Annotated in this window: 47 protein-coding genes, 1 pseudogene and 1 riboswitch (2 of these 49 running past the window's edge); of the genes and pseudogenes, 23 read left to right on the forward strand and 25 right to left on the reverse strand. The window is 76.2% G+C overall.

The annotated features are described in order from the left end of the window. From ACFO3M_RS11770 to ACFO3M_RS11785, 4 genes are all read left to right on the forward strand, one after another. A protein-coding gene (locus ACFO3M_RS11770; RefSeq protein WP_387988780.1) for a TM0106 family RecB-like putative nuclease crosses the window boundary here: on the forward strand, positions 1-573 show its final stretch. It extends 2,700 nt beyond the left edge of the window; 573 of the gene's 3,273 nt are visible here — the last part of the coding sequence; the start codon falls outside the window, past its left edge; its stop codon occupies positions 571-573. Beyond that, entirely contained in the window at positions 566-991 is a 426-nt protein-coding gene (locus ACFO3M_RS11775) for a hypothetical protein (RefSeq protein ID WP_387988781.1), read from the forward strand. Before ACFO3M_RS11770 ends, ACFO3M_RS11775 begins: the two co-directional genes overlap by 8 nt. A gap of 163 nt (positions 992-1,154) precedes the next feature. Then, a complete protein-coding gene (locus ACFO3M_RS11780) occupies positions 1,155-1,742 on the forward strand; it encodes an SHOCT domain-containing protein (protein ID WP_387988782.1) in 588 nt (195 codons plus the stop codon). A gap of 4 nt (positions 1,743-1,746) precedes the next feature. After that, on the forward strand, positions 1,747-2,682 hold the full coding sequence (locus ACFO3M_RS11785; RefSeq protein ID WP_387988783.1) for a PGN_0703 family putative restriction endonuclease: 936 nt from the start codon (positions 1,747-1,749) through the stop codon (positions 2,680-2,682). Between the two features lies 1 nt (position 2,683). On the opposite strand, the gene ACFO3M_RS11790 is transcribed toward ACFO3M_RS11785, so the two are convergent. The 4 genes and pseudogenes from ACFO3M_RS11790 to ACFO3M_RS11805 form a co-directional block, all read right to left on the reverse strand. Next, on the reverse strand, positions 2,684-2,965 hold the full coding sequence (locus ACFO3M_RS11790; protein ID WP_387988851.1) for an HNH endonuclease signature motif containing protein: 282 nt from the start codon (positions 2,963-2,965) through the stop codon (positions 2,684-2,686). Next, positions 2,939-3,724, reverse strand: a pseudogene (locus tag ACFO3M_RS11795) (DUF222 domain-containing protein); the annotation flags it as partial. The pseudogene ACFO3M_RS11795 and the gene ACFO3M_RS11790, both read right to left, overlap by 27 nt. Positions 3,725-3,908: 184 nt before the next feature. Then, positions 3,909-4,826, reverse strand: a complete 918-nt coding sequence (locus ACFO3M_RS11800) for a carbohydrate kinase family protein (protein ID WP_387988784.1) — start codon at positions 4,824-4,826, stop codon at positions 3,909-3,911. A 58-nt stretch (positions 4,827-4,884) separates the two neighbouring features. Further along, positions 4,885-5,397 (reverse strand): C40 family peptidase, encoded by a 513-nt coding sequence (locus tag ACFO3M_RS11805; protein WP_387988785.1) that lies wholly within the window; start codon positions 5,395-5,397, stop codon positions 4,885-4,887. Positions 5,398-5,430: 33 nt separating this feature from the next. Next, a riboswitch (cyclic di-AMP (ydaO/yuaA leader) is annotated at positions 5,431-5,515 on the reverse strand. Positions 5,516-5,917: 402 nt separating this feature from the next. Here ACFO3M_RS11805 and ACFO3M_RS11810 point away from each other — a divergent pair. From ACFO3M_RS11810 to ACFO3M_RS11820, 3 genes are all read left to right on the forward strand, one after another. Next, a complete protein-coding gene (locus tag ACFO3M_RS11810) occupies positions 5,918-6,076 on the forward strand; it encodes a hypothetical protein (RefSeq protein WP_387988786.1) in 159 nt (52 codons plus the stop codon). A gap of 225 nt (positions 6,077-6,301) precedes the next feature. Then, positions 6,302-6,886, forward strand: a complete 585-nt coding sequence (locus ACFO3M_RS11815) for a PASTA domain-containing protein (RefSeq protein ID WP_387988787.1) — start codon at positions 6,302-6,304, stop codon at positions 6,884-6,886. Positions 6,887-7,005: 119 nt separating this feature from the next. After that, positions 7,006-7,209 carry a hypothetical protein gene (locus ACFO3M_RS11820; protein ID WP_387988788.1) on the forward strand — a complete coding sequence of 68 codons (204 nt, stop codon included), beginning with the start codon at positions 7,006-7,008 and terminating at the stop codon, positions 7,207-7,209. A 57-nt stretch (positions 7,210-7,266) separates the two neighbouring features. On the opposite strand, the gene ACFO3M_RS11825 is transcribed toward ACFO3M_RS11820, so the two are convergent. The 3 genes from ACFO3M_RS11825 to ACFO3M_RS11835 all read right to left on the reverse strand — a co-directional run bounded on the left by ACFO3M_RS11825 (position 7,267) and on the right by ACFO3M_RS11835 (position 10,427). After that, entirely contained in the window at positions 7,267-8,196 is a 930-nt protein-coding gene (locus ACFO3M_RS11825; RefSeq protein ID WP_387988789.1) for a fumarylacetoacetate hydrolase family protein, read from the reverse strand. A gap of 13 nt (positions 8,197-8,209) precedes the next feature. Next, on the reverse strand, positions 8,210-9,139 hold the full coding sequence (locus ACFO3M_RS11830) for an MBL fold metallo-hydrolase (protein WP_387988790.1): 930 nt from the start codon (positions 9,137-9,139) through the stop codon (positions 8,210-8,212). A 109-nt stretch (positions 9,140-9,248) separates the two neighbouring features. Next, complete coding sequence (locus ACFO3M_RS11835; protein WP_387988791.1) at positions 9,249-10,427, reverse strand: RtcB family protein; 1,179 nt, start codon at positions 10,425-10,427, stop codon at positions 9,249-9,251. A gap of 242 nt (positions 10,428-10,669) precedes the next feature. Here ACFO3M_RS11835 and ACFO3M_RS11840 point away from each other — a divergent pair, with 242 nt between their 5' ends. From ACFO3M_RS11840 to ACFO3M_RS11850, 3 genes are all read left to right on the forward strand, one after another. Further along, positions 10,670-11,101, forward strand: coding sequence for an ester cyclase (locus ACFO3M_RS11840; protein ID WP_387988792.1), 432 nt, complete (start codon positions 10,670-10,672; stop codon positions 11,099-11,101). A gap of 88 nt (positions 11,102-11,189) precedes the next feature. Next, positions 11,190-12,158, forward strand: coding sequence for a TIGR03557 family F420-dependent LLM class oxidoreductase (locus ACFO3M_RS11845; protein WP_387988793.1), 969 nt, complete (start codon positions 11,190-11,192; stop codon positions 12,156-12,158). 103 nt (positions 12,159-12,261) lie between these two features. Next, a complete protein-coding gene (locus tag ACFO3M_RS11850) occupies positions 12,262-12,858 on the forward strand; it encodes an HD domain-containing protein (protein WP_387988794.1) in 597 nt (198 codons plus the stop codon). Between the two features lie 67 nt (positions 12,859-12,925). On the opposite strand, the gene ACFO3M_RS11855 is transcribed toward ACFO3M_RS11850, so the two are convergent. Continuing rightward, positions 12,926-13,354 (reverse strand): ATP-binding protein, encoded by a 429-nt coding sequence (locus ACFO3M_RS11855; protein ID WP_387988795.1) that lies wholly within the window; start codon positions 13,352-13,354, stop codon positions 12,926-12,928. Positions 13,355-13,421: 67 nt separating this feature from the next. Here ACFO3M_RS11855 and ACFO3M_RS11860 point away from each other — a divergent pair, with 67 nt between their 5' ends. Together ACFO3M_RS11860 and ACFO3M_RS11865 are read left to right on the forward strand one after the other, a co-directional pair. Continuing rightward, on the forward strand, positions 13,422-13,772 hold the full coding sequence (locus tag ACFO3M_RS11860; RefSeq protein ID WP_387988796.1) for an STAS domain-containing protein: 351 nt from the start codon (positions 13,422-13,424) through the stop codon (positions 13,770-13,772). Between the two features lie 11 nt (positions 13,773-13,783). Beyond that, positions 13,784-16,009, forward strand: a complete 2,226-nt coding sequence (locus ACFO3M_RS11865) for a SpoIIE family protein phosphatase (RefSeq protein WP_387988797.1) — start codon at positions 13,784-13,786, stop codon at positions 16,007-16,009. Here the strand turns inward: ACFO3M_RS11865 and ilvA are convergent. Further along, positions 16,006-17,307, reverse strand: a complete 1,302-nt coding sequence (gene ilvA, locus ACFO3M_RS11870; protein ID WP_387988798.1) for a threonine ammonia-lyase IlvA — start codon at positions 17,305-17,307, stop codon at positions 16,006-16,008. The genes ACFO3M_RS11865 and ilvA overlap by 4 nt on opposite strands. Positions 17,308-17,399: 92 nt before the next feature. Continuing rightward, on the reverse strand, positions 17,400-23,435 hold the full coding sequence (locus tag ACFO3M_RS11875; RefSeq protein ID WP_387988799.1) for a DUF3320 domain-containing protein: 6,036 nt from the start codon (positions 23,433-23,435) through the stop codon (positions 17,400-17,402). A gap of 152 nt (positions 23,436-23,587) precedes the next feature. Between ACFO3M_RS11875 and ACFO3M_RS11880 the strand changes: the two genes are divergently transcribed. Both ACFO3M_RS11880 and ACFO3M_RS11885 read left to right on the forward strand, forming a co-directional pair. Then, on the forward strand, positions 23,588-24,106 hold the full coding sequence (locus ACFO3M_RS11880; RefSeq protein ID WP_387988800.1) for a hypothetical protein: 519 nt from the start codon (positions 23,588-23,590) through the stop codon (positions 24,104-24,106). 12 nt (positions 24,107-24,118) lie between these two features. Beyond that, positions 24,119-24,577, forward strand: coding sequence for an NUDIX hydrolase (locus ACFO3M_RS11885; RefSeq protein ID WP_387988801.1), 459 nt, complete (start codon positions 24,119-24,121; stop codon positions 24,575-24,577). A gap of 140 nt (positions 24,578-24,717) precedes the next feature. On the opposite strand, the gene ACFO3M_RS11890 is transcribed toward ACFO3M_RS11885, so the two are convergent. From ACFO3M_RS11890 to ACFO3M_RS11900, 3 genes are read right to left on the reverse strand one after another with little or no spacing between them, the layout of a single operon-like run. Next, positions 24,718-26,685 carry a GAP1-M domain-containing protein gene (locus ACFO3M_RS11890; RefSeq protein ID WP_387988802.1) on the reverse strand — a complete coding sequence of 656 codons (1,968 nt, stop codon included), beginning with the start codon at positions 26,683-26,685 and terminating at the stop codon, positions 24,718-24,720. After that, a complete protein-coding gene (locus ACFO3M_RS11895) occupies positions 26,682-29,324 on the reverse strand; it encodes a GAP1-N2 domain-containing protein (protein ID WP_387988803.1) in 2,643 nt (880 codons plus the stop codon). Before ACFO3M_RS11895 ends, ACFO3M_RS11890 begins: the two co-directional genes overlap by 4 nt. 11 nt (positions 29,325-29,335) lie before the next feature. After that, complete coding sequence (locus ACFO3M_RS11900; protein ID WP_387988804.1) at positions 29,336-32,647, reverse strand: TRAFAC clade GTPase domain-containing protein; 3,312 nt, start codon at positions 32,645-32,647, stop codon at positions 29,336-29,338. A 172-nt stretch (positions 32,648-32,819) separates the two neighbouring features. Between ACFO3M_RS11900 and ACFO3M_RS11905 the strand changes: the two genes are divergently transcribed. Further along, complete coding sequence (locus ACFO3M_RS11905; RefSeq protein ID WP_387988805.1) at positions 32,820-33,821, forward strand: hypothetical protein; 1,002 nt, start codon at positions 32,820-32,822, stop codon at positions 33,819-33,821. On the opposite strand, the gene ACFO3M_RS11910 is transcribed toward ACFO3M_RS11905, so the two are convergent. The 6 genes from ACFO3M_RS11910 to ACFO3M_RS11935 form a co-directional block, all read right to left on the reverse strand. Beyond that, positions 33,807-34,661: a hypothetical protein gene (locus ACFO3M_RS11910; protein WP_387988806.1), complete on the reverse strand. Its 855-nt coding sequence runs from the start codon at positions 34,659-34,661 to the stop codon at positions 33,807-33,809. The two genes, ACFO3M_RS11905 and ACFO3M_RS11910, sit on opposite strands and share 15 nt — an antisense overlap. A 5-nt stretch (positions 34,662-34,666) precedes the next feature. Next, positions 34,667-37,411: a hypothetical protein gene (locus ACFO3M_RS11915; RefSeq protein ID WP_387988807.1), complete on the reverse strand. Its 2,745-nt coding sequence runs from the start codon at positions 37,409-37,411 to the stop codon at positions 34,667-34,669. Continuing rightward, positions 37,408-40,989: a tubulin-like doman-containing protein gene (locus tag ACFO3M_RS11920; protein WP_387988808.1), complete on the reverse strand. Its 3,582-nt coding sequence runs from the start codon at positions 40,987-40,989 to the stop codon at positions 37,408-37,410. The genes ACFO3M_RS11915 and ACFO3M_RS11920 overlap by 4 nt, the downstream gene beginning before the upstream one ends. A gap of 35 nt (positions 40,990-41,024) precedes the next feature. Then, positions 41,025-43,853, reverse strand: a complete 2,829-nt coding sequence (locus ACFO3M_RS11925; RefSeq protein ID WP_387988809.1) for a vWA domain-containing protein — start codon at positions 43,851-43,853, stop codon at positions 41,025-41,027. Beyond that, positions 43,850-44,377 (reverse strand): hypothetical protein, encoded by a 528-nt coding sequence (locus ACFO3M_RS11930; protein WP_387988810.1) that lies wholly within the window; start codon positions 44,375-44,377, stop codon positions 43,850-43,852. The genes ACFO3M_RS11925 and ACFO3M_RS11930 overlap by 4 nt, the downstream gene beginning before the upstream one ends. Before the next feature lie 160 nt (positions 44,378-44,537). After that, the gene (locus ACFO3M_RS11935) at positions 44,538-45,038 is read right to left on the reverse strand and encodes a TerD family protein (protein WP_387988811.1); all 501 of its coding nucleotides are present in this window, start codon (positions 45,036-45,038) and stop codon (positions 44,538-44,540) included. 632 nt (positions 45,039-45,670) lie between these two features. Here ACFO3M_RS11935 and ACFO3M_RS11940 point away from each other — a divergent pair. Continuing rightward, a complete protein-coding gene (locus tag ACFO3M_RS11940; RefSeq protein ID WP_387988812.1) occupies positions 45,671-45,811 on the forward strand; it encodes a hypothetical protein in 141 nt (46 codons plus the stop codon). A gap of 51 nt (positions 45,812-45,862) precedes the next feature. Here ACFO3M_RS11940 and ACFO3M_RS11945 read toward each other — a convergent pair whose 3' ends face one another. Then, complete coding sequence (locus ACFO3M_RS11945) at positions 45,863-48,055, reverse strand: MMPL family transporter (RefSeq protein ID WP_387988813.1); 2,193 nt, start codon at positions 48,053-48,055, stop codon at positions 45,863-45,865. A 103-nt stretch (positions 48,056-48,158) separates the two neighbouring features. Here ACFO3M_RS11945 and ACFO3M_RS11950 point away from each other — a divergent pair, with 103 nt between their 5' ends. The 3 genes from ACFO3M_RS11950 to ACFO3M_RS11960 all read left to right on the forward strand — a co-directional run bounded on the left by ACFO3M_RS11950 (position 48,159) and on the right by ACFO3M_RS11960 (position 50,517). Next, positions 48,159-48,890: a TetR/AcrR family transcriptional regulator gene (locus ACFO3M_RS11950; RefSeq protein WP_387988814.1), complete on the forward strand. Its 732-nt coding sequence runs from the start codon at positions 48,159-48,161 to the stop codon at positions 48,888-48,890. A gap of 100 nt (positions 48,891-48,990) precedes the next feature. Next, positions 48,991-49,971 (forward strand): ferritin-like domain-containing protein, encoded by a 981-nt coding sequence (locus ACFO3M_RS11955; RefSeq protein ID WP_387988815.1) that lies wholly within the window; start codon positions 48,991-48,993, stop codon positions 49,969-49,971. Between the two features lie 120 nt (positions 49,972-50,091). Further along, the gene (locus ACFO3M_RS11960; protein ID WP_387988816.1) at positions 50,092-50,517 is read left to right on the forward strand and encodes a hypothetical protein; all 426 of its coding nucleotides are present in this window, start codon (positions 50,092-50,094) and stop codon (positions 50,515-50,517) included. Positions 50,518-50,611: 94 nt separating this feature from the next. Here the strand turns inward: ACFO3M_RS11960 and ACFO3M_RS11965 are convergent, their stop codons facing one another. Continuing rightward, a complete protein-coding gene (locus ACFO3M_RS11965; RefSeq protein WP_387988817.1) occupies positions 50,612-50,848 on the reverse strand; it encodes a DUF427 domain-containing protein in 237 nt (78 codons plus the stop codon). A 120-nt stretch (positions 50,849-50,968) separates the two neighbouring features. Between ACFO3M_RS11965 and ACFO3M_RS11970 the strand changes: the two genes are divergently transcribed. Together ACFO3M_RS11970 and ACFO3M_RS11975 are read left to right on the forward strand one after the other, a co-directional pair. Continuing rightward, positions 50,969-51,220, forward strand: a complete 252-nt coding sequence (locus tag ACFO3M_RS11970; protein WP_387988818.1) for a hypothetical protein — start codon at positions 50,969-50,971, stop codon at positions 51,218-51,220. Between the two features lie 114 nt (positions 51,221-51,334). Beyond that, positions 51,335-51,964, forward strand: coding sequence for an LppU/SCO3897 family protein (locus tag ACFO3M_RS11975; protein WP_387988819.1), 630 nt, complete (start codon positions 51,335-51,337; stop codon positions 51,962-51,964). A gap of 57 nt (positions 51,965-52,021) precedes the next feature. Here ACFO3M_RS11975 and ACFO3M_RS11980 read toward each other — a convergent pair whose 3' ends face one another. Further along, positions 52,022-52,405 (reverse strand): PaaI family thioesterase, encoded by a 384-nt coding sequence (locus tag ACFO3M_RS11980; protein ID WP_387988820.1) that lies wholly within the window; start codon positions 52,403-52,405, stop codon positions 52,022-52,024. A gap of 81 nt (positions 52,406-52,486) precedes the next feature. Between ACFO3M_RS11980 and ACFO3M_RS11985 the strand changes: the two genes are divergently transcribed. Next, entirely contained in the window at positions 52,487-53,038 is a 552-nt protein-coding gene (locus ACFO3M_RS11985; protein ID WP_387988821.1) for a DM13 domain-containing protein, read from the forward strand. A gap of 7 nt (positions 53,039-53,045) precedes the next feature. On the opposite strand, the gene ACFO3M_RS11990 is transcribed toward ACFO3M_RS11985, so the two are convergent. The 3 genes from ACFO3M_RS11990 to ACFO3M_RS12000 are packed head-to-tail and all read right to left on the reverse strand — an operon-like array spanning position 53,046 to position 55,406. Continuing rightward, complete coding sequence (locus ACFO3M_RS11990; RefSeq protein ID WP_387988822.1) at positions 53,046-53,492, reverse strand: GNAT family N-acetyltransferase; 447 nt, start codon at positions 53,490-53,492, stop codon at positions 53,046-53,048. 19 nt (positions 53,493-53,511) lie between these two features. After that, positions 53,512-54,375, reverse strand: a complete 864-nt coding sequence (locus tag ACFO3M_RS11995; RefSeq protein WP_387988823.1) for an ABC transporter permease — start codon at positions 54,373-54,375, stop codon at positions 53,512-53,514. Next, positions 54,372-55,406 carry an ATP-binding cassette domain-containing protein gene (locus ACFO3M_RS12000; protein WP_387988824.1) on the reverse strand — a complete coding sequence of 345 codons (1,035 nt, stop codon included), beginning with the start codon at positions 55,404-55,406 and terminating at the stop codon, positions 54,372-54,374. The genes ACFO3M_RS11995 and ACFO3M_RS12000 overlap by 4 nt, the downstream gene beginning before the upstream one ends. A 172-nt stretch (positions 55,407-55,578) precedes the next feature. Between ACFO3M_RS12000 and ACFO3M_RS12005 the strand changes: the two genes are divergently transcribed. Then, positions 55,579-56,564 carry the 5' portion of an iron ABC transporter substrate-binding protein gene (locus tag ACFO3M_RS12005; protein WP_387988825.1) on the forward strand. Its footprint extends 37 nt past the window's final position, so the window shows 986 of its 1,023 coding nt (coding positions 1-986); it begins with the start codon at positions 55,579-55,581; its stop codon lies beyond the right edge, outside the window.

Below are 56,564 nucleotides of genomic sequence, written 5' to 3' on the forward strand. Positions count from 1 at the left end.
GCGTTCGTGTCCGACCTGGCGTACGAGGGCCGGCTGGAGTCGGCGGCGCTGCGGGAGCGGATCACCGTCCGGCCCGGCGGGCTGGTGTCGGGGGCCGGGCCGGCGGTGCGGTTCGTGGAGCACACGGTGGCCGCGTCGGCGTCGTCGACGGAGGAGGCGGCCGAGGTGGCCGCCGTCTGGGAGTCGCTGCAGGGCGTCGGCTGGGTGGACCACGAGGGCGCCGAGCGGCCGATCGGCCCGGACGATGTGCTCGTCGTCGCGCCGTACAACAACCAGGTGGCGCTGATCCGCTCGCTGCTGCCCGACGGCGCGCGGGTGGGGACGGTCGACCGGTTCCAGGGCCAGGAGGCGCCGGTGGTCGTCTACTCGACGACGTCGACGTCGGCCGACGAGGCGCCGCGCGGGGTGTCGTTCCTGTACGACCTCAACCGGCTCAACGTGGCGGTGTCGCGGGCGAAGGCGCTGGCGGTGGTGGTGATGAGCCCGTTGCTGCTCGACGCCCAGGTGCGGACGCCGGAGCAGCTGCGCCAGGTCAACGCGATGTGCCGGCTGGCCGAGATGGCCGGTGTCTGACACCGCGGAGCTCGCCGCCCTGGTCGGGGTGGCGCCCGACGTGCTGGTGCGGGCGCTCGGCGACGGCTGGACGGAGGTCCCTGGGCCGCCGCACGAGCGGTGGTTCGTGAGCGGGGAGCCGGCGCAGGTGGCGGTCGGCTGGGACGGGTTCGGCTTCACGCTGGCCCGTCCCGAGCCGCGCTGGTCCGGACCCGCCGAGCTGGTGTGGGAGTTCGTGGCCGACCGCCGGTTCTCCTCGGACGAGGTGCTGTACGAGCGCGCGGAGCTGGCCGAGGCGGCGGAGGAGGTCGCCCGCAGGCGGCGGCGGACCTTCCGCTGGTGCCCGGTGTGCCGCCAGGTCAACGCCCGCGAGCACGTGCACGACAACACCGGGCTCTGCATGGCCTGCGCGGAGCGCCACCTCGGCGTCCGGTACTGAACCGACGCGAGGGTCGATCGCCCTCAGCGGTTCCTCGTGAGGTGACTGGGACGGCCGGGGGAGACGTGCCGGACCGCGCCACCGGGTCCCACGGCCCCCGGGGATCCGTCCTTACCGTCGTCCGGAGTCCGCGCCCACGCGGGCCGGAGCGGACAGGAGCACCATGGCCGAGCAGTTGCGTCCCGACATCGCCGCCGCGGCGGCGCGCATGTCGTCGACGATGGGCAGGAGGAAGGAGATCCGCGGGCTCGCCGCCCACCTGTGGCCGGGTGAGCGCGTCGAAGCCCTCGCTCCTGCCGTCCTCGGGACCAGCCAGGGTCTGCTCGCGCTCACGGACCGCCGCGTCCTCTTCGTCCGCGACGGGTGGGGTGGTTCGAGCATCGACGAGTACCCCCTGCTGCGCCTCGGCTCGATCCTGTGGGACGCCGGTGTCCTGACGGGGAAGCTGACCGTGCAGGACGGCGGCCGCAAGGTCACCTACACGTCCGTGCCGAAGGCGGACGGCGGCCCCTTCGTGGACCAGGTCCGCTCCGCGGTCAGTGCGCTGCTCGTGCCGCCGGCGCAGGTGGCTCCGGCAGACCCGTTCGTCAAGCAGGCGCCCGCCCCGGCTCCGCAGCCGGGCCCTGCCGGTGACGGCGGCTTCCCCGCGGTCGTCGAGCAGTTGCGCCAGCTGGCCGAGCTGCGGGACGCGGGCGTCATCACCATCGCGGACTTCGAGGCCAAGAAGGCCGAACTCCTGGCGCGGATCTGACGTCGTGACCGACAGCGTCATCTCCGTCGTCCGGTCGGACGGCCCGGTCACCCGGCGGGAGCGGCGGCGGCAGTCGGACTTCCGCGAGCAGGTGCTCGGCCTGCCGGCCGGCACGTGGAAGGGCCGGCCGCTCGGGAACCACCTCCGCGAGGAGCACGGCGACCGCAACTTCCTCTCACCCGAGGCAGCGCGGTACGCGCGCGCACGCGCCGAGGTCGTGCGCGACGAGGGCGGTCAGCTCGAGCGCTCGCGGCTGTTCACCAACATGCTCAGCTCGATGCCGCTGGCGTTCAGCGTCTTCGGGCACCTGCGCGCCCACCGTGAGGCAGCCGCGATCGTGATCGGCCGTCTCCTGGACCTGCCGGTGACGGGACTCGAGCGGGTGGACGTCGGCGACCGCGTCATCGACGGCATCGAGTGCGAGTGGGCGCCGGCCCCGCGCGAGCACCTGGGGGACGGGTCGGCCTTCGACGCCGTGCTGTCGGCCCGGCTGGCCGACGGCCGGAGCCTGCTCGTCGCCGTCGAGACCAAGTACGTGGACGGCTTCAGCCGGGACCCCGGTCCGGAGAAGGACGGGCGGCGCCGGGAGAAGGACGCCAACTACCGCCGGCACTGCGAGCGGTTCGGCATGGCCGACGGCGCCTTCGACCGCCTCGGCGAGTACCCGACCCGGCAGCTGCTGCGGAACGTGCTGCTCACCGAGAGCGTGCGCCGCGGCGGTTCCGCGAGTGGTCCGGAGTGGGACGCGGCGGTGACCCTGGTCCTCGCCCGGGACGACGACGAGGGCGCCCGCGAGGTGGTGCGCCGGCTCGATGCCGACCGCGGTGCCCTGCCGACGCACGTGCTCTTCCGCGGACACGGCGACCTCGCGGACGCCGCGGCGGCGGTGCCGGAGCTCGAGGACTGGGCAGCGCTCTTCCGCCGCCGCTATCTGTCCTGAGTCAGGCGGCAGGAGAGAGCAGTGGCGCCGGGGTGGTGATCGCAGTGCCGTCCGGTCGGTAGGTGCGCCATCGGCCGTCCGGTTGTCGTTCCACCCGGAAGCCGTGGTGGACCTTGGTGTGGTGGCGCTCGCAGAGCAGCGCCGAGTTCTCCAGCGAGGTGTCGCCGCCGTCGATCCAGTGGGCCAGGTGGTGGACATCGCACCACCACGTCGGCGCCCCGCACCCGGCGAACACGCACCCGCCGTCGCGCAGCTCGGCCGCCTTGCGGATGTGGCGGCTCATCAGCCGCTGCGCCCGGCCCAGGTCCAGCGGTGCGCCGTCGGGGCCGAACACCACGCGGGACACCGCGCCGTCGCAGGCCAGCCAGCGGGCCCTCGCGGCGGAGATGGTGGCGCCGAAGCCCATCCGCCCGGCGTTCGGCCCGCCGGCCGGGTCGACCAGGTCCGCCACGTCGATGACGACGGCGATCTGGGGCTTGTGCCCGCGCAGCGTCGGCAGGTTGCCCGAGGCCAGCACGTTGTCCGCGAGCTGCACCAGCGCGTCCCCGAGGCGCTGGGCGCGGGTGCGCCCGTCGCCGGCGGGCCGGTCGGCCTGCACGTGCGCCTCGAGTGCGCCCTGCAGCCTCTCTCCGCCGACCGCGTCCAGGTGCCCGCGGAAGGACAGCGACCCGTCGGCGTGCCGGGACAACGTCAACGACCGCCCCTCGGTCGGATCCGGCTCGGGCCCGTCCGGGTCGAGGGCGTTGCAGTAGTGCTGGACCACCGCGATGAGGTCGGCGTGCGGGCGCTCGACCGCGACCCCGGTGAACACCGCGTCGATGACGGCCAGGTCCACCCCGGCGGCCGCGGCGGCGGTGAGGCGTTCGGGTGTCACCGCCCGCGCCGCGACGGCGACCTGCTCGGCGGACACCAGTCCGGCGTGGTGCGCCTCGGCGAGGGCGGGCAGGTGCTCCAGTGCCCGCCCGGTGCGCACCAGCCGCGCGGCGGCGGCATCGGAGAGCCGGCAGTGCCCGCGCAGCCAGGAGGCCATCGACGTCAGCCCGTCCCGCTCCGGCGCCTAGGACAGCTCCGCGGCGCGGACCGCCCGGGCCAGGCGGGCGTCGATCCGGTTGCGCTCGGCGACCAGCGTGGCGACGTCGTCGAGGACGTCCCCGCTCCCCGGCTCACCCGAACACATGATCGAAGTCCAGCCGGTCCGGCGGCCTCTCGCAGCACGAATTCCCAGGTCAGGCGCCTGACAGTGGCGGCTGACCGCCGACCACACCCGCCACCACGGCGGCCGCCGCGTGGCCGGTCCGGACGGCGTCCAGCACGGGCACGCCCGCGCGCCAGCCGGTCAGCAGCCCGGCCGCGAACGCGTCCCCGCAGCCTGTCGTGTCGCGCGGTCCGCCCGCCGGCAGCGGCTCCACCGGGACCTCCACCGTGCCCGCCGCCGTGACGACCCGGGTCGGCCGGGCGCCGGCGTGCACCAGCACCAGCGGCGGCGCCCAGGTGGGCAGGGCGCTGTCCAGGCCCAGGGCCGTGGCCTCCGCGGCGTCGCAGCAGAGCACGTCCGGACGCAGCCCGGCGAGCAGCTCCACGTAGCCATCGGCACCGTGTCGCTCGATCCGGGCGGCCGCGGCGACGTCCGCGCTCACCGGCACGCCGAGGTCGTGCGCCGTGCCGGCCGCGGCCCGCACCGCATCGGGGAAGCGCAGCAGGTCGTAGCCGTCGAGGTGGACGACGGCGGCGCCGGCGAACCACTCCGGCCGGACGTCGGCCGGCTCCAGGCCGCCCTCGCCGCGGTCGGTCAGCACCGTGCGCTCGCCGTCGGCATGCACGAGCACCGTCGACAGCGGCGCGCGCCCGCGGCGGACCACCGCGAGCTCGACGCCCCTCCGAGCGAGACCGGCCAGCAGCCCGTCGGCCAGCGGGTCGGCGCCGGCCCAGCCCGCGAACCGCGCCGGCGCACCTAGGCGGGCCACGCCGGCGGTGACGTTGGCGGGGGCGCCGCCGGCCGTCGTCGTCCGCTCGACCCGCTGCTGGCCGCCGGCCACCAGCGGCGCGGACAGCTCGAGCAGCTGGTCGGCGACGAGCTTGCCCACCGCCACCACCGGCCCGGGGCCGGCCGGCCGCGGCCAGGCGGGATCGCCGGCGGACACCACCCGAGGACGGTTCGGTGCCCCCGGCCGGGCGAGCCGGCCGGGGACACCGTTCCGCGCGTCAGGCGACGCGGCGCGCGCCCACGTACTCCGGCATCGAGTCCAGGCTCACGACGGCCACCGGCTTGCCGGCGGTCGAGGCGTGGACCATCTGGCCGTTGCCGATGTACATGCCCACGTGCGACACGGGGCTGTAGAAGAACACCAGGTCGCCCGGCTGCAGGTCGGCCTTCGCCACCGGGGTGCCGAACGTCGACTGGGCCTTCGAGGTGCGCGGGATCGAGACGCCCGCCGCCTGGTAGCTGTAGCTGGTCAGGCCCGAGCAGTCGAACGAGTTCGGGCCGGTGGCGCCGTACACGTACGGGTCACCGACCTGGGCCAGGGCGGTGTCGACGGCGGTCTGGGCCGCGCCGTTGGGAGCGGCCGCCGGTGCGGCGGCGACCGTCGCGGTACCCCCGTCGCCCGCGGCGGCCGACGCCGGGAGGGGTGAGAGGGCGATGCCGGCTCCGGCGATGGCCGCGACGGCGATGCCGCGGAACGAACGACGGGCGGTGGACGTGCGTGCAGTCGTCATCGACGACGGTTCTCCTGTTCTCCGCGACCGCCTACCGGGTTAGCTGACGGGTTCGGGCGGAGGAGTCGCCCGGCGCGACGGAGCGCGCTTCACCCCAGTGCTCACGTGGGTCCCCGGTCCGGGCGCCGGCCGGCTGCCGGCCGCCTGGTTCGGCGTGTCCGGCGGGTGTCACACGGGAGGTGACTGAGGGCCGGCCGGACCGCGACGACGGTAGGGAGGGGTGTTGCAGCGTTCAACCGGATCGCATCCGCGCCACGCCCGGCCGCGAGCCGCGGACTTGACGCGGGCCGCGGATCCGAATCGCCCGTCCCACCAGCGCAGGAGCCGTTCCCTCCGCCGCTCGACCTCCGACACGCAGGCGCCGACACGCCGGGGCGGACGAGAAAGGGCGCAGCGGTGCGTCCGCACAGCGCGTCAGCGGCCCACCACGACGGGAGCGGGGAAGCCCCGGGGATCGCGACGGTTGCGCCGCCCGTTGACGGGGCACCGGAACCAGCAGTCGAGAGGAGGGAGTCCCCCCATGGGCATGATGAGGAACCTGATCGCCTCGGGCGTCGCCGCCAAGGTCGTCCAGGAGCTCCGGAAGCCGCAGAACCAGGCCAAGATCAAGCAGTTCATCCGCGACTTCCAGGCCAAGAACGCGAAGGGCGGCAAGGGTCAGGCCGGTCGCGGCTACTGACCTGCGAGCGCGACCGCGGCCCCCGTCCCCCACCCAGGACGGGGGCCGCGGCGTGTCCGGGGGGACCGGCGAGGCGACCGGGGCACTTCGTGACCGTCCCGCTACGACGCCGTGCCGGACGTCCCGGGGAGCACCGTCCCGCCGTGGCACGCTCCCGCGGTTCCTCCCGCGACGGCGGTGCGACTGCACCCGCCGCGGGTCCCTCCAGCACGACGGGGTGTCCCCATGACCCAACCGCCGCCCGGCCAGCCCTGGCAGCCGCCGCAGGGCCCCCTGCCCGGCTTCCTGCCCCCGCCTCCGGAGAAGAAGGAGACGCCGGTCTACCTGCGTCCCTGGTTCGCCGTCCTCGCGCTGGTCCTCGTCGTCGCAACCGTCGGCGCCGCGCTCGGCGGTGGCGACGACGAGGCGGCGACCGCCGCCGCGAGCACCACGACGGTCACCGAGACCGTGACGGCGACCTCCAGCCCCCAGCCGGCCGTCCCGCCCGTCTCCAGCGCACCGCCGCCGGCCGTCGTGCCGAGCACCACCGCCGCCCCGAGCACCCCGGCCCCGACCACGCCGGCCGCGCCGGTGGTCGACTTCGCCATGCCGTCGGTGGTCGGGATGACCCTGCAGGACGCCCAGGACCTGATCCAGGCCAACGGCGTCTTCCTCAGCCTGTCCCACGACCTGCTCGGCACCCGCAACCAGGTGCTCGACGCCAACTGGAGGGTCTGCACGCAGAACGTCCCGGCCGGCCAGCGGGTCACCGGCGCGGCGGAGGGGACGATCGACCTCGGCGTCGTGAAGCTCGAGGAGAGCTGCCCCTGACCCGTCGCGGGGCGGACGCCGACCGCCCGAGCCGTGTCCGGGGCGGCGGGCCGGGTACCCCGTGCCCCGACCGGGGTGAGCCCAGCCGTCCGGTCGGAGCACGGCTGAGGAGGTCCGCGATGACCCAGGGTCCGCCGAACGGCGGCTCGGACGGCCGCACCGACGACCACGTGCTGCCCGGTGAGCACCCCGACGAGAACGGCGTCGCCGACGACGCTCCCGAGCAGGGACCCCGCGCTGCCCAGGGACCCATGGGCAGCGGGGACCGCCCCGGCTTCCCCGGCGCCGCCGAGGGCACCGGGATGGGCCAGGCGGAGGACTGACCGGCGCGCGCCCGTGCTCCGGCTCCACCGTGGGGCGGAGCACGGGCACGCTCCGCCCTAGGCCCGCGCGGCCGTCGCGGGGGGACCCAGCGGCACCGGGTCGGGGCCGGCGACGATGCGTGCGGTCACCGTGCCGATCCGCTCGACCGTCACCGCGACCTCCACGCCCGGCCGCAGCCACGGGTGCTGGTCCTCGCCGTGCAGCGACCGCAGCTCCAGCAGGCACCCGGTGCCGACCGTGCCGCTGCCGACGACGTCACCGGGCCGCAGCTCGGTGCCGCGCGAGGCGTAGGCGAGCATCTGCCCGAACGACCAGTGGATGTCGGCCCAGCTGCCGCCGCCCTGCTCGACGCCGTCCACCGCGGCCGCCATCCGCAGCGCGTAGCCGGCGCCGGAGCGGTACGGCTCGAGCTCGTCGGGCGTGACCAGGACCGGGCCGAGCGTCGTCGCGCCGTCCTTGCCCTTGGCCGGGCCGAGGCCGACCTGGGACTCCACGCCCTGCACGTCGCGGGCGCTCCAGTCGACGAACACCGTGTAGCCGGCGATCGCGGCCTCGGCCTGCTCCGGCGTGAGGTCCGACCCGCCCCGGCCGACGACCGCGGCGACCTCCACCTCGTAGTCGAACGCCGCCGAGCCGGGGGAGACGGGCACCGGCTCGCCGGTCCCGCGCACCGCCGCGGGGTTGGTGAAGTAGAAGACCGGCTGCTGGAACCAGACCGGCGAGACCTCCCGGCCGAACGCGGCGGCGGCGTTGCGCGCGTGCTGCTCGAAGGACAGGAAGTCGCGGACCGACGGTGGCCGCGGCACCGGCGCGCGCAGCACCAGCCCGTCCTCCGGCACCACCTCGGCCGGGGTGCGCTCCGCCGCCGCGGCGAGGTCGGGCAGCAGGTCGACCAGCGCGGCGTCGAACCCGTGCACCTGCCCGTCGCGCAGCAGCCCGGCCCGCTCCGCGCCGTCGGACGGCGAGACGTAGGTGACCCAGCGCATCAGCTCTCCTCCCTCACGCCCGGCAGCCGATGGGGCCGCCGTGGAACGCCACCATGTCCGGCCAGATCTCGGTCAGCGGCAGCCGCTCGCCCGGCGGCCGGCCGTCGAGCTCGGCGTAGGCGCGGTGCAGGTTCCCCACCAGCCGCTCGGACTCCTGCCACCCGGCGTAGGGGTTGTCCGCGTGCCGGCGCGCGGTCTCCAGCGGCGACCACCCGGCCGCGTGCCCCTCGCGCGCGGTTGCGTCGACGAAGGCGGCGTAGCCAGCGAGGTCGTCGAGCAGCCGGGGGACCTCGTCGCCGCGGCACACCGGGCCGTGCCCGGGCACCAGCACGTCGGGCTGCAGCGCGCGCAGCGCCTCCACCGCCCGCGGGTAGCCGGCGACGCTGCCCTCCGCGAGGAACGGCTGGCCGCCGGCGAAGGCGACGTCGCCGGCGAAGGCGACCCGCTGCGCCGGCAGCCACACGACGACGTCGCCGCGGGTGTGCGCAGGCCCCACCGCGTGCAGCTCCACCGCCCGCTCGCCGAGGTGCAGGGTCAGCGCGCCGGTGAACGTGAGGTCGGGCGGGCGCACCTCCAGGTGCCCGTAGTCCGGGCCGGTGAGCACCTGCGCGGCCAGCAACCCGGCGGCGAGCTGGTCCTCCCTCGCGTGCACGTGCCCGACGACCGGGGTGTCGGCGGGGACCAGCCAGTTGCCGAAGGTGTGGTCGCCGTGGTGGTGGGTGTTCACCAGCGCCCGCAGCCGGCCCGGCGCCACCGACCCGACGGCGGCCAGCAGCGCGCGGTTGCGGGCCTCGGTCGAGGTGGTGTCCACCATCAGCCCCGTGCCGTCGTCGCCGGTGACGACGCCGGTGTTGTTGATCATCCAGCTGCCGTCGGGCTGCACGTAGGCGAAGACGCCCGGTGCCACCTCCTGCAGCGCGGCGGCCTCGATCGACGTCGTCACGCCGTCACTCTGCTGGAGCCCAGGTGGCACCGAAAGTCGGCAGGCTCCTCGGCCGGCGTGCTCGTGCTCTGCCCCCGACCGGGGGCAGAGCACGAGCGGGCGCGGGACCTCAGTCGCCCTTGACGTTCACCACCTGGCGCAGCGTGTGCCGGACCTCGACCAGGTCGGCGGCGTCGGCCATGACGACGTCGATGCTCTTGTACGCCTCGGGGTGCTCGTCGAGGAAGGCGTCCGAGCGGCCCCAGGCGATGCCGGTCATCCGCCGGTCGAGGTCGGCCCGGCTGAACCGCTTGCGCGCGGCCGACCGGGAGAACGCCCGCCCGGCACCGTGCGGCGCCGAGGTCAGCGACGCGGCGTCGCCCTTGCCGACGACGACGTAGGACGCCGCGCCCATCGACCCCGGGATGAGCCCCCACTGGCCCCGGCGCGCCGCGATCGCGCCCTTGCGGGACAGCCACACCTGGCGGCCGTAGTGGGTCTCCCGCTCGGTGTAGTTGTGGTGGCACTGGACCACCTGCTCGCGCCGGACCTCCTCGGTCAGGCCCTGTCCACTCATGAACCGGGACACCTGGTCGGCGACGCGGTCCATCATCTCCTCGCGGTTGAGCGCGGCGAACCGCTGCGCCCAGCGCAGTGCCTCGATGTACGCGTCGAACTCCGGCTCGCCCTCCTCCAGGTAGGCGAGGTCGCGGTCGGGGACGACGACGCCGCGGGCCCGGGTGCGCTCCTGCGCCACCCGGATGTGCTTCGACGCCAGCTTGTTGCCGACGCCTCGCGAGCCCGAGTGCAGGAACAGCCACACCCGGTCGGCCTCGTCGAGGGACACCTCGATGAAGTGGTTGCCCGAGCCGAGCGAGCCCAGCTGCAGCGGCCAGTCGCGCACGACGCCGTCGGCCTGGTCCGCGCCCGGGAGTGCGCGGAGCTCCTCGACCCGCGGCGCGGCCGTGTCGCGGAGCCTGCGGTTGTAGCGGCCGGCCGACAGCGGGATCGCCCGCGAGATCTGCTCGTGCAGCGTGGCCAGGTTGCGGCCGCGGACGTCGTCGCCGGTGAACTGGGTGCGCACGGCCATCATCCCGCAGCCGATGTCCACCCCGACCGCCGCCGGGATGATCGCCCCGTCGGTCGGGATGACCGAGCCGACGGTTGCGCCCAGACCCAGGTGGGCGTCGGGCATGAGCGCCACGTGCGGGTGGATGAACGGGAGCGAGGCGGTGCGCTCGGCCTGCTCGCGGGTCGCGTCCTCGAGGATCGACGCCCAGCTGAGCAGGCGTTCGCTGATCTCCTCCATCGTCCCTTCTCTTCTGTGGGTGCGGGGCCCGGTCCCCGCGGCGTCGTGGTGGGCCGGGGCAGTCAACGCGCTCGGCTCGCGCGCCGCGACCGCATTACCCGGGGACCCCGCGGCGGGGAACTCCCTCGGCTTCCGGGCGGCGCGGCACTAGCCTCGGCACCCTCGCGCGACCACCTCGCCGTGGCGCGCGGCGGCCCCCGTCCGCGCCGCGGTGCCCGCCCACCGTCCGAGGGGAGACCGGGATGACCACGACACTCAGCGCCGCCGAACTGGCCGAGCGGTACCAGCGCGGCTGGAGCGACCACGACGGCGACGCGGTCGCCGCCTGCTTCGCCGACGACGGGACCTACGTCGACCCCTCACTGCCCGGACCCCTGCCGAGGACCGCGATCGCCGGGTACGTAAACGGCCTGGTCTCGGCCTTCCCCGACCTGGTGCTCACCGTCGAGGACCAGGTCAGCGAGGGATCCCGGGTGTACTTCAGCTGGCGCCTGCAGGGCACCAACAGCGGCGTGCTGCCGGGACTGCCGGCGCCGACCCAGCGCCGGTGCGACGTCCCGGGGGTCGATCTGATCGAGGTCGGGCCGGACGGCATCACGCGGGTCGTCGGCTACTTCGACCAGAAGGGCTTCTTCGAGCAGCTGGGCCTGCGGGTGGACGTCGTCCCCGGCTGAGCCGTGGGACCCCGGCGTGCCGTTTCCGTTCCGCGGGGCCCGGGCAGCCCTCGTGCGACCGCTGGACCCGACAGTGAGGACGCCCGCGATGCAGGTCGGACTGAAGCTCGCCACCGAGGCCTTCCCGCCCGAGGAGGTCGTCCGCCAGACGGTGCGGGCCGAGGAGGCGGGCTTCGACTTCGTCGAGATGAGCGACCACTACCACCCGTGGCTCGACGTCCAGGGGCACAGCGGCTTCACCTGGTCGATGCTCGGCGCGATGGCCGCGAAGACCGAGCGGATCGGCCTGGTCACCGGCGTGACCTGCCCGATCATCCGGTACCACCCGGCGGTCATCGCCCAGGCCGCGGCCACCGTGCAGATCCTCGCCGAGGGCCGGTTCACCCTCGGCATCGGCGCCGGTGAGCGGCTCAACGAGCACGTCGTCGGCACCGGCTGGCCGGCGGTGCACGTGCGGCACGAGATGCTCCGCGAGGCGCTGCAGATCATCCGGCAGCTCTGGCAGGGCGGCTACCAGACCTTCGAGGGCAGGTACCTGCAGCTCGAGGACGCCCGGGTGTTCGACCTGCCCGACGAGCTCCCGGTCATCGCGGTCGCCAGCGGCGGGCACAACGCGTCGGAGCTGGCCGCCCAGTACGGCGACGGGCTGTTCGCCACCGAGCCGCGCGAGGACCTCGTCGGCGCCTTCCGCGACGCCGGCGGCAAGGGCCCGCTCTACGCCGAGGTGCCGATGGCGTGGGCGCAGGACGAGCAGTCCGCCGTCGAGGAGGCGCTGAGGACCAGCCGCTGGGCGCTCACCGGCTGGAAGGTCATGAGCGAGCTGCCCAACCCGGTCAACTTCGACGCCGCCAGCCAGACGGTGAGGGAGGACGACATCCGGGGGCAGTTCTCCGTCGGGCCTGACCCGGAGAAGCACCTGCAGCAGGCGCAGCCCTACGTCGACGCCGGCTTCGACCACCTCGTCCTGCAGAACGTCGGCCCGGACCCCGACGGGTTCATCGACGCCTGCGCCGGCGGGCTCATCGAGCGGGTCAAGGAGCTCAAGCCCTCGGCGTGACGGCTCTCGTCAGGACACCGTCCCTGCCGGGTTCCGCAACGGACCTGCCAGGGTGCGCGGCGGGCGGGGGAGGAGCGGACGGACGGCGGCACACTCGCCGACCGTGACCGCCTCCCTCCCCGCCCTGCCCGACACCGCCGCCTGCCGCCTCGCGCGGGAGGTGGCGGAGCAGTTCAGCTCACCGGCGCTGGTGAACCACTGCCTGCGCTCCTACCTGTGGGCCGCCGACCACGCCGCCCGGCACGGCATCGCGTTCGACGAGGAGCTGCTGTTCGTCGCGGCGATGGTGCACGACATCGGCCTGGTGCCGGTCTTCGACAGCGCGACCGTGCCGTTCGAGGAGGCCGGCGGGGCGGTCGGCTGGGTGTTCGCCGCGGGGGCGGGCTGGCCGGCCGCGCGGCGGCGCCGGGTCGCGGAGGTCGTCGTCGCGCACATGGCGCCGGAGGTCGACGTCGCCGCCGACCCCGAGGGACACCTGCTGGAGCTGGCCACCGGCCTCGACATCTCCGGCCGCGACCCGGACGCCTGGCCCGCCGGCCTGCGCGCCGCCGTCCTCGCGGAGTACCCGCGGCTGGGCCTCATCGGCGAGTTCGTCGCCTGCTTCGAGGACCAGGCCCGCCGCAAGCCGGACTCGCCGGCCGGCCGGTTCTCGGCGAACGGCTTCGCCGCCCGCGCCCGGGCCAACCCGCTCGACAGGTAGTCGCCCTCCGGCCGCCTGCAGGGGCCCGCCGCGAGCCTGCGAGCGGTGGGGGGCAGGGGGTCCTTCGTCAGCTGCGGTCGAGCAGGCGCAGCGACGGGCGGCTGCTCAGCCGCTTCTCCAGGCTGACGCAGTGCCGGCCGTCGGGGTCGAGGCGGAAGTCCAGCCGGTCGACCAGCGCCTGCATGAGCGTGAGCCCCGCGCCGCGCTCGCCGTCGAGGCCGGCCCGGGTGGCCGCCTCCTCGGGGTCGAAGCCGGTGCCGTCGTCGACGACGGTGATCCGGCACAGCGCCCGGTCGATCTCCACCGACACCTGGTACTCGGCGTGGTCGCCGGCGTGCTGGACGACGTTCGCGCAGGCCTCGGTGAGCGCGAGCGTCGTCTCCTCGACGACGGCCTGCTCGATCCGCAGGTGCTCGAGCGCCTGCCGGCACAGGCCGCGGACGAAGGGCACGCTGTCGACGTCGACGGGCAGCCGGACGGTGAACGCGATGTCCATGCCGAGCCCCTCCCGTGACGGCGCGTACGCTCCTCGGGTCCGTTCCGGGTACCGAGGGAGCCTGATCGTGCTGTTCGCCGTCGACCGCGTGGCGGTGAACGGGCGGCCCGCGCTGAGGGTACGCGGTGAACTCGACATCGCCACGGTGGCGCTCCTCGCCGCGTACGTCGACGACGAGCTGGCCGCCCACCCGCGATCCCTGGTCATCGACCTGACCGCCACCGTCTTCATGGACTCCTCCGGGGCCCGGCAGCTGGTCCGTGCCGCCAAGCAGGCCGCCGCGGCCGGGACCGCGCTGCAGGTCGTCTGCCCGCGGGACAACCAGCCGGTGCGCCTGGTCATCGACCTGCTGGACCTGTCCCGCCTGGTGCCCGTCGTGGAGTCGGCGAGCCTGACCGACGGGGAGGTCGGGTCGTAGGGTCGGCCGCGATGAGCGCCGCCCCGACCCTCCCGTCCCCGGCTCCCGACCCGCTCCGCCGTGTGGTCGACGACGAGGCGCTCGCCCGCTGCGCCGAGGAGCCGATCGCCGTCCCCGGCGCGATCCAGCCGCACGGCGCGCTGCTCGCCGTCACCGAGCCCGACCTCGCCGTCGTCGTCGCCTCGGCCAACGCCGCCGCCGTCCTCGGCACCGACCCCACCGGCCGCACGCTGGCCGACCTGCTGACCCCCGCCGAGATCGACCGGCTGCGGGCGGCGCTGGCCGCGGACCTCGTCGAGGCCGACCCGCTGCGGGTGGCGCCCGCCGGCACCGAGCTGGACCTGGTCCTGTCCCGCAGCGGCGACCTGCTGGTCACCGAGTGGGAGCCGGTCGCCGGCGCCGGGCAGGCCGGCGCGGCCTGGCACCGGCGGCTGCCGACCGTGCTGCAGCGGCTGTCCGCGCCGACGTCGCTGGAGGGGCTGACCGCCGTCCTGGCCCGCGAGGTGCGGGCGCTGACCGGCTTCGACCGGGTGATGGTCTACCGCTTCGACGCCGAGTGGAACGGCGAGGTGGTCGCCGAGGACCGGCGGGCGGACCTCGAGCCCTTCCTCGGCCTGCACTACCCGGCCGGTGACATCCCCGCCCAGGCCCGCGCCCTCTACGCCACCAACTGGATGCGGCTGATCCCCGACGCCACCTACACGCCGGTCCCGCTGGAGCCGCCGCTGGTGCCGGGGACGGGGCGGCCGCTGGACCTGTCCGGCGCGGTGCTGCGCAGCGTCTCGCCGGTGCACCTGGAGTACCTGGCCAACATGGGCGTCACCGCGTCGATGTCGGTGTCGCTCATCGACCGCGGGAAGCTCTGGGGACTCGTCGCCTGCCACGGCTACAGCGGCGCCCACCGCCCCTCCTACGCCGACCGCACCGCCGCGGAGTTCCTCGGCCGCACCGCCTCGCTGCTGCTGCACACCACCGTCGAGGCCGGCGAGCGCGACCGGGTGGTCGCCGTCGCGCAACGGGAGGCGGAGCTGGTGGCCGCGATCGGCCGCACGCCGCGCACGCCCGCGGCCGCGCTCGTGGACGGGGACCTCACCGCGCTGGACCTGCTGCCCGCCGCCGGCGCCGCGGTCCGCCTCGACGGGCGGCTGCACCTGCTCGGGCGCACCCCGCCGGCCGAGCGGGTCGCTGCCGTCGTCCCCGCGGTGCTGCGGGTCGGCGGCGCGACCGACCGGCTCACCCTCGCGCTGCCCGGCTTCGAGGACCTCGCCGACGACGCCAGCGGCGTGCTCGCCGTCGAGGTCGGCGGCGGGCGCGGCGACTTCCTGGCGTGGTTCCGACCCGAGACCCCGCGCGAGGTCAGCTGGGGCGGCGACCCGCACACGTCGAAGGTCACCGACGGGCGGCTGTCCCCGCGCCGGTCGTTCGCCCGCTGGACCGAGACCGTGCGCGGCACCGCCCGCCCGTGGCGCGAGCACGAGGTCGCCGCCGCCCGCGCGCTGGCCGGCCACCTCGGCGAGGCGAGGCTCGCCCGCGCCGGCGAGGACGACCGGCTCTCGGCCGCGCTGCAGCGCACCCTGTTGCTCGAGGAGCTGCCCAAGGTGCCCGGCGTCGCGCTCGGCGCGCGGTACCGGCCGAGCGAGGCCGACGTCGTCGGCGGCGACTGGTACGACCTGGTGCCGCTGCCCAGCGGCCGGCTGGCCGTGGTGCTCGGCGACGTCGCCGGGCACGGCCTGACCGCCGCGTCGGTGACCGCCCAGCTGCGGCACGCGCTGCGCGCCGCGCTGCTGCGCGACGAGGGCCCGGCCGCGGCGCTGGCCGAGCTCAACCGCCTGGTCGCCGCGCTGCTGCCGGGGGAGATGGCGACCGCCCTCGTCGTCCAGCTCGACCCGGCCGGCGGCGCGCTGGCGCTGGCCAACGCCGGGCACCTGCCCGCCGTGCACGCGCACGACGGCGCCGCGCGGCTGGTCACCGACGGCCGCGGGCCGGCGCTCGGCCTCCTCGACGACGCCGACTTCCCCGAGGTGGAGCTGCGGCTGGACCCCGGCGACCGGCTGCTGCTCTACAGCGACGGGCTGGTCGAGCGGCGCGACCGCCCGCTGCCCGAGGGCCTGGAGGCGGTGCGCGCGACGGTGGCGGGCCTGGCCGGGGAGCCGCAGGAGGTCGTGGACGGCGTCGTCGCGGCGCTGGACCCCGCGGGCACCGACGACGTCACCGTGGTGGGGCTGGCCCGGGTCTAGCCGGGGGCGCCGCCGCGGACGAGGTAGCGGTAGGCCGGGGAGTCCGGCGCCAGGTGCTGGATGCGCAGCGGGTTCGCGGCGATCCGGTCGAGCAGGCCGGGCAGCGCGGAGGCGGTGCCGAGCTCGATGCCGGTGAGCGCGGCGCCGGTCTCCCGCTCGTCCCGCTTGACGTACTCGAACAGCACGATGTCGTCGTCGGGACCGAGCACGTCGTCGAGGAAGCGGCGCAGCGCGCCGGGCTCCTGGGGGAACTCCACGAGGAAGTAGTGCTTGAGCCCCTGGTGCACCAGGGAGCGCTCGATGACCTCGGCGTACCGGCTGACGTCGTTGTTGCCGCCGGACAGCACGCAGACCACCGTCTGCCCCGGCTCGACCCGCACGGTGCCGCCGGTGAGCGCGGCGGAGGCCAGCGCGCCCGCGGGCTCGGCGATGATCCCGTCGACCTGGTACAGGTCGAGCATCTCGGTGCAGACCCGGCCCTCGGGGACGGCGACCAGCTCGGCGCCGCAGTCGCGCACCAGCGGGTGGGTGACCGCCCCGGCCCGCCGGACCGCGGCGCCGTCGACGAAGGTGTCGATCTCCGCCAGCTCGACCGGCCGCCCGGCGGCCAGGGCCGCGGCCATGCTCGCCGCGCCCGCCGGCTCCACCCCGACCACCCGGGTGCCGGGGGCGGCCTGCGCGAGCCAGGTACCGCAGCCGGCCAGCAGCCCGCCCCCTCCGAGCGGCAGGACGACGACGTCGGGCGCGCGGCCGCCGAGCTGGTCGAGCACCTCCACCGCGACGGTCGCCTGCCCGACGACGACCGGCCAGGCGTCGAACGCCGGGACCAGCGTGGCGCCGGTCGTGCGGGCGTGCGCCGCGGCGGCGGCCGCGGCGTCGTCGTAGGTGTCGCCGGTGACGACGAGCTCGACGGTGTCCCCGCCGAGGGCCTGGATGCGGGCGCGCTTCTGGCGCGGCGTCGTGCCGGGGACGAAGACCGCGCCGCGCACGCCGAGCGCCCGGCAGGCGTACGCGACGCCCTGGCCGTGGTTGCCGGCGCTCGCGCAGACCACGCCGGCGGCGCGGGCGGCGTCGTCGAGGCGGCTGATCGTGTTGTACGCGCCGCGGACCTTGTACGAGCGGCCGACCTGCAGGTCCTCCCGCTTGAGCCACACGTGGGCGCCGGTGAGTGCGGAGAGCCGCTCGTTGCGCTGCAGCGGCGTGCGCTCGGCGACCCCGGCCAGCCGCCCGACGGCGTCGCGCACGTCGGCGGCGAAGTCCCGGATCGCGGTCGCCTCGGTCGTCCCGGCGGTGCTCACGGTGCTCCATCCTCCCCGCAGCCGGGGTGCTCCTGCGGACGGTCGTGCTCTGCCTGCACCTGTGTGCAGAGCACGACCGCGTGGCGGAGAGGTCAGCGGGCGGTGAGCCGGCCGTCGTCGCCGGCGGTGACCCGCCCGGCGGCGGTGACGCGGGCCAGCGCCCGGGCCAGCAGCGGCGCCAGCGACGGCGTGCGGCGGCGGTAGCCGAACACCTCGCCGGTGCGCAGGAACAGCTCGTCCTGGGTCAGGCCGTCGGACGCGCGGCACAGGGCGACCATCGCGTTGCCGACCTCCTGCACCGGCACCTGCTCGAGCGGGCGTGCGGTGCTGGTGGCCTGGCGGCGGAACGCGGTCCAGGTCTCCCGGTCCAGCGTCCCGGGCCAGACGACGTCGCCGTCGAGCGAGCCCTCGGGCAGCAGGGCCAGCAGCGCGTCGCGGCGGGCCTCGCTCACCCGGGTCAGCCCGAACGCGCCGGCGGCCAGCCGCGCGAGGCGGTCGCGGTGCACCGGCCCCTCCGCCTTGACCCCGGCGGTCAGGACGCGCCGCACGAGCCGGGCGTTGCGCGGGTCGGCCAGGTCGTCGAGGACCTTGCGGTCGCCCGCGGGCCTGGGCGCCCACGCGCGGAACCGCAGCTCCTGCGCGGGCTCCTCGACGGGGTCGGGGACGACGGTCAGCGGCACCGGGGTCACCGGCGTCGTCACCACCGGGGCCTCGACCGGCGCGTGCCGCGGCACCGGCAGCGCGGTGACCGCGGCCGACACCATCGAGCGCAGCGTCGGCAGCCCGCGGGACTCCGGCTCGGGGTCGGGCTGCGGCTCGGTCTCCCGCTCCGGCTCGGCGACGGGGAGCTCGACGACGGGGGCGGGGACGTCGTCCACCACGGTGAGGGCGGCGGCCGGGGGAGCGGGTGCCGGCTCGGGGACCGCGGCCACCGCCGCGACCAGGCGGTCGAGGACGGCGTCGCGGTCGCGCAGCCACGAGGGCAGCCACACCCGCTCGACGACGGGCCAGCCGAGCATCCCGGACAGCACCTCGACAGGGAGGCCGTCGCGGTCGCCGACGGTGCGGCGGCGCGCCCACTCGGGGCCGTCGAGCAGCACCGCCATGACCGGGCTGTCCGGCGTGGCGGCCCGGGCCACGGACAGGTCGACGCGGAACTCCGACAGGCCGACGTCGGTGCGCACCGCCAGCCCGCGCCCGCGCAGCGCCGCGGCGATCTCCTCGCGGTGCCGGTCGGGCACCGACGGCCGCCGGGCCTCGCGGGGCAGCGCGTCGGTGCCGAGCGCCGCCAGGTCGAGGTAGGCGCGCAGGTGCTTGATGCCCAGCGACGACGTCTGCTCCGCGCGCAGCGCCGACGGGTCGAAGGAGGAGAAGACGACGACCTGCCGCCGGGCGCGGGTGATCGCCACGTTGAGCCGGCGCTCGCCGCCCACCCGGTTGAGCGGGCCGAAGTTCAGCGGCAGCACGCCGCGGTCGTCGGGGCTGAAGCCGGTGGAGAACAGCACGACGTCGCGCTCGTCGCCCTGCACGTTCTCCAGGTTCTTGACGAACAGGCCCTCGCCGTCGGTGCGGTCCAGCGCCTCGGTCAGCCGCTCGTCGCCGGCGTCGCGCAGCAGCGACTCGATGTAGGCCCGCTGCTGGGTGTTGAAGGTGACCACGCCGATCGACGGCACCGCTGTGGCATCCCCGCCCGTACCCGCGTCGAACCGGCGGCGGACCTCGGCGACGACGGCCTTGGCCTCCATCGGGTTGGTGCGCAGCAGCCGGCCGGCGCCGGCGCGGTGGAAGGTGCCCTGCACGCGGACCAGCGAGATGCCGCGGCCGTCGACGTCGGGCGAGGGCCGCCCGTGGGTGGGCGCCGGGAACGACGACAGCCGGTTCTCGTAGTAGTGCGCGTTGCTGAACGCGATCAGCGACTCGTCCTGGCTGCGGTAGTGCCAGGACAGCCAGTGCCGCGGCACCCGCGCCTGCACGCACTCGGAGAGGATCGACTCCTCGTCCTCGACGGCGGTGCCGAGCAGCTCGGCGAGCTCGTCGTCGAGGACGGACACCGGCTCGGCGAACGACGTCGGCGGCATCTGCTCGCTGTCCCCGACGACCACGGCGGCCTTGGCCCGGCCGAGCGCGCCGACGGCGTCGGCGACGCGGATCTGCGAGGCCTCGTCGAAGACCACCAGGTCGAACAACCCGGCCCGCGCGGGGAAGAACCGCGCCACCGAGTCGGGGCTGACCAGCACGCACGGCACGACCGCGGTGACCAGGTCGCCGTACTCGGCCAGCAGCGCGCGCACGCCCAGGCCCCGGCGGGAGCGGCCGAGCTCGCGCTGCAGGGCGCCGAGCCGGTCGTCGGCGGTGCCGTCAGAGGCGGTGCCGTCAGAGGCGAGGCCGAGGTCCCGGCCGGCCAGCACCTCGGCCGGCAGCGCGGCGGCCAGGTGCCGGCGCACCGCGCGGGAGGCGGCGGTGAAGCGGGTGATCGCCTTGCCGTGCGCGGCCTCGTCGAAGCCGTCCAGCCCGGTGGCGGCGCGGCGCTCGGCCGACGACGCGGCGGCCAGGCCGTGCTCGAACGCGCGCGGGGCGTCCTCGGCGGGCAGCCGGCCCGACACCAGCGCGGCGCGGGCCTCGGTGAGCCCGGCGGCGCGCAGCGGCTCGAGGGTGTCGAGGAACTCCGCCCAGCGGCGCAGCGAGATCAGCCCGCTGTGCTCGACGCCGCGCTCGGGCCGGGTCATCGCCCAGCGCAGCACCACGCCGTCGTCACCGCACCAGGCGGCCAGCGCGGCCGGGGTGCTGGAGCAGACCCGCAGCAGCGCGTCGAGCCCGTCGCGCAGCCGGACGACGGCGGCGGCCGCGGCGGCGTCCGGCCCGGGCCCGGCGACGACGTAGCGGCGCAGCGCGACGGCGAACTCGCGGGCGCTGTCGACGACCGCGCCGGCGCGGCGCAGCCAGGCGACCTGCCCGTCGAGCAGCGTGGGCTCCAGCAGCGGGTTCCACCCGGCCGGCACCGACAGACCGGGGATGACCGAGGCGCGGGCGGCGATCCCGGTGGCGGCGGTCTGCAGCCGCCACAGCGAGGCGGTGAGCTCGGCGACGTCGCGCAGCTTGACCGTCACACCCGGGCGCAGCACCGGCGCGAGCTGCACGCGCACCGCGCGCAGCCCCTGCCGGCGGGCCCACCAGCGGGCGGCCTGCGCGGTCTGGGCGGCGACGTAGAGGTCGGCCAGCGGCAGCGCCAGCGCCTCCGGGGTCGCGAGCTCCAGCCCCGGGTGGACCGCGGAGGTGAACGCGGCGACCTCGCCGAGCACCGTCGTCGTCGCGGTCGTCCAGCGCTCGGTGGGCACCTCGTCGAGGACGTCCATGCCGATCGTGGAGCCCACCGCCGGACCGGACAGCAGGTGGGCGAGGTCGTCGAGGTCGCCGGGGGTGCGCACCTCGCGCAGCGCCCGCGCCAGGTGCTCCTCGGCCGGCAGCGCGCGCATGGCGGCGTCGACCTCGGCGGCGGCGGCCTGGGCGGCGCGCAGGTCGACCCGCGCGGTGTCGACGAACGCCCACGGGTGCCGCGGCGAGGGGCGGACCAGGTCGGCGACGTCGGGCAGCAGCGCCAGCGCGCGGCGCACCTCGGCCAGCGTCGCCGCGGGCGCGGCGGCGGCGAAGGTCTGCGGCACCGGCAGCTGCGGGACGTCGTCGCCGAGCGCGAGCTGCGCCGTCCGCGCGGAGTAGTACGACAGCCCTGCCGCGTTCGGCGCGTGCAGCCGGTCGGCGTAGCGGGCCAGCGTGCGGCGGGCGGCGCGCAGGTCGTCGCCGTCGGCGGCCAGGCCCTGCTCGTCGACGGCGACGGCGTGGTCCAGCGCCGCGCGCACCCGGGCGCGGACCTCGGCGGCGCGGGCGCCCCGGTCGTGCAGGTCGAGGGCGAACGGGCCCATGCCGACCGCCTCGAGCCGCCGGGCGACGACGTCGAGCGCGGCCCGCTTCTCGGCGACGAACAGCACCCGCTTGCCGTCGGCGACCGCGCGGGTGAGCAGGTTGGTGATGGTCTGCGACTTGCCGGTGCCGGGCGGGCCCTCCAGCACGAACGTGCGCCCGGCGACGCCCTCGGCCACCGCGCGCAGCTGCGAGGCGTCGGCGGGGACGGGGCAGCGGGCGGCCAGCTCGTCGAGGTCGACGTCGGCGGCCGCGGCCGGCACCGGGTCGGCGAACGCCTCGGTCGGGGCGTGCACGAGGTGGTGCACCAGCGGGTTGGCGGTGAGCTCGGCCCAGTGCTCGTCGAGGTCGCGCCACAGCCGGTACTTGGCGAACTGCAGGACGGCGAGGTCGGCGGTCGCCTCGACGCGGAACGGCAGCCCGGCGTCGGCCAGCGCCTGGCGGACGGCGGTCAGCGCGGTGTCGACGTCGATGCCCTCGCCGTCCAGCCCCGGCACGGTCAGGCCGTGCACCTGGCGCAGCTTCTCCAGCAGGCACCAGTTGGGGCTGGCGGCGGAGGACTCGTCGGCGCTGAGCCGGTAGGCGCCGGTGCGGCCCGCGGGGGAGAGGACCACCGGCAGCAGCACCAGCGGCGAGCGCAGCGCCCGGCCGTCGAGCTCCCAGGCCAGGCTGCCGATCGCGACGTGGAGGTTGTTGGCGCCGGTCTCCTCGCGGACCGTCCGCGCCCGGTGCGCCAGCCCGCGCAGCCGGGGCAGGTAGCCGCCCTCGGTGACGTCGGCGTGCACCGCGCGGCGGTCCACCAGCGTCTCGCCGAGCAGGCCGACCGGCAGCTCGCGGGCCGAGCGCACGCCGCGCTCGACGTGCACGGCGGCCAGCCGGTCGCTGGGCAGCAGGGTGAGGGCGTCGTCGCCGGTGAGCAGGTCGGCGAGGCCGGCGAGGTAGGCGTCGGGGACGACCAGCGGCAGGCCGGCGCCCTCGGTGTAGTTGATCAGCCGGTTGCGCAGGCTGAGGTCGAGCAGGGCGTTCTTCCACTGCTGCACCCGCGGCGGCACGCCGGGGCGGCCGCCCGCGACCGGGGCGGCGTGCCGGCCGGCCGGGCGGGCGGCGGGGTCGTGCTCGGCCGCGCGGTACTCGATGACCTGCACCGAGCCGTCCGGGCCGCGGGTGCGGGCGGGCAGCGGCAGGATGCCGTCGCGGCGGGCGCGGTGGACGTCGGTGACGCCGACGACGCGGTCCAGGGGCCCGGGCAGCCAGGCGTCGTAGGCGGCCCGGTGCAGCCGGTCGGCGTCGGGCTCCTCGGCGCTGCGGCTGGTCAGCAGCGTCGTCTCCACCAGCCGCACCAGGCCGAGGTCGACCAGGTTGACCAGCGGCGCGACGTCGGTGGTGGCCGCGCTCTCCGCGGTGCGCTCCTCGCGCCAGTAGCCGAGGAAGGCGTGCCCCTCGGCCACCCACAGCAGCGGCCGCACGCCGGCGGCCTCGAGCGCGGCGGCGAGCACGACGACGGTGTCCAGGCACGTGCCCACCCGGCCGTCGAGCACGTCGCCGGGGGTGCGCACCTTCTGGCCGATGTCGGCCCAGCTGGCCGGGGGCTCGCTGTAGCGGATGCCGCGGGCGCGCACGGCCGCGGCGATCGCGGCGACGATCTCGTCGACCCGCTCGGGACCGGCCTGGTAACCCTGCACCGACGGGTCGTCGGTGCGCTCCTCGAGCACCGCGGCGGCCTCGGCCAGCAGCGCGGTCACCGCGGGGTGGTTGGGCAGGACGTGCGCGGCGAGCATCTCCAGCGCCAGCGGCACCGGGGTGGCCAGCCACTGGCTGGCGGCGAGCACCTGCACCGGGACGGCGGTGCCGGCGACGTCCACGCCGTCGACGGCGACGTCGATCTCGATCGACCCGGGCCGCTGCTCCTCGATCTGCAGCATCGCGGCGGGGTCCATGACCAGGCCGACGTCGCTGAGCACGGTCGTGGTGTCGGCGTCGAGGTCGACCAGCAGCTCGACCGGGCTGCCGATGGGGCCCTCGGCGTCCTGGACGCCCAGGCGCACGGTGGCGCCGCGGACCGCCGCGCCGTGGTTGGTGAACGCCAGCCGCGACACGACCGGCACCCGGTTGTGCGCGAGGGCGTAGGAGAGCACCGGCGTGCTGGTGGCCGAGATCGCCACGGCAGCCCGGACCCCGTCGTGCGGATGCGGGCGGGTGTCCGTGGTGCTCATGCGTCCTGTCTACCGGCCCGGACGGACCGGTCCGGTCATCCGCGTGGAGCGTCTGGGGCGGGTGTGACGGGAGCGCCGAGACGTTGCCGGGCGGGCACGGGGGAGCGGGTCGGTGGCCGGAACCGGGTCGTCCCGTCCGTACGTTCGGCCGGGTGCGCACCGCTCCCGAGCCCCCGCCCGACGGCCCGTCCGGCGGTCTGCTGGACGGGCTCTCCGACGGGCTCGACACGGACCGGCTGCCCACCTCCTCGCGGCACCGGGCGGCGCGGCCGCCGTCGCGCCGGCGGTGGCTCGCGGTGCTCGGTGCACTCGCGGTGCTGCTCGCCGTCAGCGGCCTGGCGGTGCTGGTCGCGCCGGCCGTGAGCGGGACGGCGGTGGACGCGGCGCCGCCCGTCGTGCGGACGGCCACGCCGAGCGACCCCGTCGCGCGCCCCGCGTCGCCGCACCCGTCGTCGGCCGCGCCCCCGCCGTCCCCGACCTCCCCGGCCGCCGTCCCGGAGGGAGTCGCCGGGGTGCCGGCCGCCGTCCCGGCGGTGACGCCCGTTCCGACGACGGCCGCGCCCGTCCCGACCGCGGAGCCCCCGGTCCCCTGCGACGACCCGCCGGGCCGGGGCCAGGACGGCCGCGGCAACGGCCGCGGCAACGGCGACCGGGGACCGCGCTGCCCGTGACAGGCTGAGCCGGTGCCGAGACGGAGCGCGGGGGTCCTGCTGTACCGGCGCGCGCCGCACGTGGAGGTGCTGCTCGGTCACATGGGCGGGCCGTTCTGGGCGAGGAAGGACGACGGCGCCTGGTCGTTCCCGAAGGGTGAGTACGCCGACGGCGAGGACCCGCTCGCGGTCGCGCACCGCGAGTTCGAGGAGGAGCTCGGCAGCCCGGTGCCGGCGACGTCGCTGGTGCCGCTCGGTGAGCTGCGGACCAGCGGCAAGGTCCTCACCGTGTGGGCCGGCGAGGGCGATCTCGACGCGGACGCCGCCGTCAGCAACACGTTCACGATCGAGTGGCCGCCGCGGTCGGGGCGGGTGCAGGAGTTCCCCGAGATCAACCGCGCCGCCTGGTTCGGCGTCGACGAGGCGCGGGCCAAGCTGGTGAAGGGCCAGGTGCCCTACCTCGACCGGCTGCTTGACCTGCTCGCCGGCTGACCCCGCGCCGGTCATCGACCTGCTGCGGTCTCGGCCGTCCGGAGGAGACCGCAGGTCGACACCCGGCGACGAGTGGTCGCTCGCCGGGGTCATCCGTGTGCGGTGACCCCGGCAGGTGACCCCTCGCCGACCACCGGTCGTCAGCGCTCGTGCCGCTCCACCACGTCCGCCAGGGCGATCGGGACCACCTCGCGCTCACGCAGCCGGGCGACCGCTGCCCGCGTAGTGGCGCTGGGAGCCGTGCGCTGCAGCACCGGTGCCAGCGCCCAGGAGAAGGGGAACCCGACCGGTAGGACCGCCATGAGGACAGAGGCCGTGGCCGCGTCCAACGAGTCGCCGGGGTAGGTGCTGCCAGCCGCCTGCGCGGCCACGGCCTCCACCGGCACTCCCCGGTTGGCCACCGTCGAGGAGACGCTGCCGAGGAACGCCGCCGCCCGCTCCAGTGGGGAGACGGTGGCCGAGCGCAGGACGTACACGCGGTGGGCGGCCCGCTCCCACTCGACCGGGCCGGTGCGCTGCAACGCCTCGACGCGGAGCTGCCCCACCGGCAGGGACAGCGAACCCAGCCACCGGTGGACGCGAGGCGACAGCACCGTCCCGGGCAGCCGGCCGCCGTCCTCGAACAGCGGCGCCGCCTCGAGCTCGGGGACAAGTTCCTCCCACAGCCACCCGGGAATGGGCAACCACCCTGCGCGCAGCGGGTCGGTGCGCGCGTCGAGAAGCGCGGGCACGAGCACGTCGCAGGCCAGGTCGAGGACCTCTCGGCGGTCCGCAGCCGGGGCATCGGCGTCCAGCAGTGCCGCGACCGCGAGCAGGCTGCCCGGCAGGTCGTCGCCGCGCCGCTCCCGCGCCCGGTCGTGTGCCGCCTCGAGCCCGCGCCGGACCACGCCGGACAGCCGGGACAGGTTGCGGGTCAGCGCCTCACCGGCCTCGGGGACGACGCGCGTGCGGACGTCCTGCCACAGCGCGTCGACGCGGGAGGGCGAGCCCTGGGTCACCGCCTCGTCGACGACCGGACGGGTGTGCGCGGTGAGCAGGCCGGCCAGCCGGTGCAGCAATGGCCCGTCGCCGGCGAGCCCGGCCGGCTCCTGCTCGCGCACGAGGTCGGCGGCGTCCGCGGCGAGGTCGCCGAGGTCGTCGACGTCGTCGAGCAGCAGCACCGCGGCGCCGAGCGCCCACATCGGCTTGCGGGTGGCCGGGCGCCCGGCCTCGGCGGCCAGCGCGTCGATCCGCTGCGCCACGTCGGGGAGCAGCCCGGCCACGACGACGGTCTCGGCCAGGCGCGCCCACGGGCCGACGGCCACCGTCGGGCCCGACCGCAGCGCCCACCACCGGCGGCCGCCGCGCACGGGCTGCTCGTCGTCGGCGAGCACGGTGAACTCCCGGGCCGCCAGCGCCTGCGCCGCGGCGGCGTCGGTCGTGGGCACGCCGGCGATGCCGAAGGGCACCGCACCCTCGGGCCGCGGGGCGGCCAGCCGCTCGTGGGTGCTGAACGGCAGCCGCCAGGCCGAAATCGGCAGCAGCAGCCGCCCGACCAGCCAGGCCCAGTGAGCCGTGGCGGCGGGGTCGTCGCCCACGACGAGCAGCGGCCCACCCGCGCGGAGGGCGCGCTCGACGGCGGCGAACACCACCTCGCGCTGGTCGGGGTGCGTGCGGGCGAAGGCGGTGAGCGCCGCGTCGTCGATCGGACCGGGGGTCAACGGCGGCAGCGGGCGGCCGGGAGCGACCGTCCACAGCGGGGCGTCCCAGAATTCGGCCGGGCGCGGCAGCTGCCGGCCGACAGCGTCCGGGTCGACCACCAGGCAGGTCAGGCGCAGGGGCACAGCGCCCGACGCGTCCGGCGGCGTGACGGCGGTAGCGCGCAGGCAGACGAGCCCGCGGTCCCCGAACGGGGACAGCGCGAGCCGGAACGGGCGCCCGGCCTCCACCCGCGGCCGGGGGACCGCCGAAGCGGGCGGCAGGCCCGACGGCGCCTCGCCGAGCACGCGGCTGACGTCGTCCCCGGACAGGCCGGGGGAGACCATCTGCGGCTCCCACCGCACCGGACCGGCCGTCCCCGGCCGCCACGTCGCCTCGCCGACGACGAGGCCGCGGACGGGACTGCTCACCGCTGCGTTCGGGGGAATGGGGACGGACGGCGGGGGTGCTCAGCGACGATGCGACGAGCCCAAGCGACGGCGTCCTCGCGCCACGAGTCCTCACGGCGGTAGGCCTCGGATCCGGCGGTGCTGCCAGCGCCTTGCTTGCGAGGCGTCTCAGCGACCAATCGCTCAACGGTGGTGACCAGATCAGCTTCCGGGTCGCCACTGGTGAACAACACCTCGGCGATCGTCTCAGCCCAGCGGCGCCCGCGTCGGTCGCCCTCGCCGGTCAGCCACCGTGATGCCCGATCCTCTTCTGGCCAGTGCACTGCTCTGGCGCCGCGGCAGAGTAGGTGTGCAGCGAGGAGTGACCGTGCGCCGGGATCGGTCTGGTCTTCACGGAGTTTCGCCCAACCTTCATCCCAGGGCATGCTCGGCCGCCAGGTGTAATCAGGCAGGCCCTTGATCGCTCTCAGCTGGCGGACGTCGATCCGGAGCATCGCTTCAGCGACTGGAACCCAGGCTGATTTCGGGTGCCGGTCAGTGACCGGTATGAGCATCGGTAGGAGCTGCTTGTAGGCGGTGATGAGGACGTCGTCGGACTGACTGCCGCGCATGTGCCGCTCGAGCAGCTTCTGTACCGCGGCCGGGACCTCCTCTTCCCGTTGCTGGAACTGAGCGACCGCCGCCTGGCTGGTGGCGCTGGGTGGCGTGCGTTGCAGTACTGCGCCGAATGCTGATGCGAACGGGATCCCCGGGGGAAGCGCCTCCATGAGGACAACCGCAGTAACTACGTCGAGCGTCCCCCGCGGATAGACCTCGTCAGCGGCGTAGCCAGCCCAGCGCTCGATCGGGATGCCCTCGGTGAACGCGTTCGAAGTGACCATGCCCAGGTATGCCGCTGCCCGCTCGAGCGGTGTGACGTCTTCTGCTCGGCGTATGAACAGCCGGTAAGCGGCGCGTTCCCACTCGATCGGTCCTGTGCTCTGCAGTGCGTCGACCGTCAGCTCGCCAACTGGGACCGACAGGGACCCCAGCCACTCATGCGTCGCCGCCGACAGGTTCCTACCGGGCAGTTCCATGCCGTGCTGCAGTCCTGGCATGGCGGCGAGTGCGGGCATCAGGGAGTTCCACAGCCAGGACGGCACCGGAGCCCAGCCGCGGTGGATCGGATCGGTCGTCGGGTCGACCAGCCTGGGCACCACCAACTCTCGGGCCAGCTCGACCATCCGCAGCCGCAGCTCCAACGAACTCGCGACGCTGTCCACTACAGGGGCAACTGCCAGTAGCGCCCCAACGGGGTCCTCGGCCTGCGGCACCTGGTCGAGTGCCTCGGCGACCGCGTCGCCTAGATCCGTTCGTAGCGCCGGAGCGACCTCGATGGCCCGTTGCGGCAAGGCGTGCTGGAGTCGCTCGAAGTCCGCCGGCGTCTCGAGTGCGGCGAGGACCGGACGGAGCAGCGCCCGCTGTGCCAGCGGGCTGTCGGGATCGGACGTGAGGCGCTCGCGGATGCGGGCGGCGGCGTCGGAGCCGGGGGCGGCGTGCCGCTCCACGCACTCCAGGACCCGCTCGAGGACCTCCTCGGCGTCCACGCGCGCCGGCCAGTGCGCGGCGGCCACCTCCGCGGCGTCCGAGCCGAAGAACTCCGCCAGGTCGTCGTCGAGCAGGACCGCGGCACCCAGGGCCCACATCGGCCGGTCGGCGGTCGAGTTCCCCACCGCGGCGGCCAGGGCCTCCACCTGGTCGGTCACCACCGGCAGGAACTCGGCGCTGATGACCGACTCGGCCAGCCGCGCCCAGGGCCCCGCCGTCAGGGGAGCGCCGTCGTGGAGGGTCCAGCGCCCCAGGCCCGCGCGCACCGGCTTCTCGTCGTCGCGGAGCACGGTGAACCGGCTGCCCGGCAGGGCCGCGGCGGCCGCGGCGTCGGCCGCCGGCACACCGACGACGGCGAACCGCCAGCCGGTGGCCGTGCGGGGATCCCGAAGCCGCTCGTAGGTGCTGAACGGCAGCCGCCACGCCGACGTGGGCAACAGGAGCCGCCCGGCCAGGTGCAGCCAGGTGGCCACCGAGGAGAACGACCCGTCACCGACGACGACCAGCGGGCCGGCGCCACCCAGGAACCGCTCGACCGCGGCGAGCACGAGCTCGCGCTGGTCCGGGTGGGCGCGGGTGAAGGCCTCCAGGGCGGCGTCGTCGAGCGGGCCGCGGGTGAGGTCGCGCAGGTGCTCGTCGAGCAGGGTCTCCTCGGCCGCCTGGGCGCCCAGCGGCCGCTGCCACAGGGCGGCGTCCCACAGGTCGGCGGGGCGCAGGGGACGGTCCCGCCCGTCCGCCAGCCCGTCGCCGGAGACGACCAGCCCGTGGGCGAAGGTGTTCGGCCGCCCCGAGTAGTCCGGCCCGGCCGCCACGATGGAGCTCAGGCAGGCCAGCGGCTCGGGCCCGTCGAGCACGTCCAGCCGCAGGCAGTGCGGCAGCGCGTCGACGTCGGCCTTCGAGGCCAGCTCCGGCAGCGGCGGCGGCACGAACCCGCCGACGTTGCGGGCCGCCGCCCGGATGACGTCGTCGGACACCGGCCCGACCTTGGAGATGGCCGAGACCTTCCAGCCGGCGCCGGTGTCGAAGGGACCGGGCCGGCGGGAGGCCGTGTACGTGAACTGCGCGCGCAGCATCCCCGTTCCCCTCAGCGGCCCGGCCAGCGGCCGGCGACCAGCCAGCGCAGCGGGTCGGGCACGCGGAAGGAGGACACGCCCGCCTCCGAGAGGGTGGCGCCGGCCGGCGAGTGGCCCAGCGCGGACAGCGAGAAGTACTCGACCCGCGAGAAGGACCCCTCGGCGAGCGAGAGGAACTGCATGGCGTTGAGCCGCAGCAGGAGGCTGCGGGTCTCCTCGTGGACCTGGTAGCGGTCGTACGGGTCGAAGGCCAGCGAGTCACCCGACGTCGGGTCGTGCATCAGGGCGGACCCGCCGTTGAGCAGCTCGGACAGGTCGGTGCCGGGCGTCCCCACCGCCTCGTGGATCCCGTCGAGCTTGCTGACGGCGACCATCAGCGGCATGCGGAGCGGCCCGGTCTCCTGAGCGCGCCGCCGGATCTCGGTGATGACGTTGTTCAGCACGGTGAGCGGGTTGCCGGCCACCGGCGGCAGCGGGATCTGCCCCTCGAGGAAGTTGCGGACGTCCTCGATCTGCAGCGGGTCGAGCAGGAACAGCAGCGCGTCGCTGCGCGCCATCGTCGGGCCGTAGGGCGCCAGGGCGCCGGGGCGCTCGGTGTCCTCCCCGGCGACGTCGTAGAGCGCGAGGGTGCGCGCGCGGCCACCCCACTGGTCGAGCGTCATCAGCATCGGGGTGAGCAGGTCGGGGTTCTGCTCCACGGTCATCGTGGAGGGCAGCGCGCGGCCGTCCGTGAGGGACTCGCGCATGGCCTGCAGCCGGCCGACGGTGTGGGAGTCCAGCGGCGTCGCCGGGGCGCCGGTCGCCGGGCCCCACACCTTCTCGACCCAGTCGCAGAGCCGGACCAGGAACGTCGTCTTGCCGGTGCCGCGCGCGCCGACGACGGTGACGGTCACCGGGTCGGTGGCCGCCGCCTGGGACTGCAGCGGCGAGTGGCACGCCTTGCAGACGACCTCGCGGGACGGCGTGCTGCACCTGGGGCACGCGACGCTGTCCATGCCCGGCGCCGAGGCGGCGAACAGCGGCCGGTCCTCGGTCGCCTCGCCGAGGAAGCCCGAGAGCACCGGGTCGACCGCCGGCTGGCAGGTGCCGGTGCAGCGGAACAGCGTCGGCTGCGCGTCCTGGGTGGTGCCGCAGGTGACGCACCGCAGCTGGCCGGGCGCCAGGGGCGCGGGCGCCGGGCCCGGCGGGCGCGGCACGCTCGGCGGCGGGACGACGGCCGGCCAGCCCGCCCGCTCGTGCTGGGCGAACAGCCGGGTGTAGCCGGGACCCTCGGGCGGCAGCTCGCCCACCGGCGTCCACTGGTGCGGCACGAGGGTGTTGCCGCGGACGTCGATGGTGTGGTCGGGCGGGCGCTCCAGGTCCCACGGGTTGAGCGGCATGCGGTCCTGCCGGGTCACGAACGCCACCCGGGCGGCGTCCTGCCACGGCCGCTCGACGTAGAGCGACAGCTGCCGGCGGCGGCCGATCCGGCCGACCTTGTCGATCCTGTAGTACAGGACCCAGCGGCCGGGGTAGGTGACCACCGTCGTCGGGCCGTGCGTCCACACGCCGCCCGACCGGACCGAGCCGCGCAGGTGCAGGTCGCAGCCGTTGACCGGCAGGTTCTCCAGGCGCATGCCGCCCAGCCGCCGGTACTCCTGCTCGGAGATGCGCACCGCCGGGGTGCCGTCCGGGGGCCCGCCGATGCCGCCGCGCTCGACCTCGACGAAGGTGGCGCCCACCGGCCAGGCGAAGCGCAGCAGCTGCCACCCCACCCGCTCGGTGAGTGCGACGTCGCGCGGGGCGCCGAGCAGGTCGACGACCGCCGCCGGCCCGACCGCCGCCTGGTCACCGATGAGCGTGACCGGCGTGTACGCGCGGCGGGCGCCCTCGGCCTGCCGGAACGGGATGCCCGGCACCATCGACACCGGCCCCTCGGAGAGCACCGGCTCGCCCACCGGCCGCCCCAGTGGCAGCACGTCGAGCTGGCCGCGGCTGATGACCCGCCCGGTGGCGGCGTGCTCCGGCTTGTCGCCGGTCTCGTAGACGACGACGGTGCCGAGCTCCGGCGTGGTCCACCGCAGCTCGACCCGCGCCACCGCCGTCTCGCCGGAGACGGTCGCGGTCAGGTCGGTCACCGGCTGGGGGACCGCCGGGATGGTGGCGACGGCCTCGATGCCCGTCGACAGGTGGGTCACGGAGCCCTCGGTGAACTGGGTGAGGACCCGGTACTCGTAGCGGCGGCCGGGGAGCACGCCGGTGTCGCGGGCGTAGGCGGGGGTGCTGCCGATCTCCCGCGCGGCGTCGAAGGTGGGCGGCAGCGCCTCGTCGGGGAGGCTGCGCAGCACCCGCACGCGGCTGACGCCCCGGGGTGCGGTCCAGCTCAGCACCACCGCGTCGTTGTGGACGCTCACGTGCAGGTCGGCGACCTCGGGCACGACCCGGCCGGCGGCGTGGTGCACCGCCTGCACCGTCGGCAGGCTCCAGGCGGTGTCCGCCGTGTAGCTGAACACCGAGACGAACGGTCCGGTGCCGGCCGGGACCGACGCGCGCGGCTCGTCGGTCACGAGCACCCGGGTGCCCGCGCTGGGGCGGGGCGGGATGCCGGTGGAGGAGGCGACGAGCAGGTAGACGACCGACTGGCCGGACGCGTCCAGCGCCGGCCAGGAGATGTCGACGGTCCGGTCGTCGACGCGGCGGGTGGACACCTTGTCGCCGCGGGTCGCCCACTGGTCGACGTCGTCGGAGAACGCCTCGGGGCCGGGCAGGCCCGGCTCCTCGGCCACCGGCGCGGGCTCGGGCTCGGGCTCCGGGGCCAGGGCCGGGACGGGAGCCGGGGGCGGCGGGGCAGCGGCGGCCGGGCGCTGCGGGGCGGGGGCCGGCTCGGGAGCGGCGGCGGGCCCGGCCGCCGGCGCCGGGTAGGCGGGGGGCGGGAGGGTGCCCGCGGCGATGCGGGAGGCCGCGTGCTCGGGGGACAGCCCGCCGCGGTCGCGCCGGGAGGACGCCTGCGGAGGCGCGGCCGGCACCGGCGGGATGCTGTCGACGACGCGGCCGGCCGGCTGGTCGTCGACGCGGGTCAGGAAGCCCATGGCGCCGCCGGACGCGGGCGCGGCGGCCGGGGGAGGGGCAGGCGTCCCGCCACCGCTCTCGCGGACCAGCCGGGCCAGCTCCTGCACCGACGACGGCGCGAGGGTGATGCCCTTGTCCCGCAGCAGCCCGGCGAGCTGGTCGGGGTCCCCGACGCGGGACCGGGCGATGAGCAGCAGCACGCCGTCGCTCGCATCGGGAGCGACGCCGTGCTGGTCACGCGCGGTGCGCAGCTCGCTGTAGAGGGCGGACGCCACGGGGACTCCTCGTGTGGTGCGGGGACGGGACGGCGGGGGAGGCCGCCCCGGAGGGGACGCGCGGACGGGCCGGCAGCGAGCCCGGGCGGGCCGGCGCTCTGTCACACTGCGGCGGCGTCCGGCCGGGTGGCCGGGACACGGACGATCCGGATCCGGAGGGGGAAGCTACCCGATGACGGTGCTCATGACGGTCAACCAGCGCGAGCCGCTGCCGGGCGCCCAGTGCCTGGTCGAGTGGCAGGGGCTGCGGCCCGGCGACGAGGTCGCCGCGCACCTGGTGACCGCCTCCGGGCAGCACCTGCGCTTCCCCGACGACGAGGTCCCCGGGCTGCGACGCCAGCCCTGGGCGGACGACACCTGGCTGCTCGACGCCGCCGCGCTGCCCGCGGGGTGGCAGCGGCTGGACCTGGTGGTCACCGCGCCGACGGCGCACCCGCTGTCGCTGTCGCTGGTCGTGCGCACCGGCCCGGGCGCCGGCACGGAGGAGGCCTTCCAGCACCCCGGCCTGGACACCGTCGGGGGCACCGCGACCGTGGCGCTGAGCCTGGCGCCGGCCGACACCGGCTACGCCGTCCTGCCGCAGCAGGTGCCCTACGTCCCGACCCGCGACCCGTGGCTGCGCGGCGGCGGACCCGCGCCCAAGCACGTGGAGGTCCCGCAGGCCCTGCGCGAGGCCACGGCGCTGGCCGGGCACGCCGGCCTGGTCGCCAGCGGCGTCCCGGTGACCGCGGTGCTCGACCTGTCGGCGTCCATGCGCCCGCGGCTGGTGGCCGGCACCGTGGCCAGCGTCCTGGGCGCCGTCCAGGCCCTCGCCGCGGCCGCCGACCAGCCCGCCGTCACGGTGGTGGCGGTCAGCGACCGCCCTCAGCCGCCGCGGCAGCTCGGCCTGGCCGACGACCCCGAGGAGTTCCTCCGCGCCTGGACCGCCGAGATCGGCCTGCGCACCGGGTCGCGGGCGGTCACCACGGCCGGCGACGGCCGTCCGGGCGTCGTGGTCACCGTGACCGACCAGGAGGGCGGCGCCGCGGCGTCCGGCTACCGCGTGGTGCTGGCCGCCCCCGAGCCGGGTGGCACCGTGGCCGCGAGCGGCCTGGGCACCGTCGTCGTCCCGGAGCCCCGCCCCGACGCGGCGGCGGTGGTCAGGGCGCTGGCGCACGCCTCACCAGCCTCCTGAGCCCGGCCGCGGGCCGGGACCCGCGAACGGGTCGGCCGGCCCGGCGGAGGGGTCCGGCGCCGCGAACGGGGTGCGCGGCGCGAACGGGTCCGCGAACGGGTCCACGCCGGCCCGCGGCAGGGGCAGCCCGGGCCGGGGCAGGCCGGGCGTCAGCGGCTCCGGCACCCGGCCGCGGGCGCCGGTGACGACCAGTCCGGTGCTCCAGGCGAGCAGCGCGACCGCGACACCGAGCAGCAGCCACCACGACGTCCCGACCTCGACCGCCGCGTCGAGGGCGTCGGCCAGGCCGGTGGAGTCGGCGAGCACCCGCAGCGTGTCGCCGACCAGCAGCGCGCCGGCGGCCCACAGCAGCCACCAGGAGGCGCACCAGGCGACCGCGACGGCGGCGATCCGGCTCGGCCGGCGCCAGGCCAGCACGGCGGCGCCGAGCAGCACGAGGACGGTGGCCCCGGTGGCCGTCGTCAGGCCGAGGTCGCGGACGGTGAAGGACACCTCGCCGGTGACCACGGCCAGCCGGGTGTCGCGCAGACCGGTCACCACGACGACCGCGACGGCGCCCAGGACGGCGAGCGCGACGGCCGCCTCCCGGTCGCCGCGCACCCGCCACGGCGCGGCCGGCCGTGCGCGCACGCCGGCGCCGCCGCCGCGGCGGAGCACGTCGAGCACCAGCAGCACGACCAGGCCGATGCCGGGGAGCGCCGCCCCGAGCAGCAGGCCCTGCCAGGCCGGCCGGCCCAGCGCGGCGGCCGCCGCCGCGCCGGCCAGGCCCCAGAAGAGCGCGGTGGCCAGCCACATGAGCAGGAAGAGCTGGCCGGTCAACGTCAGCAGGTCCCACAGCACGGCGGTCAGCTCCTCGTGCCGATGCCGCGCGACACCGGTGCCGGCGGCTCGGGCGCCTCGGGCGTGGACGGGGTGAAGTGCGCGACCTGGTCCAGCGTGAGCTGGCGGGTCAGGTCGAGGCGGGCGACGAAGCGGTCCATGCTGCGCCGGCCGGCCGCCGGGACGACCCGCAGCTGGGTGGCCGCCCCCGGGGGCACCGGGACGCCGACCGCCGCGAGCACGGTGGACTCGACCTGGTTGGCCAGCATCACCGCGCCGGTGGAGCTGAAGCCCTCCCGGTCGAGGTGGGCGGCGCTCCCGAGGACGGGGGAGAGGAACGCCGGGCCGGACACCGTCTCCTCGCGCATGCCCGCGGTCACCGTCACCGTCGGGTGGACGACGGCCAGCGACCACTCCAGCCCGCGCTCCGCACCCAGCCGGGTGAGCCAGTCGACCAGCCGCGCGTCGGCGGCGGCCGCGGCGGCGTGCCGGTCCTCGGGCGTGCCCAGCGTCCGCACCAGCTCGGGAAGCGGGCCCTGGTCGGAGTACCCGGTGTCGCTCCAGACGGCGGAGTGCTCGGCCCGGCCGTAGCGCTGCGAGCGGGCGGCCAGTGCGGCCTGGATGCGGGCCTGCAGCTGGGCGCCGAGCCAGCCGACGTGCACCTGGGCCCGGCGGGCCTCGTGCACCAGCTGGACGTGCTCGTCGGCCGAGAAGCCGGCGGAGCCGACCGCGAGCGACAGCGGCAGCGTCCCGGACAGGCCGGCCGGGTAGGCCGACTCCTCGTCGGCGGTCCCGGTCGCGCCGAACGGGTCGTGGACGACGCGGGAGAGCACCCGGGTCCACAGCCGGCTCTGCCGGTACAGCACGCCCAGCCGCTGCACCTCGCGCGCCACGTGGGCGACGTGCCTCTGGGCCCACTCCCGGCGTGCCCGCTGCTCGTCGCGCTCGTGCAGCCAGGTGAACAGCTCCTTCTGCCGGCGCATGAACACCAGCGCGGAGCTGGCGAACCACGCGACCAGCAGGCCGACGCCGACGAGGCTGCCGACGAGGACGGAGAGGACCTCGCCGACGACCAGCCCGGCGACCAGCAGCAGGGCGGCCACCACCGCGGCCAGGGCGCCGAGCACGAACCGGCGGGTGCGCCGCTGGGTCTCCAGGATGCGCGCCGGCGGCTCGTCGCCGCCGGTGTCCCCGGCCGTCCCGATCGCCTCGCTCAGCGTCCGGCGGGCCTGCTCGAGCTCCCAGGACAGCGACGAGCCCAGCGTCCAGGTGAAGCTGCGCTGCCGGGCCATCCAGGCGCCCAGCGACCGCAGGGTGCCGTCGAGGACGGCGTACCGGGACGGGTCGTTCGCGCCCGCGGCGGGCCGGTCGCGCTCGCCGGTCAGCAGCCGGTGGGCCTGGGCGGCGAGGTAGGGGTCGTCGGGGTGCACCTCGACGGCGCCGACCTCCGGCAGCGCGCCGACCGGCAGCCGGTGCGCGGGTTCGTCCGGCGGCGGGACGATGAGCTCCGGCCGGTCGAGCACCTGCCGGTCCTGGCCGAACTGGGGCATCCGCACGCCGGGGTGCACCGCCGACCCGTCGGCCAGGCTGACGCCGACCGCCGTGACCTCGCTCCAGAACGCGCCGGCGTCGACCGTGGCGACCTCGCTGCCCGGGGACACCTGGGCCGACAGCCGCGTCGCCTCGTCGATGAGCACGCTGATGTCGTCCTCGTCGGCCGACTGCGGCGGACGGTTGGCCGGCCGGACGCCGAGCACGAGCACCTCGTAGCCCGACCGGTCGCCGAAGAGCCGGTCGTTGGCCCACCCGGCGAGCGCGCCGGCGGTCCGGTGCACCAGCCCCTCGACCCACGCCTTGGGGGCGTTCCGGATCGCCGCCCACAGGAAGGACAGGAACATCCGGACCGCCTGCAGCAGCCCGACGCCGGTGCGCGGCGCGGGCGTGAACGGCGGCGGGGCGGCGAACCGGGTCAGGTCGCGGTGCAGCTCCAGGACCGCGGTCGCCGCGGCCTCCGCGGCGGGCAGCGCCTGCACGTCAGGGACGTCGGGAAGCCGGTCCCCGCGGGGCGTGCGCGCCCGGGGGAGCGGCCCCTCGGCCCGGTACACCTGCTCGGACAGCCCGGTGAACACCGCCTGCGAGTCCAGGGTGCGGGCGTAGGCGCGGGCGACGGTCACCTGCGTGCCCGGCCACACCTGGGTGCCGTCGAACGGCGCCTCGGCCATCGCCGTCCAGAGCCCGGCGACGGTGGCCAGGCCCGAGGCGGCGTGCGCGGCGAGCTCGCCGGCCGGCACCGGCCGGCTCACCGCGGTCGGGCTCTGCCCGTCGCGGGCCTGCAGCAGGACGTTGGGCCGGGACCCGACGACGGCGTCCTCGGGGACGGGCGTCGCACCGGTGGCGGGGACGAGCAGGTTGACCAGCGGCGCGTGGCCCAGGCCGATCCGCTCGAGCAGGGCCAGGGCCGCGGTCGTCGCCGGGACGGCGGGCCGCGGCGCGGTACCGGCGTCGTCCGTGAAGACCTGCACCAGCACCACGCGCGCCCCGGTGATGCCCGAGACGGCCAGCCACTGCTCGGCCGGGGACGTGCGCGCGCCGTCCCGGTCGACGACGGTCAGCTGCGGCGGCCCGGCCGGCTGGTCCAGGTCGATCCACACCGACGGGCCGAGCAGGTCGGCCGCGGTCCAGTCACGGACGACCTCCCGGACGTCCGCCGCCGCGCCGCCGCCGAACCTGCCGAGGACGACCGTCGTGGGGCCGGAGCCGGGGGCGGTCACGCGCGCGTCCGGGTGATGCCGCTGGACGCCTGCGACGCCAGGGAGAGCCCGGTGTAGTCGGGCAGCTCCAGGTTGGCCAGCAGCTGGGAGCTCGCGGTGAGCAGCTGCGGCGCGATCTCCCAGTCCCGCGGCACCTTCCAGAAGTTGTGGGGGCTCACGGTGCTGAACTCCCCGCGCGGGCCCGGCACGGACGCGTCCGGCGGCAGCAGGCTCGTGGCGTCCTCACCCAGCGACGCGCACCACTCCCGGGCCTCGGCCAGCCGCTGCTCCGGCGTCGCCACGACCGGGGCCTCGCCCCAGGGCAGCGCACCGCTGCGGGTCCGGCCGTCCCGGATCCAGGTGAGCAGCGCGTCGTTCGGCTGCCGCTCGTCGGCCGACTGCAGGAACCGGCCGAGCTGGAAGAGGGCCTGGTATGGCTGCAGCGCCGGCAGCTGGGTGTTGCCGTCGCACAGCGCCAGGGCCAGGGGCAGGGACTCGACGACGGCGGCCAGCAGGCCCCAGCCGGGCGCGTCGCGGGCGGGGTCCTCGGCGCCGAGCAGCGGGTGCGGCAGCCGGGTGAAGGTGCGCAGTTCCTCCGACCACACCGCGACCCCGCCGTCGAGGATCGGGCCCTCGCCGGGCACGAGCACCTCGCCGGTGAGCCGGCCGACCAGCCAGCCGGTGACCATGGCCTGCAGCCAGGTGCGGGACACCGGGGCGAAGTCGGTCAGCGACCGGCCGCGGCGCCAGCGCCAGAAGCTGCCGCGCAGCTGCGGGGAGTTCGACTCGGTCCACTGCTTCCGGATGGGACGCTGCAGCGACGAGAAGACGACCGGGTTGTAGATGCCGGCGTAGTTGCCCAGGATGTCGATCCGGCTCTGCGGCCCCTCGGTGACCGCGTGGTGCAGCCGCTCGACGGCGTCGTGGTCGCTCGCGCCGCGGCGCAGCGCGTCGGCCATCCGCTCGACGACGTCCCGGTGCGCCGTCAGGGGCACCTCGCCGAACTGGTAGGTCACCTCGACCCGGACGTCGTGGACCGCCTGGACCATCCCGGTGTCCACGGCCACGAGCGGGGCGGCCAGCTGCAGCGCCGCCTCGAAGCGGTCGACGAAGTGGCGGGCGAGGGCCTCCCGCTCGTGCAGCCCCGCCCCCTCGCGGCGGAGGTAGGCGTCGAGCCCCTGCTGGATGAACCCGCCCATGACCTGGTCGGGCCGGTTGACCCAGACGCGGGCGCCGTCGAGCAGCGCCGTCGCGTCGAGCTCGACGCGGTAGGTGGCCCGCCGGGACGGGTTGAGGGAGGCGAGCGCCTGCGGCCACCACTCCGACCGGCGGCCGATCCGCACCGGCGAGCCGTTGACGTCGATGCCGGTGAGCCGCTCGGCCGGGCGGACGCCACCGCGGACGTCGGCGTGCAGCCAGGTCAGTGCCTCGAAGACGGCGAGCTCCTCGGCGCGCTCGGCGGACACCGTGCCGCCGCCGGGGGCGAAGCCGTTGAAGGTCTGCACCAGCTGGTCGGCGAACGACCGCGGGTAGGTGGCGATGTCCTCGAGCAGGACCTCGTTCTCGGCGGTGGCGAAGCGGCCGGGGACGTCGTCACCGACCGGCCACTGCTGCACCTCCGTCGTCGCCACGGTCGACACCGGGGCGGCGCCGACGGTCGCCCGCTCGGCGGCCTCGAGCGCCTCGCGGGCGTGCTGCAGGCCGGTGCGCAGGGGCGGCAGCAGGTCGGTGCCGAGCTGGGCGAGCAGGTCACCGGCCAGGGCCGCGCCCTTGCGGACGAACAGGTCGGCGAAGTGCTGCCGGATGCGGGTGACGGCCCGGCCGACGACGCCGTGGTTGGCGTCGATGGCCGAGGTGACCGTCTGCAGCTCGGCGGTGACGTCGGCGGCGATCTCCTGGGGGTGCAGCGTCGTCGCGGAGTTCCGGATCAGCTGGTCGGCGGCCGCCTGGAGGTCGGAGGCCAGCGTCTCGAGCACCCGCTCGGCCACCGGCAGCCCGCGCTCGCCGGCGACCAGGAGCACCGCCTTCTCCAGCCGGACCTGGATGTCCTGCACCCACCTCGCGGCGGCCTCGCGCAGCTCGGCGTCCGCCTCGTCCACGGTCTTCTGGAACGACGAGGTGATGAACCCGGCCAGCTGCTGGGCGAAGTGGGCGCCCTTCGCCGCGTAGCCCGGCACCATCGCCGGGGCGACGGCGGTGGAGGTGGAGTTCGCCGCGAGGGTCTCGCGTGCCTGGGCGGTCCAGACGTCGTCGACCAGGTGCCGCAGGTAGCTGGTGTCCCGCAGGCGCAGGTCCGGCAGGCCGGCCCACTGCAGGAACTGCGGGTAGTACTCGGCCGCCGTGGCGGCGACCGCCTGCTGGGGGCTGCGCTCGCCGCTGTGCACCGTGACGTCCCAGTGGCCGCGGAGCAGCCGCTCGAGCCCGCGGCGGGCCAGCCGCTGGGCGGCGTACTCGGCGTACCGGTCCCGCCCCAGGCCCAGGGACGCGAAGCCGATCGAGCCGAAGACCAGCGGCTCGGTGGTCTCGATCTCGGCGCCGTGCCTGGCGGGCTGGACGCTGAGCTGGGTGCGGTCCTGCAGGGAGGTGGCCGCGGACTCCAGGTTGCCGATGGCGTAGGCCTTGAGGCTGGTCTGCTGGGCCTCGGAGACGAACAGCGAGGCCAGCGACCGGGCGAAGCCGCGGTAGACGGTCTCCGAGGCGCCGTCGCCGAACCGGGCACCGGTGATGCCGTTGTAGGCCCCGACCGGGAAGGCCAGCAGCGGCCCGCGGCCGGGCTTCACCGGCTGCGGGACGCCGCCGTAGACCGACCACTCCTGGGGGGTCCACGGCGCCTGCCGGGCGGCCATCGACGACATGAGCTCGGCGACCGTGCCGAGGGCGTTGGCGTTCACCCCGGCCCGGCGGTTGGCCTGCAGCCGCTCGAACACGTCCGGCGTGTACAGGAAGGCCAGGGCCTGCTCGGCGGGGAAGTTGGGCACCTGCCCGCCGACGGCGCGCAGCAGGTTGCAGACGTCGAGGGTCATGGACGCGCCGGTGCCGCCGGCCAGCGACGACACGACGAAGACCAGCGTGCCCTGAGAACCCTTGTCGTCGAGCTTGAGCAGGTTCGACAGCGTGCGCAGGTCGCTGTCGGCCGCGCCCTGGTTGAGCCGCTCGGCCACCGGGACCAGCCGGTCGTAGACCAGGCCGGCCCGGGCCAGGGTCAGCAGCCGCCCCACCGCCCGGTACTGACCGGCGCCCTCGGTGATCGGCGTCGTCACCTTGCCCGGGTCCGGGCGCCAGCGGGCCAGCTGGCGCAGCTGGCTGCCGGTGGGCTGGGAGGAGAGGGTGGTCTGCAGCGCCGAGTCGAGGACGGCGTAGCTGTCGGTGGGGTTGCTCACCGGGATGTACGTGCCGCCCTGCGCCGGCACGGTCTGCGGCAGGCCGGGGCCGACGCCGTCGGGTGCCGAGGGCACGTCGATGTGCACGAACTCCCAGCACCGGGGCAGGTGGTCGGCGGTCCAGCCCTTCGCGGACAGCTCCGAGCGCAGCTGGTCCATGAGGAACTGCAGGGTCTTGCCGCCCGAGCCGCCCAGGCCGACGACGCAGATCTTGTACACGGGGTCTCCAGGTCAGTGCGGGGTGCGTGGCGCCGTCAGCGCCGGAACGGGTCGGAGGAGGGGGACGGCCACGGGGAGCCGCCGCCCCCGGCGAACGGGTCGCGCGCCGGCGGTGCCGGCGACGCCGGGGTCGCCGGGGTCGCCGGCGGCCACGAGCCGCCCCCGCCCGGCCACGCCGGCGCGGGGCTGCCACCGAACGGGTCCGGCGCCGGGCCGCCGCCGGGCGGGGTGCTCCCGCCGGAGGGGCCGCCGAACGGGTCCGGCGGGGGCGGGGGAGCCGTCGGGGCGTCGGCGCTCTCCCGGGCCGCGGCCCGCAGGCTGTCGACGGCGCCGGGGCCCTCCGCGCGGACACGGGACAGCAGTGCCTCCCGCTGCTCCGCGGTGGCCACCGCGTCGACGACGAGCAGCAGTCGGGCGGGGACCTCGGCGGCGTCGGAGGCCGCCGTCGCCCGGTCCAGCAGCAGCGTCCAGCTGCCGGCCAGGGCCAGCGGCAGCCGCGCGGCGAGCGACTTCGGCGCCCGGCCGCCCGGCGCGCCGGACACGCCGACCCGCGCCGGGTCCTCGACCTCGGCGTAGCCCGCCTCGGTGAGCTTCACGCCGGCGCGGGCCCGCACCGGGACGCCCGAGAGGACGGCCTGCTTGCGGCCGCCGCCGGGCGGCGGGACCGGGTCCCACGTGCGGTCCGGCGCGGCGCCGGACAGCCCGCCCGGGCCCACCCGCACGTCCAGCAGCGTCGACTGCAGCGGCTTGTCGGGCAGCTTGGCGGCGATCCGGCGGCCGAGGAGGAACACCAGCACCGGCAGGCCGATGCCGACGACGAGCGCGGCGAGGAAGACACCGATGAGCACGCCGGTGTCGGCCGGGCGGACAAGCTCGGCGGCGTAGGCCACCCGCACGTCGACCGCGCGGGCCTCGCGCTCGTCGGCGTCGACGCCCTCGGGCGCGGCGCGCAGCACCAGGTCGCCCTGCAGGTCACCGGCCTCGACGACGCCGCTCTCCAGCTGCACGGTCAGCTCCCCGGTGTCGCCCTCGGCGACCTCCAGGCACTCCTCCGCGCTGCCGTGCGGCGAGGTCGCGGTGACCTCGTCGACCCCGGCGGGGTGGACGTCGAGCGTCGCGGACCCCACCCACACGCAGCCGGGGCCGGTGACCGGGATCGTCACGGTGTCGCTGGGCTCGGTGCCCTCCAGCCGGCCGAAGTCGACCGGGTCGGCGGAGACGGCTGGGAAGCCCAGCGGCGGGAGGACGTCGACCTGCGCGGTGCGCACCTGCGGCTGCAGCACCTGGCCGCTGACCGTGGTGACCGCGAGCGAGGTGCGCAGCTCGGCGGGGCCCGGCGGGAAGTCCGCGGGCACCGTCAGCCGCACGGCGCCCAGCTGCGGACCGGGGACGGCGGTGGCCAGCACGGCCTCGGTGCCGTCGTCCGCGCGCAGCGCGACGTCGAGGGCGAGGGTGGGCGCCGGGTCGCCGAGCGCGGCCGGTGTCCCGTCCGAGCGGACGAGCGCGAACGACAGCGGTCCGACGTCCTCGCCGACCCGCCACTCGACGGGAGCCCCTGGGCCGACGACCGCGGCCAGGTCGGCCTGGATGGTCAGCTGGGTGCGGGTGACGGCGTCCGGGTTCTGCCCGGTCGGGTCGACGAAGACGACCCGCCAGGGGCCCGACCAGTTGGCGCCGCCGGCCGGGATCGACGCGTCGACCGAGAAGGCGCCGTCGGCGTACCAGGTGTAGTCGAGGCCCACCGCGCCGGCGGGGAGGACGCCCGAGGGCCGGGCGGCGTCGTAGCGCAGCAGCTGCGGCTGCGGCACGCCGGGCGGCTGGACGAAGACGTCGATCCCCGCCGCGTCGGACGTGCCCACGAGGTGGATGGAGGTGATCGAGGCGTCGAGGGTGAAGGTGTGCGCCTGCTGCGGGCAGACCGCGCCCACGCAGACGCCCTTCTCGTCCACCGGCTGCGGCGGGTTGGCCGGGTCGCCCACGGCGTCGAAGGCGAGCACCAGGTCCTGGACGTCGTCGGCGGAGAGGAACAGGCCGTAGGGGGCGGCCTGGCCGCACGGGGACGGCGCGGACTCGGCGATGCTCCCGAGCAGGCCCAGGTCGACGCCGTCGCCGGTCAGGCCCAGCGCGATGAGGAGGATGCGGTCCTCGCGGAGCTGGTCGGCCACGCCGCCGGGCCGGCAGAGGTCGCTCCGGCCGGCCTCGGCCACCTGGGCGGCGGCGTCGTCCGAAGTGATCGGGACGCCCTCCGCGCCGGGGATCGGCAGGGTCTCGCCGTACTGCCGGCGCTCGGCGTCGGTGTCGCGGGCGGACAGCTCGTACTGGCCGTCGGTGAACAGCACCAGCGCCTGGCACGGGCGGGTCGACGCGGGGTCGCGGTGGTCGACCAGCTGCTGGCGGGCCGTGGTCAGCGCCGTCCAGTAGTCGGTCTCGAAGCCGTCGTCGCGGCCGGCGAAGTCCGCGACCGCGGCCGAGGCGTCGGGCAGGGAGCCCTCGGTCAGCGGCGACCAGTCCAGCGCCCCGCGGACCCCGGCGGAGAAGCCGCTGACAGCGAGGTCGACGGTCGCGCCGCTGCGGGCGGCGGTGTCGGCGAGGCGGGCCAGCAGCAGCTGCGCGGCGGCGACCCGGGTGTCGTCGGGGTCGGTGCGGCCGAGGCTGCCGCTCTCGTCCACGAGCAGCAGGACGTCGGCCTGCTGCTGGTCGGCGAGGCAGGCGCCGAGGTCCTGCAGCGCGGCGGTGCCCACGGGGGACGGCGCGGCGGCCGCCGGGACGGCGAGGCCGGTCAGCGCGAGGACGGCGCCGAGGCAGACCAGCAGGAGCGCGGTCGCGCGGCGGGGGAGTGCTGTGTTGATGGCTCGCAGGGTCACGCGAACACCTCGAGGCGGGAGAACCAGTCGGCGAACAGCCAGGCGTGCGCACCGGCGGCGAGCAGGGCGAGGACGACGGTGCCCAGCCGCAGCGCGCTCACCAGGCCGTCGCGGCCGAGGTACCAGGCGGAGGCCCGGCGCCGCGTGTCGGCGAGCGTGGCGGCGATGAGCAGCGCGGCGGCGCCGAAGGTGGCGACCGCCCAGCCGAGGACGTGCCAGCCCCACCCGTCGAGGAACAGCAGCGGCACGGTCACCAGCGGGGCGAGCAGCGCCGCGGCCAGCAGGGCGACCGGCGGCGTCGCCCGCCCGGCCGGCGCCCCGGCGGGCGTCGGACCCCACGGGGAGCCGGTGCCCCCGAGCGGGCCCGGCGCGGGTGCGCCGGGGGACGGGAATCCACCGGGGGACGGGAACCCGCCCGTCGACGGGAACCCGCCGGGCGAGGGGAACCCGCCCGGTGCGGGCGCGTTGCCCGTGGGTCCGGACGGCCAGGCTCCCCAGGGGCCGGCTCCACCGGGGCCGGTCATGCGGCGCTCCCACCGGTCGGCCGCGGGCCTGTGGGCACGCGAGGGACGAGCATCGGTTCCCCCCGTCGGTGGGCCCCACACCGGGGTGCGGGTCGGTCGAGTATCGGTATCGGCCCCGGCGGCGACGCCTGAAGTCGTCCGCGGCCGTGGTCTGTCCCGGTCAGCCCGGGAGGCCCACCGAGCGCAGGAGTCCCGCCCGGCCCTGGGTGAGGCCCTGGCCGATCGCGCGGACCTTCCACTGGCCCGAGCGGCGGTACACCTCGGTCACCAGCAGGCCGGGGGCGTCCGGCAGGTCCTCCACCGGGTAGGCGGCCAGCGGCTCGCCGGACGCGGTGCGCACGGTCGCGGTCAGGCCGGTCAGCGCCCGCGCGCCGGGACCGGGCACGTCCAGCGCGAGGACGACGCCGGCGACGTCGTCCGGGGTGGCGCGCAGGTCGACGAGCACCTCGAAGCGCTCGCGGTCGCCGGTCGACGTCGGGTGCTGCCAGGTGACCTGGTGCGCCGGGCTCAGTGCCCGGCCGCGGTCGTCGCAGGCGACCGCGGTCAGGACGGCGGGCACGCCGGCACCGCGCCAGCCGAGCTCGACCCGCACCTGGGCGGCCGGCTGCTGCGATGCCGAGCGCAGCGGTGCGTTGGCGCCCCGCACCAGCGTGGTCGTCATGCGCGGCGTCCTCCTGTGCAGTGCCGGGCGCTCTCCGCGCCGGCCCCGGGGAGAGTAGGTCGGGAACCGGCCGGTGTCGCTGATCCCGGACGCGCCGTGACCTTCTGGTGTCAGACGGTGAGGCAGGTGGGACGGAGGAGAGGCACGGGGCAGGAGAGGACCCGACCGTCCGTCCTCCTGCCCGTCGTCGACCTGCTGCTGTCTCCGGCCCGCTGAGGCAGCAGCAGGTCGACACCCGGCGCCTGCGCGCCCCGTCAGCGGCCGGTGTGCCGGACGGGGGAACGGGGTGGGTCGATCGGGTGACGTCTCGTCCCACCGGCGCGCCCGGGCCCCCGCCGCGGACGGGGCGCCGTCATCCTCGGCGCCCACCGTCCCGGGAGGTCCCGTTGAGCTCCTCGCACCGCTGTCCCGCGCAGGTCTGCACCTGCCCGCCCGCGTCCCGCCCCGTCGCGACCGCCGTCGTGCGCCGCCGCCCGGGGTGGGGGAGCGGTCCCGCCGCGCCGTCGTCGCCGGCTTCGATGACGGATCGCTGACGAGACGTCACACCCGTCCCACGGGCGGGCACGACGTCGCAGGTGGGTGGCATGTTCTGGCTCCCGGGTCCTGACGGACCCCCGAGCGAGGAGACCCGCGTGCTGTGTGACACCTGCGCCGCCGAGACGCACCCCGGCCCGGTCTGCGCCCGCTGTGCCGCGCTGGCGCAGCTGACCCAGCCGGTGCTGCGGCTGGAGACCCGCCGCCGGCCCCCGGTCCCCCCGGCGCCGGCGCGCTGAGACGCCGCACCGGCTCCGCGGCGGTCCCGCGGAGCCGGTGCGACCCGCACTTCACCCGACGCCGGCCGGCTCCGGCACCCGCGGCGGCGACACCGGGGCGCCCGGGTCCCCGCCGTCGGACTCGCGGATGCCGTACAAGGCGTAGAGCCGGCCCAGCGGCCCCGGCGCCCACCAGTTGGCCCGCCCCAGCAGCCGCATCGTCGCCGGCACCAGCAGGGTCCGGACGACGGTCGCGTCCAGCACGATCGCGATCGCCATCGCGACGCCGATCATCTTGATGAAGGTGATCCCCGAGGTGGAGAACGCCCCGATCACCACGAGCAGCAGCAGCGCCGCGCTGGTGATGATCCCGCCGGTGCGCTGCAGCCCGGTGGCGACGGCGGCGGTGTTGTCGCCGGTTAGGTCGTACTGCTCGCGGATCCGGGACATGAGGAAGACCTCGTAGTCCATCGACAGCCCGAACACGATGGCCAGCACCAGGATCGGCTGGGTCGCCTCGATGAACCCGGTCGGCGTGAAGCCCAGGACGCCGGACAGGTTGCCGTCCTGGAAGACCCACACCAGCGCGCCGAACGAGGCGCCCAGCGACAGGACGTTCACCAGCACCGCCTTGACCGGCAGCACCACCGACCCGAAGGCCAGGAACAGCAGCACGAACGTCGTCGAGACGACGATCAGCGCCATCCACGGCAGCAGCGACCCGAGGCTGTCCAGCAGGTCGGTCATCACCGCGCTCTCGCCGCCGACGAGCACCTCCCCATCCGGCGGGGCGGGCACGTCGCGGACGTCGGCGACCAGCGCGCGGGCGCCGGCGTCGACCGGGTCGCCGTCGTAGGCCACCGCCACCCGCGCGGTCGTGCCGGCCGCGCCGGTCACCGTCGCGCCGTCCACCTCCGGCAGCGCGGCGACGTCGGCCACGTAGGCCTCGAGCGCGGCGGCGCCGGCGGGGGAGTCGACCGGGTCGGGCAGGCCGACCACGGCGGTCACCGGGCCCGACGGCGCCGGTGGGAAGTCGCGGTCGATCGTCTCGGCCACCACCCGGCTCTCCGTGCCGGCGGGCAGCGCGCGGACGTCGATCGCGCCGAACTGCACCCGCAGGAACGGCAGCGCCAGCACCAGCAGCAGCCCGACGACGGCGACGGTCACCACCACCGGCCGGCGCATGACGCCGCGGGCGATGCGCTCCCACGCCCCGCGGCCGGGCGCTTCGTGCCGCGCCCGGCGGCGCCACGGCACCGACAGCGCGTCCACCCGCGTCCCGAGCACCGCCAGCAGCGCGGGCAGCAGGGTCAGCGCGGCGAGCATCGCGACCAGCACCGCGCTCACCCCGCCGAAGCCCATCGAGCGGAGGAACACCTGCGGGAACACCACCAGCCCGGCCAGCGACAGCGCCACGGTGATCCCGGAGACGGCGACCGTGCGGCCCGCCGTCGCCATCGTGCGCGCCAGCGCGTCCTCGACGGTGGCCTGCCGGCGCACCTCCTCGCGGAACCGGCTGACGACGAACAGGCCGTAGTCGATGGCCAGCCCCAGGCCGAGGATCGTCACGATGTTGACCGCGAACACCGACACCTCGGTGAACAGGCTGACCACCCGCAGCGCGGTGAACGCCCCGAGGATCGCGGTGACGCCGATGGCCAGCGGCAGGCTCGCGGCGGCCAGGCTGCCGAACACGACGACGAGCAGCACCGCCAGCACCGGCAGCGAGATCGCCTCGGCGCGGGCGATGTCGGCGCTGACCCGCTCGTTGATGTCGCGCTCCACCGTGGTGGCGCCGCCGATCGACGTCTCCAGGCCGGGCGCGGACAGCCGGTCCTCGACCACGTCGACGGCCGCGGTGCGCGCGTCGGCGTCCCCGGCCAGTTGCAGCACGGCGTAGGTGGAGCGGCGGTCCTCGCTCACCAGCGGCGCGGCGCCGGTGTCGAACCAGGTCGTGGCCCGCTCGACCACGCCGTCGGGGAGCCCGGTCAGGGACGTGGCGACCGCGTCCCGGAAGGCGGGGTCGTCGACGGTCAGGTCGTCGCTGCGGTACAGGACGACGACGTCGGAGGCGTCGCGGCCGAGCTCGCGGACCGCCAGCGCGGCGGCCCGGGCGCTCTCGCTGCCCGGGTCCTCGAAGCCGCCGCCGGTCAGCCGGCCGAAGACGCCCGTGCCCCACACGCCCGCGACGACGACGGCGACGGCGCTGAGCGCCAGCACCCACCGTCGCCGTCGGTACACCACTCGTCCGAGGGCCTCGAACACGGCAGCCCCTCCCTCTCCCGGTAGGCTGGGTGAACACTGTTAGCGAACGGCGATAACTCTGCATACACCGTTCACTGACGTCAACCCCGGGAGGTGGTCGGCCGTGGCGGAGCCGGGAGGCAGGCGCGAGCGGCTGCGCGCCGAGACGCTGCGTGACATCCGGAGCGCGGCCCGCCGCGTGCTGGTCGAGCACGGGCCCGACGGGCTGGCGCTGCGGGCGATCGCGCGCGAGGTGGGGCTGACCGCGCCCGCGCTGTACCGCTACTACGCCAGCCGCGAGGAGCTCGTCGAGCAGGTGGTGGCCGACCTCTACGACGAGCTGTGCGACCACCTCGAGGCCGCGCGCGACGCCGTCGCCCCGCCCCGGCCCGGCGCGCAGCTGCTGGTCACCTCACGCGCCTTCCGTGCGTGGGCGGTCGGCCACCCGCCCGAGTTCGGGCTGCTCTTCGGCTCCGCGGCCGACGGCGTCGTCCCCGACGAGACCGGCGACGGGCCGGCCGCGGTCGCCGGCCGCCGCTTCGGGGGGATCTTCGCCGCCCTCCTGGCGGCCGTGTACCTCCAGCGGCCGTTCCCGGTCCCGGCCGACGCCGACCTCGAGCCCGACTTCCGGGACCAGCTGCGCACCTGGTGCGCCACGTTCCCGGTCGAGCTCCCGCTGGGCGTGATGGCGGTCTTCCTCTCCTGCTGGGTGCGCTTGTACGGACTGGTCTGCATGGAGGTCTTCGGGCACCTGAGGTTCGCCCTGGTCGACGCCGCGCCGCTGTTCGAGGCGGAGATGCGGGCGATCGGGGAGCAACTGGGCATCTCGGCCGACTGGGTGCCGCCGGGGACGTGACGTGCCTCACTGCTAGCAATCCGCTTGCTGTTGTTAGCAGTGTCCGGTGACGGGGCAGGAAGAGGGCGTCAGGCCGTCCCCGATCACTGGAGTCCCCGCCGTGACCGACAACGACAACGCCAAGATCGTCAACCAGCTCCGCGCGCTCGTCCTGCTCAGCCAGACCGAGGAGCAGATCGCCCGCACCCGGGTGCTGCAGGCCCGGACCGACGCCGTCCGCCGCGAGCTGACCCAGAACGCCGACAACGCCGCCGAGCGGACCCGCCTGATCACCGCCGAGCTGCGCGAGCTCGGCGGCGTGCCGGACGTCGTGACCCCGAGCCTCGGCCGGCTGGGCGCCGTCCTCAAGGCCACCTTCGAGCAGGCCGCGCCCATCGAGGAGGCGCTGCTGCAGGACCTCGTGCTCGAGCACCAGCTGCTCGACCGCGCCCTGTACCTCAAGGTGCTCGGCCAGAAGGCCGGCCTCGAGAAGGTCGTGCGGCTCGCCGAGGGCCTGGTCACCGCCCACGAGGCGACCGTCGACTGGCTGCGCGTCGTGCTGGCCGAGGAGGCGCTGGGCGGGCCCGCCGCGCTGCGGCCCACGCCCTTCCAGCAGGTCGCCGGCGCCGCGAGCCGCGCCGTCGTCGCCCCGTACCGCTTCGTCGCCAGCCGGGTGAACGAGGCCCTGGACACCGCCGAGCAGCGGCGGCAGAAGGTCGGCGAGGAGATCGGGCAGGCCGCCAGCAAGGCCAGCGGCTTCGCGGGCGCCGTCCGCGAGACCCTGGGGGCCGGCCGGAGCGCCGCGCTGCGCCGGGCCGAGCGGGTCGCCGACCGCGAGGGCAACCGCGAGGCCGCCGACGCCGCCCGGGCCGCCCGCGAGGAGCTCGGCGACGTCTCCGCCGACGAGCTGCCCGTCAAGGGCTTCGACTCGCTGTCGACCCCGGACGCCGCCGAGGCCGCCAAGGCCCTGCGCGACCCGCGCCAGATCAACGTGCTCATCCGGTACGAGGAGACGCACAAGAACCGGTCGGACGTGATCAGCGCCGCGCAGGTGGCGCTGGCCGCGGTGGCCAAGGAGGCCGTGGGCGTCGAGGACGAGTGACGCCGGGCTGACACGCTCCGGAGGGCCCGCACCCACCCTGGGTGCGGGCCCTCCGCTGACCGGGGGAGATCCGCGTCGCAGCCGGTCGCGACCGTCCGGTTCCTCGGGGAAGGTGGGGGCATGCAGATCACTCCCGAGGCCCTGGAGCAGGAGTTCTCGCTCCAGACGGCCGCCACCCGCCTCGACTTCCTCAGCCGGCGGGACTCCGGGGCGACGACGCTCAACACCGTCCGTGACCGGAACGACGACGACTGGGCCTCGCTGCTGAGCGAGCAGACCTCTCTCGACGTGCCGGAGTCCCTGGAGATCCTCGCGCTCGGCGAGGTCATCGCCCGCAAGGCCCACGACAGCCAGCTGATCGGCTTCCGCGCCGCGCTGCGCGGCGGGGCGAGCTGGGAGCAGATCGCCGCGGCACTGGGCGTCACCCCGGACCAGGCCTGGGAGGCCTACCACCGGGCCATCGAGCGCCAGGAGCGCAGCGCCGACCTCGCGCCCGACGAGGCCGCCTCCGCCCGCGAGCTCGCCGGCGGACGCCCCGGCGCCTGATCGACCGCCGCGAGGGCCCGGCCGCCGCGGCGGCCGGGCCCTCGGCGCGTCAGCGGACCTCGACGCCCCGCCAGAAGGCCACCCGGCCGGTGATCTACCTCGCCGCGTCCTCCGGCTCGGGGTAGTACCAGGCCGCGTCGGGGTTGGTCCGCCCGTCGACCTCGAGGGAGAAGTAGGAGGCCCGGCCCTTCCACGGGCAGGTGGTGTGCGTCGCCGACGGGCGCAGCACGTCCTCGCGCACCGACTCGCGCGGGAAGTAGGCGTTGCCCTCGACGACGACGACGTCGTCGGACTCCGCGACGACGGTCCCGTTCCACGTGGCTGTGGTCATGCCGCGATCGTGCCGCCCGCCGCCGCGTCCCGCAGGCGTACCGGCGGGCCGGCTGGGCATGTGTGGGGAGAGAGGGCGCAGCACACGCCGCCCCGTCCGTCCTGCACGAGGAGCCCGCCCATGTCCCAGGCCGCCCGTCCGCCCGACCCCGACGACGCGCGGCGGGGCATGCAGCCGCGGCCCAAGCGCGGCCGGGCGATGTTCTTCGGGACCTTCCTCGGCCTGATCGTGCTGGTGTTCGCCTTCATCCTGCTGGTCAGCCAGTGCGGCACCGGGGACGACGACGAGGTGTACGAGGACGACCCGTCCGGCGCCCCCGCGAGCGTCAGCGTCGTGCTCGAGGACCCCGTCCCTGCCCCGGTCGCGACCTGACCCGCGCGGGGGATGCCGCGGCGCGTCCTCCTGACCAGCGCGTTCGCCGTGTGTGAGGGTGCCCGTCGGACCGCGTGCCACCCCGGCGCCGGTCGGAGCACCGAGGAGCACGTGATGACGAACCCGGGACAGCCCGGCACCCCGCCGCCGGCAGGGGGCCCGCAGCCCGGCCGGCCCGTCCCGCCGCAGGGCGCCCCGCAGCCGGGGGGTTGGCAGCCGCCCGCCGGCGGTCCGCCGCAGCCCGGCGCGTGGGGGCAGCCCCACACCGGCCAGCCGCCGTACGGCCAGCCCGGCCAGCCGCCGTTCGCTCAGGCCCAGCCCGGTCAGCCCGCGTTCGGCCAGCCCGGCGTCCCGGGGCAGTTCGGTCCCGGCCGGCCCGGTCAGCCGGGTCCCTCCGGCGGCCCGGCGCCGGCCGGGAAGCCGGGCAAGGGCAGGAGGATCGGCAGCGTCGTCGCCGCGGTCGCCGTCGCGGGCGGCATCGCCGCGTTCCGCTTCGTCGACTTCGGCGCCCCCGAGGTCGGCGACTGCGTCCAGTCCACCGGCTCGTCGGAGGTCGACGTCGTCGACTGCGACGACCCGGCGGCCGAGCTCCGGGTGGTCGGCGTCGAGGAGGAGGAGCAGACGGAGAGCGAGTACCTCGCCGACCCCGACACCTGCATCGACTTCGCCTCGGCCACCGAGGCGCTCTGGTACGGCAACACCGGCGACGAGGGCACGGTCTACTGCCTCGAGCCCGTCGCCTGATCCGAGCTCCCCACCCGAGCGCCCCGCCGGCCCGGCCGGCGGGGCGCTCGTGCGTTCTCAGCGCTCGAGCAGCGCGAACGTCGCGACGGCGTGCGCCAGCGCCCTGCCCTCCTGCTCGACGTCGGCCTCGCAGATGGTCAGGTGCTCGCCGCGCGTGCGCACCCGGCCGCGGACCTCGAGCGGGCCGGGCCTGCCCGGGCGCAGGTAGGTGACGGTGAGCTGACTGGTCGCGGGCACCTCGCCGTCGCCGGTGGTGCTGCGCACCGCCTGGCCCATCACCGTGTCCACCAGCGTCGCGACGACGCCGCCGTGCAGCGTGCCCGCCGGGTTCAGGTGCTCGTCGCGGACCTCGAACGCCAGCGTCGCGGCGCCGTCGCCGGCGTCCTCCACCGTCGCACCGAGCCGTCCGGCGAACCCGCCGGGGGTCCCGTCGTCTGCCATGGGGCGCGCGGTACCCGCTCACCGGGCAGCCACGCCCGCGGAGCCCCACGGTCGGCGGGGCCGCGGCTAGGGTCCGCCGCCGTGGCAGCGCGGCGGAGGACCTGGATCTGGTTGGCGGCGGCGGTCGTGGTGGTGGCGCTGGCCGCCGTCACGCTCGTCTGGTTCCAGCCGCAGAAGCTCTTCTACGACGACCGGGTGGACGAGAGCCTGCCGTCGGCGGCCGCGGCGGAGACCCCGGGGACCGGCGGCGGGGCAGCGGTCGTCACCGTGGCGCCGCCCGGGCCGGTCGACCTCGCCACCGGCACGTTCGTCTCCCGCGAGCACGAGACCGTCGGCACCGCGCGGGTGGTGCGGCTCCCCGACGGGCAGGTCGTCGTCCGGCTGGAGGGCTTCGAGACCTCCAACGGCCCGGCGCTGTACGTGTACCTGTCGCAGAACCCGGCCACCGGCGAGGAGGCCGCCTTCGACGCGGAGTTCGTCGACCTCGGGCCGCTCAAGGGCAACGTCGGCGACCAGAACTACGCCGTGCCCGCGGGGGTCGACGCGACCGGCTGGACGAGCGTCGTCATCTGGTGCGACCGGTTCGACGCCGCGTTCGGCGCCGCCGACCTGGCACCGGCGACGGCGGTCTGAGCGCGGGTCAGGCCGGCTCGCGGCGCATCGGCACGTGCGGGATGCCGTCCTCGACGTAGCCGGGCCCGCTGAGCCGGAAGCCGAAGCGCTCGTACCAGCCCTGCAGGTGCGCCTGCGCGCCCAGCGTGATCGGGGCGCCCGCGCACAGCTCGATCCCGGCCTCGATCAGCCGCGCGGCCAGTCCCCGCCCGCGCGCGGAGGCGGCGGTGGCGACCCGGCCGATCGCCCGGCTCGCGCCGTCGTCGAGGACGCGGATCGTGGCCAGCACCTCGCCGTCCTCCTCGAACCACAGGTGGCGCGTGGCCGGCTCGGTGTCCCGGCCGTCGAGCTCGGGGTACGGGCACTCCTGCTCGACGACGAAGACGTCGACCCGCAACCGGCAGAGGGCGTACACCTCGAACGGGGTGAGCTCGGCGAAGGGTGCGGTGCGGAGGATCGGCTGCGAGTCGGGCACCCTCCCGTTGTAGCCGACGTCAGTTGCGGGTGCGGTAGCGGCGCATCGTCAGCGGGCCGAGGACGGCCACCAGCACGGCCGCCCACACCAGCACGAGGACGACGTCGGAGCCGGCGACCTCGCCGTGCACCAGCCCGCGCACCGCGCTGACCAGGTGGCTGACCGGGTTGACCTCGACGACGGCCTGCAGCCAGCCGGGCATCGTGGCGGGGTCGACGAAGATGTTGCTGCCGAACGTCAGCGGCGTGATGACCAGCATGCTCCAGCCCATGACCGCGTTCGGCGTGCGCACGACCAGCGCCAGGTAGGTCCAGATCCAGCCGAGCGCGAAGGCGAAGACCAGCAGCAGCGCCACGGCCGCCAGCACCCCGCCCGGCCCGCCCTGCGGCCGGAACCCGAGCGCGAGGCCCAGGCCGACGACCACCGCCGAGGCCAGGGTGAACCGGACGACGTCGCCGAGCAGCGCGCCGACCAGCGCGCTGGGCCGCCAGACCGGCAGCGAGCGGATGCGGTCGAAGACGCCCTTCTCGATGTCGGTGTTGAGCGCCACCCCGGTGTACATCGTGATCATGAGGATGCTCTGCACGAGGATCCCGGGCAGGAAGAACTGCAGGTAGCGGTCGACCGAGCCGGCCAGGGCGCCGCCGAACAGGTACGTGAAGATCAGCGTGAGCATCACCGGGAAGACGGTGACGTCGAACAGCTGCTCCGGGACGTACTTGATCCGCAGCAGGGTGCGCCGGCCGAAGGTCGCCGACGCCGCCAGCGGGCCCTGCGGCCGCGGGCGCTCCGCGGAGCCGAGGGCGGCGAGGACCGCGTCGGTGTCCGGGGCCGTGACCTCGGCGGAGGCGGTCGCGGCCGACGGGCTGTCGAGGGTGGTCATCGCGGGTCCTCCGGGTCGGGGGCGGACGGAGCGGCGGTCTCGGCGGGCCGGCCGGTGAGGGCGAGGAAGACCTCGTCGAGGCTCGGCTGCCCGAGGGCGAACTGGGCCAGCGGGATGCCGGCGGCCTCCAGCTCGGTGAGCGCCCGGGCGGCCGGCCCGGCGTCGGGCACGGCGGCGGTGAGGGCCGCCGGGTCGCCGTCCTCGGTCACCGGCACGGCCAGCACCCGCTCGAGCAGCTCGCGGGCCGCGCCCCGGCGGGCCGGGTCGCCGACCCGCACGTGCAGCGTGCCCGACCCCACCGACGCTTTCAGCTCACCCGGCGTGCCCTCGGCGATGACGCGGCCGGCGTCGATGACGGAGATGCGGTCGGCGAGCTGGTCGGCCTCGTCGAGGTACTGGGTGGTCAGCAGCACCGTCGTCCCGCCGCGGACCAGTGCCCGCACGACGTCCCACACCTGGTTGCGGCTGCGCGGGTCCAGGCCGGTGGTCGGCTCGTCGAGGAAGATCAGGTCCGGCCGGACGACGATGCTCGCGGCGATGTCGATCCGCCGCCGCATGCCGCCGGAGTAGTTCTTCACCTGCTTGCCCGCGGCCTCGGTGAGGCCGAACGCCGACAGCAGCTGGTCGGTGCGCTGGCGGGCGGCGGCCCGCGAGTAGCCGAGCAGCCGGGCGAGCAGCAGCAGGTTCTCCGCGCCGCTGAGCACCTCGTCCAGGGAGGCGAACTGGCCGGTCAGGCTCACCCGCCCGCGGACGGCGTCGGCGTCGGTGACGACGTCGTGGCCGAACACCCGGGCGGTGCCGCCGTCGGGCGGGAGCAGGGTGGCCAGCATGCGGATCGTCGTCGTCTTGCCGGCCCCGTTGGGGCCGAGGAAGCCGTGCACGCCGCCCCGCGGGATCAGCAGGTCGACCCCGGCGACCGCCGTCGTGGTGCCGAAGCGCTTGACCAGGCCCACGGCCTCGATCGCCGGGACACCGTCGCTCCCGGGCGCCCGCCCACCGACCGGCGCCGCATCACCGACGTACGCGGTCACGTGCCCCACCCCCTGCTCCCGAGTCGGGTGCCCGCACGGTCCCGCGCGGGTCTGACGCTTCCGACCGGGGAGGGAGGAGGGACTCATCGGTCCCCCTGCCCGTCAGCGCATCTGGTTAGGTGTGCCTACCCTGGCTGTCGACCCCAGCCGTGCACGTCTTCCTGGAGGACCCGTGACCACGCCCGGGCGGGCCACCGCCGCCGTCCTGACCGCCGTCTGCCTGTCCGGCGCGCTGGCCGCCTGCGGGAGCGCCGGGGCGTCGGACGCGGAGACGCTCACGGTGTACAGCGCCCAGCACGAGAGCCTGGTGCGCACGATGCTCGAGGGCTTCACCGAGGAGACGGGCATCGAGGTGGAGTTCCGCGACGGCAACGACGCGGAGCTGGCCAACCAGATCGTGCAGGAGGGCGACGCCTCGCCCGCCGACGTCTTCCTCACCGAGAACAGCCCGTCGATCGCCGTCCTCGACCGCGAGGGCCTGCTCGCGCCGCTCGAGCAGGGGACCCTGGACCAGGTCGGTGCGCAGTTCCGCCCGTCGTCGGGGACCTGGACCGGCTTCGCCGCCCGCTCGACGGTGCTGGTGTACGACCCCACCGCGCTGCCGGAGGACCAGCTGCCGGAGTCGATCCTGGACCTGGCCGACCCGGCGTGGGAGGGCCGCATCGGCATCGCGGCCGGGGGTGCGGACTTCCAGGCGATCGTCGCCGCGGTGCTGGCGCTGCGCGGCGAGGACGCCACCCGGGCGTGGCTGGAGGGGCTCGAGCGCAACGCCGGCGTCTACCAGAGCAACACCGCCGTGATGGTGGCCGCCGACGAGGGCGAGATCGACGCCGGCGTCATGTACCACTACTACTGGTACCGCGACCAGGCCGAGGGCGGTCTGAAGGGTGACGACGCCCGGCTGCACCTCTTCGGGAACCAGGACCCGGGCGCCTTCCTCAGCGTCTCCGGGGCCGGCGTCCTCGCCTCGTCGGACCAGCCCGACGACGCCCAGCGGCTGGTCGCCTGGCTGACCGGCCGGGAGGCGCAGGAGCGGCTGGCCGAGAGCACCGCCCTGGAGTACGCGGTCGGCACCGGGGTCGCCTCCGCCGAGGCGCTGCCGCCGCTGGACACCCTCGGCGCGCCGGCGGTCGACCCCGGCTCGCTGGACCAGGAGCG

The organism is Geodermatophilus arenarius (genome assembly GCF_042654585.1).
GTDB lineage: Bacteria > Actinomycetota > Actinomycetes > Mycobacteriales > Geodermatophilaceae > Geodermatophilus > Geodermatophilus arenarius.

What these genes read in the sequence shown, in the direction of transcription:
- ACFO3M_RS11780 (WP_387988782.1), top strand. Translation starts at nt 1,155, where the DNA reads ATGGCCGAGCAGTTGCGTCCCGACATCGCCGCCGCGGCGGCGCGCATG.
- ACFO3M_RS11790 (WP_387988851.1), bottom strand. Translation starts at nt 2,965, where the DNA reads ATGAGCCGCCACATCCGCAAGGCGGCCGAGCTGCGCGACGGCGGGTGC.
- ACFO3M_RS11805 (WP_387988785.1), bottom strand. Translation starts at nt 5,397, where the DNA reads ATGACGACTGCACGCACGTCCACCGCCCGTCGTTCGTTCCGCGGCATC.
- ACFO3M_RS11810 (WP_387988786.1), top strand. Translation starts at nt 5,918, where the DNA reads ATGGGCATGATGAGGAACCTGATCGCCTCGGGCGTCGCCGCCAAGGTC.
- ACFO3M_RS11815 (WP_387988787.1), top strand. Translation starts at nt 6,302, where the DNA reads ATGACCCAACCGCCGCCCGGCCAGCCCTGGCAGCCGCCGCAGGGCCCC.
- ACFO3M_RS11820 (WP_387988788.1), top strand. Translation starts at nt 7,006, where the DNA reads ATGACCCAGGGTCCGCCGAACGGCGGCTCGGACGGCCGCACCGACGAC.
- ACFO3M_RS11825 (WP_387988789.1), bottom strand. Translation starts at nt 8,196, where the DNA reads ATGCGCTGGGTCACCTACGTCTCGCCGTCCGACGGCGCGGAGCGGGCC.
- ACFO3M_RS11835 (WP_387988791.1), bottom strand. Translation starts at nt 10,427, where the DNA reads ATGGAGGAGATCAGCGAACGCCTGCTCAGCTGGGCGTCGATCCTCGAG.
- ACFO3M_RS11840 (WP_387988792.1), top strand. Translation starts at nt 10,670, where the DNA reads ATGACCACGACACTCAGCGCCGCCGAACTGGCCGAGCGGTACCAGCGC.
- ACFO3M_RS11845 (WP_387988793.1), top strand. Translation starts at nt 11,190, where the DNA reads ATGCAGGTCGGACTGAAGCTCGCCACCGAGGCCTTCCCGCCCGAGGAG.
- ACFO3M_RS11855 (WP_387988795.1), bottom strand. Translation starts at nt 13,354, where the DNA reads ATGGACATCGCGTTCACCGTCCGGCTGCCCGTCGACGTCGACAGCGTG.
- ACFO3M_RS11865 (WP_387988797.1), top strand. Translation starts at nt 13,784, where the DNA reads ATGAGCGCCGCCCCGACCCTCCCGTCCCCGGCTCCCGACCCGCTCCGC.
- ACFO3M_RS11875 (WP_387988799.1), bottom strand. Translation starts at nt 23,435, where the DNA reads ATGAGCACCACGGACACCCGCCCGCATCCGCACGACGGGGTCCGGGCT.
- ACFO3M_RS11895 (WP_387988803.1), bottom strand. Translation starts at nt 29,324, where the DNA reads ATGCTGCGCGCGCAGTTCACGTACACGGCCTCCCGCCGGCCCGGTCCC.
- ACFO3M_RS11905 (WP_387988805.1), top strand. Translation starts at nt 32,820, where the DNA reads ATGACGGTGCTCATGACGGTCAACCAGCGCGAGCCGCTGCCGGGCGCC.
- ACFO3M_RS11930 (WP_387988810.1), bottom strand. Translation starts at nt 44,377, where the DNA reads ATGACCGGCCCCGGTGGAGCCGGCCCCTGGGGAGCCTGGCCGTCCGGA.
- ACFO3M_RS11935 (WP_387988811.1), bottom strand. Translation starts at nt 45,038, where the DNA reads ATGACGACCACGCTGGTGCGGGGCGCCAACGCACCGCTGCGCTCGGCA.
- ACFO3M_RS11960 (WP_387988816.1), top strand. Translation starts at nt 50,092, where the DNA reads ATGCAGATCACTCCCGAGGCCCTGGAGCAGGAGTTCTCGCTCCAGACG.
- ACFO3M_RS11965 (WP_387988817.1), bottom strand. Translation starts at nt 50,848, where the DNA reads ATGACCACAGCCACGTGGAACGGGACCGTCGTCGCGGAGTCCGACGAC.
- ACFO3M_RS11970 (WP_387988818.1), top strand. Translation starts at nt 50,969, where the DNA reads ATGTCCCAGGCCGCCCGTCCGCCCGACCCCGACGACGCGCGGCGGGGC.
- ACFO3M_RS11975 (WP_387988819.1), top strand. Translation starts at nt 51,335, where the DNA reads ATGACGAACCCGGGACAGCCCGGCACCCCGCCGCCGGCAGGGGGCCCG.
- ACFO3M_RS11980 (WP_387988820.1), bottom strand. Translation starts at nt 52,405, where the DNA reads ATGGCAGACGACGGGACCCCCGGCGGGTTCGCCGGACGGCTCGGTGCG.
- ACFO3M_RS11995 (WP_387988823.1), bottom strand. Translation starts at nt 54,375, where the DNA reads ATGACCACCCTCGACAGCCCGTCGGCCGCGACCGCCTCCGCCGAGGTC.